33 protein-coding genes and 1 pseudogene are annotated in these 41,695 nt (G+C 44.7%); 14 read left to right on the top strand and 20 right to left on the bottom strand.

Going from position 1 to position 41,695, the window contains the following annotated elements:
* The first annotated feature begins 384 nt into the window (after positions 1-384).
* Both QT992_RS01745 and QT992_RS01740 read left to right on the top strand, forming a co-directional pair.
* Positions 385-720, top strand: a complete 336-nt coding sequence (locus QT992_RS01745; protein ID WP_333142475.1) for a DUF6883 domain-containing protein — start codon at positions 385-387, stop codon at positions 718-720.
* A 10-nt stretch (positions 721-730) separates the two neighbouring features.
* Positions 731-985, top strand: a complete 255-nt coding sequence (locus tag QT992_RS01740; protein WP_333290680.1) for a DUF4926 domain-containing protein — start codon at positions 731-733, stop codon at positions 983-985.
* 261 nt (positions 986-1,246) lie between these two features.
* On the opposite strand, the gene QT992_RS01735 is transcribed toward QT992_RS01740, so the two are convergent.
* From QT992_RS01735 to petN, 4 genes are all read right to left on the bottom strand, one after another.
* Positions 1,247-1,435, bottom strand: coding sequence for a CsbD family protein (locus tag QT992_RS01735; protein WP_333054441.1), 189 nt, complete (start codon positions 1,433-1,435; stop codon positions 1,247-1,249).
* Positions 1,436-1,780: 345 nt separating this feature from the next.
* Positions 1,781-2,029 carry a DUF167 domain-containing protein gene (locus QT992_RS01730; RefSeq protein ID WP_333339853.1) on the bottom strand — a complete coding sequence of 83 codons (249 nt, stop codon included), beginning with the start codon at positions 2,027-2,029 and terminating at the stop codon, positions 1,781-1,783.
* A gap of 60 nt (positions 2,030-2,089) precedes the next feature.
* The gene (locus QT992_RS01725; RefSeq protein WP_333339850.1) at positions 2,090-2,683 is read right to left on the bottom strand and encodes a DJ-1/PfpI family protein; all 594 of its coding nucleotides are present in this window, start codon (positions 2,681-2,683) and stop codon (positions 2,090-2,092) included.
* Between the two features lie 91 nt (positions 2,684-2,774).
* Complete coding sequence (petN, locus tag QT992_RS01720) at positions 2,775-2,864, bottom strand: cytochrome b6-f complex subunit PetN (RefSeq protein WP_071883976.1); 90 nt, start codon at positions 2,862-2,864, stop codon at positions 2,775-2,777.
* 82 nt (positions 2,865-2,946) lie between these two features.
* Between petN and QT992_RS01715 the strand changes: the two genes are divergently transcribed.
* Positions 2,947-3,426, top strand: a complete 480-nt coding sequence (locus tag QT992_RS01715; protein ID WP_333315155.1) for a hypothetical protein — start codon at positions 2,947-2,949, stop codon at positions 3,424-3,426.
* Positions 3,427-3,617: 191 nt separating this feature from the next.
* On the opposite strand, the gene QT992_RS01710 is transcribed toward QT992_RS01715, so the two are convergent.
* The 7 genes from QT992_RS01710 to QT992_RS01680 all read right to left on the bottom strand — a co-directional run bounded on the left by QT992_RS01710 (position 3,618) and on the right by QT992_RS01680 (position 10,379).
* Positions 3,618-4,292: an SDR family oxidoreductase gene (locus QT992_RS01710; RefSeq protein WP_333315154.1), complete on the bottom strand. Its 675-nt coding sequence runs from the start codon at positions 4,290-4,292 to the stop codon at positions 3,618-3,620.
* 170 nt (positions 4,293-4,462) lie between these two features.
* A complete protein-coding gene (locus QT992_RS01705) occupies positions 4,463-5,074 on the bottom strand; it encodes a class I SAM-dependent methyltransferase (protein ID WP_333339848.1) in 612 nt (203 codons plus the stop codon).
* A 332-nt stretch (positions 5,075-5,406) separates the two neighbouring features.
* Positions 5,407-6,450 carry a biotin synthase BioB gene (bioB, locus tag QT992_RS01700; protein ID WP_333248408.1) on the bottom strand — a complete coding sequence of 348 codons (1,044 nt, stop codon included), beginning with the start codon at positions 6,448-6,450 and terminating at the stop codon, positions 5,407-5,409.
* Between the two features lie 17 nt (positions 6,451-6,467).
* Positions 6,468-7,772, bottom strand: a complete 1,305-nt coding sequence (gene bioA / locus QT992_RS01695; protein WP_333339845.1) for an adenosylmethionine--8-amino-7-oxononanoate transaminase — start codon at positions 7,770-7,772, stop codon at positions 6,468-6,470.
* Between the two features lie 519 nt (positions 7,773-8,291).
* Positions 8,292-9,704, bottom strand: coding sequence for an adenylate/guanylate cyclase domain-containing protein (locus tag QT992_RS01690; RefSeq protein ID WP_333315150.1), 1,413 nt, complete (start codon positions 9,702-9,704; stop codon positions 8,292-8,294).
* A gap of 379 nt (positions 9,705-10,083) precedes the next feature.
* A complete protein-coding gene (locus tag QT992_RS01685) occupies positions 10,084-10,227 on the bottom strand; it encodes an adenylate/guanylate cyclase domain-containing protein (protein ID WP_333315149.1) in 144 nt (47 codons plus the stop codon).
* Positions 10,224-10,379: a hypothetical protein gene (locus QT992_RS01680; RefSeq protein ID WP_333315148.1), complete on the bottom strand. Its 156-nt coding sequence runs from the start codon at positions 10,377-10,379 to the stop codon at positions 10,224-10,226. Before QT992_RS01680 ends, QT992_RS01685 begins: the two co-directional genes overlap by 4 nt.
* A 304-nt stretch (positions 10,380-10,683) precedes the next feature.
* Here QT992_RS01680 and QT992_RS01675 point away from each other — a divergent pair, with 304 nt between their 5' ends.
* Both QT992_RS01675 and QT992_RS01670 read left to right on the top strand, forming a co-directional pair.
* Entirely contained in the window at positions 10,684-11,433 is a 750-nt protein-coding gene (locus QT992_RS01675; RefSeq protein ID WP_333339841.1) for a methyltransferase domain-containing protein, read from the top strand.
* 130 nt (positions 11,434-11,563) lie between these two features.
* On the top strand, positions 11,564-12,922 hold the full coding sequence (locus QT992_RS01670) for an FAD-binding oxidoreductase (protein ID WP_333339839.1): 1,359 nt from the start codon (positions 11,564-11,566) through the stop codon (positions 12,920-12,922).
* Positions 12,923-13,073: 151 nt separating this feature from the next.
* Here QT992_RS01670 and QT992_RS01665 read toward each other — a convergent pair whose 3' ends face one another.
* Positions 13,074-13,457, bottom strand: coding sequence for a hypothetical protein (locus tag QT992_RS01665; protein ID WP_333339836.1), 384 nt, complete (start codon positions 13,455-13,457; stop codon positions 13,074-13,076).
* Between the two features lie 504 nt (positions 13,458-13,961).
* A complete protein-coding gene (locus tag QT992_RS01660) occupies positions 13,962-14,852 on the bottom strand; it encodes an ABC transporter permease (RefSeq protein ID WP_333104916.1) in 891 nt (296 codons plus the stop codon).
* Positions 14,853-14,996: 144 nt separating this feature from the next.
* On the opposite strand from QT992_RS01660, the gene QT992_RS01655 reads away from it, so the two are divergent.
* On the top strand, positions 14,997-15,401 hold the full coding sequence (locus QT992_RS01655) for a hypothetical protein (protein ID WP_333339833.1): 405 nt from the start codon (positions 14,997-14,999) through the stop codon (positions 15,399-15,401).
* 85 nt (positions 15,402-15,486) lie between these two features.
* On the opposite strand, the gene QT992_RS01650 is transcribed toward QT992_RS01655, so the two are convergent.
* A complete protein-coding gene (locus QT992_RS01650; protein WP_333339831.1) occupies positions 15,487-17,811 on the bottom strand; it encodes a DUF4189 domain-containing protein in 2,325 nt (774 codons plus the stop codon).
* Between the two features lie 249 nt (positions 17,812-18,060).
* Here QT992_RS01650 and QT992_RS01645 point away from each other — a divergent pair, with 249 nt between their 5' ends.
* Positions 18,061-19,473 carry an NB-ARC domain-containing protein gene (locus QT992_RS01645; RefSeq protein ID WP_333339830.1) on the top strand — a complete coding sequence of 471 codons (1,413 nt, stop codon included), beginning with the start codon at positions 18,061-18,063 and terminating at the stop codon, positions 19,471-19,473.
* 173 nt (positions 19,474-19,646) lie between these two features.
* Positions 19,647-20,234, top strand: coding sequence for a Uma2 family endonuclease (locus QT992_RS01640; RefSeq protein ID WP_333339827.1), 588 nt, complete (start codon positions 19,647-19,649; stop codon positions 20,232-20,234).
* 262 nt (positions 20,235-20,496) lie between these two features.
* Here the strand turns inward: QT992_RS01640 and QT992_RS01635 are convergent, their stop codons facing one another.
* From QT992_RS01635 to QT992_RS01625, 3 genes are all read right to left on the bottom strand, one after another.
* Positions 20,497-21,519, bottom strand: coding sequence for an ATP-binding cassette domain-containing protein (locus QT992_RS01635; protein WP_333339825.1), 1,023 nt, complete (start codon positions 21,517-21,519; stop codon positions 20,497-20,499).
* A 741-nt stretch (positions 21,520-22,260) separates the two neighbouring features.
* Entirely contained in the window at positions 22,261-22,449 is a 189-nt protein-coding gene (locus QT992_RS01630; protein ID WP_015175516.1) for a hypothetical protein, read from the bottom strand.
* A gap of 321 nt (positions 22,450-22,770) precedes the next feature.
* Positions 22,771-23,694, bottom strand: coding sequence for a histone deacetylase (locus QT992_RS01625; RefSeq protein WP_333315134.1), 924 nt, complete (start codon positions 23,692-23,694; stop codon positions 22,771-22,773).
* Between the two features lie 396 nt (positions 23,695-24,090).
* On the opposite strand from QT992_RS01625, the gene gyrA reads away from it, so the two are divergent.
* On the top strand, positions 24,091-26,802 hold the full coding sequence (gene gyrA / locus QT992_RS01620; RefSeq protein WP_333315132.1) for a DNA gyrase subunit A: 2,712 nt from the start codon (positions 24,091-24,093) through the stop codon (positions 26,800-26,802).
* Positions 26,803-27,349: 547 nt separating this feature from the next.
* On the top strand, positions 27,350-28,642 hold the full coding sequence (locus QT992_RS01615) for a ribonuclease D (protein ID WP_333339822.1): 1,293 nt from the start codon (positions 27,350-27,352) through the stop codon (positions 28,640-28,642).
* A 32-nt stretch (positions 28,643-28,674) separates the two neighbouring features.
* On the opposite strand, the gene QT992_RS01610 is transcribed toward QT992_RS01615, so the two are convergent.
* From QT992_RS01610 to QT992_RS01600, 3 genes are all read right to left on the bottom strand, one after another.
* Complete coding sequence (locus QT992_RS01610; protein ID WP_333339821.1) at positions 28,675-29,340, bottom strand: hypothetical protein; 666 nt, start codon at positions 29,338-29,340, stop codon at positions 28,675-28,677.
* 2 nt (positions 29,341-29,342) lie between these two features.
* Positions 29,343-30,335, bottom strand: coding sequence for an ImmA/IrrE family metallo-endopeptidase (locus QT992_RS01605; protein ID WP_333339818.1), 993 nt, complete (start codon positions 30,333-30,335; stop codon positions 29,343-29,345).
* 308 nt (positions 30,336-30,643) lie between these two features.
* Positions 30,644-33,175, bottom strand: a complete 2,532-nt coding sequence (locus QT992_RS01600) for a VWA domain-containing protein (protein ID WP_333339816.1) — start codon at positions 33,173-33,175, stop codon at positions 30,644-30,646.
* Between the two features lie 379 nt (positions 33,176-33,554).
* On the opposite strand from QT992_RS01600, the gene QT992_RS01595 reads away from it, so the two are divergent.
* From QT992_RS01595 to QT992_RS01580, 4 genes and pseudogenes are all read left to right on the top strand, one after another.
* A complete protein-coding gene (locus tag QT992_RS01595) occupies positions 33,555-34,541 on the top strand; it encodes an AEC family transporter (protein ID WP_333315126.1) in 987 nt (328 codons plus the stop codon).
* 270 nt (positions 34,542-34,811) lie between these two features.
* Positions 34,812-37,655, top strand: coding sequence for a serine/threonine-protein kinase PknK (locus tag QT992_RS01590; protein WP_333339813.1), 2,844 nt, complete (start codon positions 34,812-34,814; stop codon positions 37,653-37,655).
* A gap of 442 nt (positions 37,656-38,097) precedes the next feature.
* A pseudogene (locus QT992_RS01585) lies at positions 38,098-40,020 on the top strand (ATP-binding protein); the annotation flags it as partial.
* Between the two features lie 320 nt (positions 40,021-40,340).
* Positions 40,341-41,695: calcium-binding protein (locus QT992_RS01580; protein ID WP_333342730.1), on the top strand; the 1,355-nt coding region annotated here is incomplete at its 3' end.

The raw sequence follows: 41,695 nt of genomic DNA, 5'->3' as shown, positions 1-41,695 counted from the left end.
CGCCTGATTGTCGGTATGATCGAATCAATGACGTGGCGATCGGCTAGCTCACTCTTTTAAGATACAAGGGGCGGGTTCACCCATAAATTTTGCCACCCATCAATAATCTCGATAAACCCGCCCCCACCCAACGAATAACCCCGATTAAGCATAGTCGCCCAACCGTTAAATTCAATTAATGGGGAATTGGGCCTTTATAGCATGGGGAATTGAGCCGAAAAGTAGAATCTGTAGGTGCGGGTTCACCCATGAATTTTGCCACCCCTCAATAATTTTGATAAACCCGCCCCCCAACTCAAAGACGATATAATTGACATTTGAGTAAAAGTCGATTATTGTAGGCGACTAATATTCTCTTTTGTCCTTCAAAAACAGTTATTAATAGTGAAACTGCCCAATGGTCATCTAGCAGATTTAGGCAATAAAATAGAAGAATATTCTCTAAATCCGAATCATCAAGAAGGAAAAAATAAAGCTGTTTTGTTTGCCAGTAAGTTAGGCATTACCCTAAAAAATGCTGAAATGCTCAAACAGGCTTTAAAAGAAGCTGCTATCAACGAAGATGTTGTTATTCAAAAAAACAATGAATACGGAACACATTACAACATGAAATTCTTGCTGAAAACCGAAGTAGGTGAATCTCTGATTCTAGCAGCTTGGATCGTCCGCTTAGGTGAAAGTTTCCCCCGATTAACAAGTTGTTATCCCGTCAAAAAGTGAGGTAAAAACAATGAAAACAATTAAAGACCTAGATATTGTTGCTTTAACTGAAGATTTAGAAGCCACCCATTTTGAAACAAAACAAATCATTAAATTATATAAAGGACAAGTAGGAACAGTCGTGATGGAATTTGATGGCAGTGCTTTTGAGGTAGAATTTTCTCATCAAGATGGTAGAACTTATGCAATGGAAACCATTCCGGCCACAAAATTAATGCTTTTACACTATGAGTTAGTAGAATCTGTAGGGGCAGTTCCCCGATGAATTTTGCCACCAATAATCCTTATAAACCCGCCCCAAGATATTGGTACAAATCATTTAGGCTCATTATAAAAAATCCCGCAAACATATCGTTTGCGGGATTTAGTAGGCAGGAAACTTGTAGGGAATACGGGAGCATCTCAGTTTTGTAAAAAGCATTTTTTTATTGTAGTGCGAGCGTCCCCGCTCGCGTATTGTACAATACGCGAGCGGGGACGCTCGCACTGTAAATGCAAAACTGAGATGCTCCCGGGAATACTGTTACTAAGCTCGGTCTACAATCTCTTTGGCTTTATCTTTGAGGTCTTCTTTCAGGTGAATTGCTGATGCTTCATCCTGCTTGGCTTGACCTTCTAATTTATCTTTCTGATTGCCAGTAACTTCGCTAACAGCTTCTTGGATTTTGCCTTCAATATTTTTCGCTGTGGCTTCGACTCTATTTTCAATGTTCATAATTTTTTATTCTAACTCTACAACTATTAATATATGATTTTCAAGTTGAGTCTGTATCTCTCTTTAGATAGATTGGCTGTTAACTTTATAGATATCCGGTAGGGAGACGGCACCGTGCCCTTCTTCGTGCCAACTTAAGCTCAAACCAAGTTACAGATTGCTGTTTGACTATTAAGGCCAGATCCCCCCTAGCCCCCCTTAAGAAGGGGGGGACAGGAAGCCTCTTTAAGTCAACCCCTACTCCCCTTCTTAAGGGGGATTTAGGGGGATCTAGACTCGACTATTAGCGAGATTTCTCAAGGGTTTTAGTCTTAAGTTGACACGACGAAAGGCACTGCCGTGTCCCTACGGAGAGATAGAAGTTGCAGGTTGGATCGCAACTTCGACAAGTTTATTTTTCGAGGAAAGACCTGATTTAATGCCGATCGCAGATTTCGGCACTTTAAACTTTTTCGCCAACAGCATGATTAATTCTTGATTGGCTTTACCCTCCACAGGCGGCGACTTGAGATGTACTGTAAGGCTGCCGTCGGGTTGTTCTTCGATGCTTTGCTGTTTGGAATTCGGTTTAACTCTAACTGTGAAAGTTTTCATGTGACTAATAACTAATAACTAATGACTAATGACTAATAACTAATGACTAATGACTAATAACTAATGACTATCTGAATGTTCGATCTTCGTTCCCAAAACTTTCAGGAATTCAGCTAGCCAGTTAGGATGTGCTGGCCACGCGGGGGCGGTGACTAAATTGCCATCGACTACGGCTTCGGTAACTGGAACTTCTGTATATTTGCCGCCGGCCCGGAGTACGTCGGGGCTGCAAGCGGGGTATGCGGTGCAGCGTTTGCCTTCGAGTACGCCGGCGGCGGTTAGAACCTGTAAGCCGTGACAAATAGATGCGATCGGCTTTTTGCTGTTGGCAAAGTAGCGGGTAATTTGCAGCACTTGTTCGTTGAGGCGGATGTATTCTGGGGCGCGTCCTCCGGGGATAATCAAAGCGTCGTAATCGGCGGGGTTGATTTCGTCAAAAGTCGCGTTTAAAGTGAAGTTGTGACCGGGTTTTTCGCTGTAGGTTTGATCGCCTTCAAAGTCGTGAATAGCGGTGCGAATTGTTTGACCCGCGGCTTTGTCCGGGCAGATGGCGTGGACGGTGTGACCTACCATTTGCAGTGCTTGGAAGGGAACCATTACTTCGTAGTCTTCTACAAAGTCGCCGACTAGCATTAATATTTTTTTTGCTGTCATGTTTCCAACTCCTGTTATTTGGATTTTGTTAAATAGGATTTAAAAAAATGCGGGGCCGTTAAAAAGCTGGCCCCGCAAGCTATTCTGGAATCTAGAAACCGTTGCGTCCCCAAATGACCATTGAAATTGAGAAGGAGAACAGAACTAGCACCGAAACCCAACCGAGTGACAAAATATCCATAGCTATTTATTGAACAAACTGTACAAAGTGACTCCAAACCTTATGATAAGTCAATTTGAGCCATTTTTGAAATGAGGGCGCTGTGAAGGATTCGTCAAATTTTAGTGCGGCTGAACGGGTAGAATCTTTGAAGGCAGGGACGGTTGCTGGTTTGTCTTGTTTGCTGGCTTTTGGGGCGATCGCCCTTGGTAATAGCTTAATTCTAGCCGATAGGTTGGATTCTCTGGCGAGTTTGCAGGTAAGGGAAATTGACCTAAATTTTGCCTTCAGGGCGACTCTCGCACTTTTGGGCGGTTTTTTGTTCGGCGTGACTTACCGCTATGCGATTCGCCGAGATGTTAACCCGCAGCTTAAATCTGGTGCGGTGTTGGCTTTTGGGTTGGTGCGGGCTTTTGGACAGTTGGATGCTGGATTGTTTTTTGATCCCGGAAAGATGCCCGCCCTACAGGAGTTATTGCCGTTTGCGGTTCGCGGTGTCGAGAGTGTGGTATTGTTTGCGATCGCGGGTTTTGTGTTGGATTGGGCGATCGGGCGATCGTGGATTAAGCCTTTCGATTCTTGAGATTTGCCGTTGGTTGGGGACAGGTTTACGATCGCCCTCCGTCAAAAACTTGTAGGGGCGGGTTCACCAATAGTTTCAAAGGATACCCAAAGACTCCAAAACCCGCCCCCACCCCGCGCGATCGCCACCCAAGTGGGGGCGGGTTTACGAGATTATCGGTTTTAGGCAATTATTGTTGGTAAAACCCGCCCCTACAGATTTAATTCCTCAAATTCTGGATTGCCGTAAAGCATTTGCCTGTCTACCGCCGACAAAACTTTATTGTTAGCAGCCTCAGAAACTAAACACTGACAAACTAGCTGCGCTACATCTGCCCGGTGAATCGTTCCAGCAACTCGACAATCTTCTGTTAAAATACCGTTGCCTGTTGCAGGTTCCGATTTGAGTCCGCCCGGACGAATTACTGTATAAATCATCCCGCTTGCTATCAAATGATTTTCGGCTTTTTCTTTCTCAATTAAAACCGGGCGCAAAGTTTCTAAAGCTTGGGGCGGCAAAGCGCCGACACTATTACCGCTGCCGATTGATGAAACTAAAATAAATTTTTGCACGCCTGCTTTGACAGCCGCATCAATCAAGTTTTTGTTGCCCAAATAATCGGCTCTTTCTCCATCTTTGGGTAAGCCGCCAATTGTGCTGATTACGGCATGAATTGGCTCACCCCCAGCCATCGCAGCTTCCATAGCTGCTGCATCCAAAGCATCGCCAGTCACGACTTTGATGCCCATTGCTTCTAATTCGGTGGTGGTTGCGGGCGATCGCAAAAGTGCAGTTACTTGCATCTTTTGTGCTGTCAGACATTTAGCGATTTCTAAGCCGACTCCTCGACTAGCACCAGCTAAAAAAATGTGGAATTTCTCTGTCATATTAATTGTGTTTTAAGTTATGCAGAAATTGGTTTATTTGACTGGATATAATTATACAACAATCCTCTGTAAATTTTTCAATTAGTTTTTTTAACCGCAGAGGGCGCAGAGGGCGCAGAGGAAGAGAGGGGAAAGATTCGCAATTCCCGATTCCCAATTTCCCATTTACGTTAGAGTTTTTTGCCCACTATTACTACCCAAGATTGAGCTTCGCGGGGTAAGCCGGGGGGGCGATAGTAGTGATTGACAATTGCAAATCCCGCTTGTTCTAAACAAGGCGCTAAAGTATGATATTCCCATCCGGCTGTATAGCGTTTTCCCGTTGGTCTCTCGTCGTATCCTTCCCAATTTCCCCGGCACATTGACATGACAATTGCACCGCTAACAACTAAGGCTTTGTGCAAATTTTGCAGCACTTTTACCATCTCGTCGCTGGGAACGTGAATCAGGGAAGCATTGGCAAAAATACCGTCAAATTCTGCCTCTGGCAAGTCGAGATTCAGAAAAGATTGTTGCCAAACTTCGCATCCTGACAACTCTTTTGCTATTTCTACAAAAGCTGGAGTTGCATCTAAGCCTACAACTGTGTGTCCTTGGCTTTTAAAGGCTACTAAATCTCGTCCTGGCCCGCATCCTATATCGAGAATTTTACCGGGATTGCGGGGCATGGCAGCGGTCAGTGCGGAGCGATTTTGGGATACGTCGTGATGCCAAGTTCCTAATCGGAAAGATTCGGCAGTTAGCTGGTATTCTGCGATCGTAGTTTCTTCGCGTTTGTCCATAATTTCCCCCTCTTGTATTATTTTAGATTTTAGATTTTAGATTTTAGATTGAAGAATGGCAACCGTAGGGACACTCCAAAAGCCCATTGGTGTCAGCTCAATGCTAAAACCATTGATAAATATCGGTTTTACCATAGTCTAGATCCCCCTAAATCCCCCTTAAGAAGGGGGAGTTTGATCAAACTCTTGTCCCCCCCTTCTTAAGGGGGGCTAGGGGGGATCGAACCCTAATAGTCAAACAGCAGAATGGTAGTAGGTTTGACGTTAAGTTGACACCAATGGACAGTGCCGTGTCCTACTCTATTTCATCCGATTGAAAACTGGTATAAGAGTTAAACAACCAGGGTTTTTTGTTCGGATTTGGTAACTGCTGAATCAACTTCTAAGAGAGAACCTTCGGGAGATTCGATCGCAAATCCCGCATCTCGAATCATGTCCCAATCTTGATGGGCAGCTTGTCCGGGAGTTGTCAGATAATCGCCAACAAAGATAGAATTAGCGGGGTAGAGTCCGAGAGGTTGCAGCGATCGCAAATGCACTTCCCGTCCGCCAGCAATCCGAATTTCTTGACTGGGAAGCAAAAATCGGAACAAACAGAGAATTCGCAAACATTGGCGGGGAGTTAACCGATTCACATCTGCAAATGGCGTACCGGGAATCGGAATGAAAAAGTTGACGGGTACGCTAGTAACGCCCAACTTGCGAAGCGAAAGCGCTAAATCGATCGCATCATCATCCGATTCGCCCATCCCCAAAATTCCGCCGGAACAAGTTGTGATCCCCGCTGCTTTTACGTGTTCGACGGTTTCCACCCGATCGCCAAAAGTGTGAGTCGTGCAAATGTCCGTGTGATATGATTCGGAAGTATTGAGATTGTGATTTACGCGATCGACTCCAGCTTTTGCCAAGCGGTGAGTTTGTTCCTCGCTCAACAATCCCAAACAAGCACAGATTTTTAGGTTATAATTTGCCTTCACAGTCTCGACAGCATCCAAAACGCGATCGAAAGTAGAAGCGTTAGGTTGGCGCCCCGAAATCACCAAACAAAACGTACCAGCTTTTAAGTCTGCTGCGCGTTGGGCGGCATCCAGAATTTTCTCCTTAGCTAAAAGCGGATATTTCTCAATTTCCGCAGTCGAAATTTTTGACTGAGAACAATAATGGCAATCTTCAGGACAAAGGCCACTTTGAGCATTTAACAAATAGTGCAGCCTGACTCGGTTTCCCCAGTAGTGGCGGCGCACCCGATAAGCTGCGTTTAGTTGTTCCAGCAAAACCTCATCCGGTGCGCGCAATACGGCTAAAGATTGCTCGCGAGAGAGACATTTGCCCGCCAGCGCGTCGTCAGCCAAATCGTTCCAATTGGGTAAATTCATTACTAAAATTAAAGGGTTTACAGAGTATCCAAAACCTGACGAATTACCCGATAAATCGATTCTAGTTCATCAGGAGAAATGCAGTAGGGAGGCATCACGTAAAGCGTATTTCCCAAGGGGCGGAGCAAAAACCCCGCTTCGAGAAATCTGGCTTTCAATAGAGGACCGATGTCATTAAAATAACCGGAAACGCTTTCCGTTTTCACATCCATTGCTGCGATGGTGCCGCAAGTCCGAATCCGTTCGAGTTTAGGATGATTTCTCAGCCATTGATTCAGATATTTGTGGTGGAGTTTTTCCATCCCTTGATACACATTTGGGTTTTGCTCCAAAAGCTCCAAGGATGCTACACTCACCGCACAAGCTAAGGGATTTCCGGTGTAAGAATGACCGTGAAAAAAAGCTTTGTCCCATTCATCTCGCCAGAAAGCTTGATAAATATCCTCCGATGCCATTGTGACAGCAATTGGCAAACAGCCACCAGACAATCCTTTAGACAAACACAGGATATCCGGTGAAGTTCCCGATTTAACCGAGGCAAACAGTTCGCCTGTGCGCCCAAAACCCGTCATTACTTCATCGTAAATCAACAATACATTAAACTGGCGGGCAAGTTGTGCGATCGCCCGCAAAAACTCAGGGCGGCACATTCGCATCCCCCCAGAACCTTGCACCAAAGGTTCGATAAAAATACCCGCATAGCCGCCCTGCTTTAACAAAAACTCCAATTTCTCCAAACTCGCCGCCTCTTTGCTTTCCACCTCGCTGTCGCCGTCAAAAGTCGCCGGAAAAGGAACAACATCCCCAGCAAACATTAAAGGTGCAAAAGATTCCCACCACAGCGAACTTCTGCCAGCAGACATCGCGCCCACAGTATCGCCGTGATAACCTCCCTCAAAACTAATAAAGCTAGTACGGTTAGTTTCTCCGAGATTGCGCCAATATTGAAATGCCATTTTCAGAGCAACTTCAACAGCAGTCGAGCCGTTATCAGAAAAGAAAATCCGCGTTAAAGAAGCAGGCGTATGAGTTAGCAATTTACTCGCAAGTTTCTCGGCAGGTTCGTGAGTAAACCCCGCAAAAATTACGTGTTCTAGCTTTTGGGCTTGTTCATAAAGAGCCTCTGCCAGAACCGGATGGCTGTGCCCGTGAACAGTCACCCACCAACTAGAAATGCAGTCGAGAATTTGCCGCCCGTCTGCTAATTCCAGCACCGATCCTTTGCCGCGAATTACCTTCAGCGGCGGGGCAGCCGTTTTCATTTGCGTGAAGGGCTGCCAAATCGGTGAATTTGAAGAATTTTGTTCCAGATCCGCAGTCATTTTTGCCCCGATTACTAATATTAACCAAAATTATCTACCAGTTTTCATTGAATTAGAGATATCGCATCAGGACACGGCGCCGTGCCCATTTGTGTCAACTTAAGGTCAAAGTTAGTCAGAGACTGGTGTTTGACGATTAGGCCTAGATCCCCCCTAACCCCCCTTAAGAAGGGGGGAACAAGAATCTTCTCAAAGTCAACCCCTACTCCCCTTCTTAAGGGGGATTTAGGGGGATCTAGACTCAGGTAAAAACGAGATTTATCAAGGTTTTTAGCCTTAAGTTGTCACCAATGGGCAGTGCCGCGTCCCTACGATATTTAATCAGATTCAAAACTGCTATAATATAGCAATCTTAACTCAGTTGTGAGCTTTTATCTTTTCTTACTTCTTCTTCTCTTCCTTCGTGTCCTTAGCGTCTTCGCGGTTCGTTAAAAAAAATCTAGTTTGGTGTCGAGGGCCGCTGCCTGGGAACGTCAGCACCCATACCACGTATTCGCAGGCAATGGTTAAAATTGTCAGTTACAATTTTCTGCCTTTGAGCAAATAAGTCGTCATAGATCCTTTGCCTTTAACATTAATTTTACCGCGTTTTTCCAACAAATACTTATCGCACAGCAACTCATAAGTGGAGTTACTAACTTGAATTTTACCCGGAAGTCCCTGAGATTCCATGCGGCTTGCTGTATTCACAGCATCTCCCCACAAATCGTAAATAAACTTTTTAGTGCCGATGACACCTGCTACAACAGGCCCAGTATTAATGCCAATGCGGATATTGAGAGGTTTACCGCATTCGTCGCGGAATTTCATAATTTCTTGCTGCATTTCCAGGGCCATTTCGGCAATAGATTCGGCGTGATTTGTACAGGGAAGTGGCAAACCGCCTGCTACCATATAATTGTCGCCGATAGTCTTAATTTTTTCTAAGCCGTATTGTTCGCTTAAGCGATCGAAAGATGAAAATATTTTGTTAAGCAACTCGACTAATTCTTCAGGAGATGTGCGCGAAGATATTTCGGTAAAGCCCACAATATCAGCAAACAAAACCGTAACCTCGGCAAATCCGTCCGCAATATTTATCTGGCCTTGTTTTAGGCGATCGGCAATCATTACCGGTAAGATATTTAGTAATAAACGATCCGACTTTTCTTGTTCGGCGCGCAATACTTCCTCAGCTTGTTTCCGCTGTGCAATTTCCTGGTATACTCGGTGAAACATTTGATTGAATGCGACCATGAGTTCTCCCAACTCGTCATCCCGCTTGACAGACAGAGAGTAGAAATCAGGTTGTGCTCGATCTTTACTCAAAGCGTCTCCAGCAGCGATCAAGTCATCGCGCAATCTCAAGAGAGGTGAAATTACTGTCACCCCTAAAAAAAACATAGTCACAGAAGTGACAAAGGCTGATATAATGATGACTAGAACCGCAATCCGCCCGATAAATGCGTAGAGTTCCGGTTGAACGGTGGAAGCATCGTGGCGAACAATTAAGATGTAATCGCCTCCCAAATGTCGCTCCGTCCAAGCAATATCGTAGCGCTTGCCATCGAAATTGTGATGGTGAACTATACGAGCTTTTTTTAGTTGCTCTAAACTGATTTCTGGGGGTTCGCCAAGTGTATATATTAGCTCACCGTTAGCTTGGTAAATAGATAGTCCTAAGACTACTTGAGAATCCTTAGTAATATTTTTTACTTCTTCTTGCAAGAAAGTGCGATCGGAAATATCTTGTTGGAGCAAAAACTCTAGGGAATCAACAGTCGCCCGAGATACCTGTTCCAGTTGACTTAAAAGTTCATTTTCGCGCCGAAAATAAGAGGGAACTAAAATAATTCCCTCTATGACAAGAATGCTAGCAAATACCCACAAAGCTATTTGCCTCGACAAGCGAGATTTGAAAAATTTCAAAAATGAGAAAATCCGCAATAACATAAAACTTACTATTTTGCAAATGGCTAATGTAGGACATAGAAAAATCAACCCGGTTTCTCGTAATAAATTTTGGGTTGTCAACGAAGCAACCGCGCAGAAACCGGGTTCTCACATCCCCTGTGTACTTCCTATAATTGTCAGCAGTCAACAGCCAGCAGCTATTAACTGTTACTTCTTGGCTGCTTGCTGCTGACTAATATCATGTCCGATTGATTAACCATAATATCGCGGTCGGGGCGGGTTTTTCAGATTGTCAATTATTGGCAGGTATTGTTGGCTCACGGGCCCCTACGAAAATCGCGGTCGATCGACCGGACATGATATAATGACTGATGACTCTGGACTAACTAGCAGACCCCTTAATAATATAATAAACAAATTAAACCGAAACTGCGCTGACTAACCTGCCTGCAAGCAGATAAGTATTCATATCTCCCTTGCCTTTGATGTGGATAATTCCTCTGTTTTCAAACAGATACTTATTTCTCAAGATATCGTAAGTTGATTGTGTGACTTGAATCACGCCGGCAATCCCGTTAGGGTAGAGGAAAGCTCAGACATATTTGCCATCGCTACTCCTACACCTACACAAAATAAAATTGTCACCGCAAGCAGAATTCGCTTATAAATTAATTGGCTGATGGCAGCCCGACTGCGAGAAATCAACTGGCGCATGGTATCCTCAAGTGTGAGGTTTAATCTTTATTTCAATTTATGCACTACTAACATAACACTGGTTGTTCAGACTGTTTTGCGGGCGTCCGGGGTAAAGCAAGACTGTCTGAGTGCAACCGAGGGTTAATTATTGTTTACCGCGAGGGTTTCGCTTATCCGTAAGAATACGCATAACTTTATAGTGGTTTTCTGTTGAGTGAAGTACAGATGATCGGGTAAGGACACGGCGGTGGCCTCTCCCTACTTCACGCAATTTTTGCTTGATATCGGTTAGGATAGCAATTGTAGTCTATGGTTGGCGATCGTGAATTCTGACTCTACTGCTTCACCTGCGAACAACGAAATTTTTCCTGGAGAAGTTTTCGTCAATACTGCCAATTTTGATACCGGCATTCGGCGACTTTTACCTAAATATGACGAAATGTTGGATGTATTAGCAGGCTGCATTGCTAACGCAAACCACCGCATTTTAGAACTCGGCTGCGGTACGGGGGAACTCACTTTAAAAGTTCTCCAACGCTACCCGTCTGCGGAAATAGTTGCTGTCGATTACTCGCCGCGAATGCTTGATTTTGCCCGCGCAAAAATAGAGTCGGCAGGATACGCAGCCCGGTGGACTGGAATAGAAATGGATTTTGGAGAATGGGCTAACAATCCAAATTTCTCAGGCTTGGGCGATAAATTCAATGCTTGCATTTCATCTCTGGCAATTCACCATCTTGAGGATGACATGAAGTTGAAATTGTTTCAACGGATTCGCGGAAGTTTAAATGCTGGTGGCTGTTTTTGGAATGCCGATCCTCTTTTAGCAGAATCAGCAGCAATGAAAGATATTTATCAAGCGGCGCGAGAAGATTGGGCGCTAAATCAGGGGGAAACTTTAGCCGAAATTCGCGCAAATGTGGGGACGAGTGTCTCTTACGGCTATTCTAATCCCGATCGCCTAGCTACACTTTCGGCACAGTTGGAAATGCTTGCCTCATCTGGGTTTGAGACTGTTGCAGTTCCTTGGAAATACTACGGTATGGGGGTGTTTGGGGGATTTGTTAATTGAAAAAACCAGTTTTGCTATGTAGGATGAAACCTCAGCACCTTACTGCTTAAAGAAAGATTGCAGTTAGTATTTTAGGTTACTAAGTTAGGTTTGATAAAATATATAATACTGTCAGGATTGAGGAAACAAAATGACTGCAACTGCGATTCAAAGTATTGACTGGGATGCTTTTTCTTCGGAACTATCGGGAATTGAAATAATTAGCGATCGCGCGCAAGTTGTCAAGCTATCTCAAGACTATTATCATTTCAGTCCAGTTTTGCAACCTATCTTAAGTGATAAAACAGGAGATTTAGTCGTTCGTCCCGCCAGCGAAGCCGAAGTTTTGCGGATTGCAGCAGCCTGCGTCAAATCCAAAATTCCGCTAACTGTCAGAGGTGCAGGAACGGGCAATTACGGGCAGTGCATTCCCCTCAAGGGCGGCGTCATTTTAGATACCACCAAAATGCACAGTATCCGCTGGATAAAACCGGGTTTAGCTTGCGTAGAACCAGGGGTGAAAATGTCGGTTTTCGACAAACAAGCGCGAGAAACCGGTTGGGAATTGCGGATGGTTCCCTCAACCTATCGCACCGCAACGATTGGGGGATTTATCGGCGGCGGTAGCGGGGGAATTGGTTCGATAACTTACGGGCAATTGCGCGATCGCGGAAATCTTCATGCTGTTCGAGTCGTTACAATGGAAGACGATCCCCGCGTCATCGAATTGCGTGGCGATGAAGTGCAAAAAGTCAATCACGCTTACGGCACAAATGGGATTATTACTGAGTTAGAAATTCCCCTCGCCCCTGCTTATCCTTGGGCGGAAATCATCGTCGCTTTTGACGATTTTATGATATCGGCCAACTTCGGTCAAGCTTTGGGCGATGCTGACGGAATTATCAAAAAACTAATTTGTGTTTGTGCTTGGCCGATTCCTGCTTATTTTGCTGCTTTCCGCGAGGAGATTCCTGAAGGTAAGCACTGCGCTTTGTTAATGGTAGCTGAATCTTGTCTGGAACCGCTGCAAGATTTGGTGCGCGAATATGGCGGCACAATTTGCTATCAAAAAAACGCGCAAGCAGCGATCAAAGGTGCAGCAATTGCTGAATTTACTTGGAATCATACAACTCTACACGCTCGCAGCGCTGACCCGTCTCTGACTTATTTGCAGACGCTTTTTCCCGCAGATAAAGGTTTAAAGTTAATTGAAGAACTGTATAATTTTTATGGGGATGAGGTGATGATGCACTTGGAGTTTTTGCGGATGAATGGCAGGGCGATCGCCGCGGCTTTGCAAATAGTTCGCTACACTACGGAATCACGGCTCAATGAAATTATTCGCTATCACGAAGAGCAAGGTGCACTGATTGCTAATCCTCACACTTATATATTGGAAGATGGAGGGATGAAAAGTATTAATGTGGAACAGTGGCAGTTTAAAGAGTTGGTCGATCCTTACGGTTTGCTTAATCCGGGTAAAATGCGGGCGTGGTTGGAACGGGATTAAGGGTGATGGTTTTTAGATAAGATTCGGATCTTGAAATCGCTGCTATACAAACGAAGTCCGCCTACGCGGACTAATAAATAAAGATTAAAACTCGGCGGTTGAAACCGCTGCTAGACAAACGAAGTCCGCCTACGCGGACTAAGAAAGCAATTTAAGGGACAGGGGCGGTAATTTCTGCTGGTGCGATCGCCCCCGGTGTAGGTACAGCTTGCTTTTCCAGTAGTAGGCGCTGTTTGTTCCGAAATTCTGCGGCCGCATCGTTCAAATTTTGGCGCTGTTCGGTATTAAATTCTTCCATGCTGCGGCCGCCGCCCAATTTCGATCGGTGAATTAAATCAAATATTCCCCTTCCGCTGCTGCGGCCGGAAAATGGGTCGGTATTGTCTTGAGTTTGAAAGTCTTGCAGCGGTTGGGCATTATTTAAACCGCTGGCTTGAGCGAAGCTTGCTTGAGGGGAGAACAGAGCACAGGATGCGATCGCGCTTGCAGCAATCCCCATCATCAATTTGCCGGATTTGGAAGTTTTGGTGTTCATAATTTATTTGTTGAACTTTCAAAAAAACAATTCTATCTAAACAATATTCTGACTTGTGAGTAAATATTATATTACTTCGCTGGGGCTAAGGAGACGGCATTGCCCAAGGCGTGTCAACTTAAGCTTTTAGTCCGCCAGTCCTCCCGCTCACCCCAGGACGGTTTCATTCGACCTAGGGGCAATCCCCCCGTGGTTGCCCCCATGTCTGAAATGCCTGTGAAATCGTCTGTGGGTGGGGGCGGGCACGGGGGCACCGCCCCTACAAAAGCCTGATTTTCGTGAGAGTGAAACAGTCCTATCGTTGACCCAGCAGTCCGCCAGGGAATGAATTCCCTGTCTCATAGCGAAAGTCCTCTCAAAGAGGACTGAAGAAGTCATTAGTCCTATGCAAGAGGACTTTGGCTTTGAGAGTCTTGTTTCAACCCCTGACGGACTATCGGTTTTAGCTTAAGTTGACAGGACGAAAGGCATCCTAGAATTGACGGTGCAGGTGAAACGATCGCCCTAAGCAAACCTGCGTCTCAGCAGCGGTTGAATGCTCAGCAGCGCCACCAAATCAAACGCCAGCAGCACTAACAGCGCTCCTCCAAAGGTGACAGTACCCCAAGGAGCTTGCATCACGACACTGGCTAGCGACCAATCGCTGTGCAGGTACAGGTAGCGGATGGGTTCGATCGCGTAACTCAGAGGATTGAGAGTCACCACAACTTGCAGCCACTCTGGCATAAATGACAGCGGCGCGAGGGCTGTGCTGGCAAATAACAGCGGCAGGTTAGTAACAAAAATTACCGCTATTAATTCTACGTGACCGGGAAGGGCGAAGGCTAAACCCAGACTCAAACCGGTGACGCCCAAAACTAACAGCAGCACGATCAGGGCGATCGCCCCTAGTCCGGCAATTCCGGGGAATCCCGCGCCCAAAAAGGCTCCCGCTGTAACGATTGTGCCGGTTTGAATAAAGCTGAGGGTGACGATAAAAATAGCCGAAGCCAGGACGATCGAAAATCTCGAAGCCAACGGCGCGACTAATAAGCGGTTGAGAAATCCGAACTCGCGATCGAACATAATCGGCAAACCAGCATTCAGCGCCCCGGCAAATGCAGTAAAAACGATAACGCCAGCGCCGAGAAATTGTCCGTAATTCTGGCTTTCGCCGAACAAGCCGGCGGGTGCATTTTCAAACAGAGCTCCGAACAAAACCAACCACATCAGGGGCTGAATAATGCCTGCAACTAGCGTCGAGGGGCGGCGCTGCAATTGAATAAACAGGCGCTTGGTTAAGGCGAGTGTTTCTTGGATGAAGTCGCCCAGCAGGGAAGTGGAAGTGTCAGCGGATGCTGTGGAGAGTGGCCGCTGCTGGTTGAGGTTGTTGGGGGATGTAACAGTACCGCTCATAATTGCTTGTTGATTAAATCTAACTCTCTTTACAGTAGCAAGTCTGGAGGTATTGGTGGTGTTGGGCGGGCGATCGGTCTAAAATTGAGAATAAGCTCATCAAATATGCTAAATAAAAACTTGATTTACTAGGAGGATTGGCTGATGTCATCAAGGGCGATCGCAACTTGGGTCAAAATCATGGAATCTTTGCCAGAAACTATTCAAGACAAAGTGGTTGAACATTTGCGAGAATATCTTGAAGACTTAAGGGATGAAGAGCAGTGGAATTTATCTTGTGAGAACACACAACAATCGCTGATTGTGGCTGCACAGCGCGCCAAACAGGAAATTTCCGCAGGAAAAGCACAGCCATTAGATATGGATATAGATTTAGAAATACCAACACTAGCCGACTATCCCAGTCGCCGAGAATTTATGCAATTGCCGTTAGAAGAGAGACGAAATATTCTAGCAAAACAAGCTGAGGTAATGTTGCAACATTACCAACAAGATAGAGAAGGGCAAGAATTAGAAGCAGGAGATTTAATTGACTACATACAAATATGAAATAAATCGCCAGGGTGATCGTGACACTCTATGATTTTTGATGGCAGGTTTGGGGAAACAGGAGAGCTATTTTTTGAAATTTATTCTAATTAGTACCTCGACCATCTGAGCAGAAAGCTGTTATAATTTTGCAAGTTCCCTGTGTTTTACATCCTTGTAAAGCTGCGTTTTTTGCGGTTTCAAGAGAATCGCTAGTACCCCAATATCCGGCTGAATTAGCACTTGCAAAAAGCTCACCACCTGCATAAGCTGCACAATTATTGAAAGACACTAGACTCCTACAAGAGCGAAAACGCTTTTGACAATTCTCTAAGGCTCTTATCTCGCTTTCTTCACGAGTAAGAGAGTCCCAAGACCATCCTAATTCTTGACTAGAAGCAGACGCGATTGCTCCCCATTTTTCAGTTGACTTTATTTTTGTACTAGAATAAGGTAACAGTAAATATACATCTCCTTCTATGGATTTTAGTGAATTCTCACGTTTAAATCTTCCTTTCATCACTCCTGGATTAGCCGTTTGGCTAAGACTGAAAAATGTACCCTTAAGGTAATCTGGAAACATATCTCCCCACACAATGCCAGTATCTGATTTGGTAATTGTAAAATTCAGTTGTGTTCCCAATATTTTCCCTTGAAAATACATTTTTCTATCAGGGTCTGTTATTTCACCAATAATTTCTCCCGATGTTTTATCAAAATTAGTGAAGCGAAGAGTAAAAGCTTTATCGAATTGATCGCCCGATCGGTATCCTACCCATCTGCCAGAGAACACACTATTTGTATCAATAGATAATGCTATTTTATCTTGAATTGCATTCGCAGAATCGATAACATTAAACTGACCACTATAAAATCTTTGAGTCAAGTTTTCATGATCTAAATATTTTCCGAATATTCCAATTCGACTGATAGCAGCACCTTTATCAAATAAATTAATAACCCTGGCTCCTCTTTTACCTACTTTTTTGGTGAATTGTTCCCAAGCCTTACCTTGAAATTGAAATAATTTGCTTAAAACCTCGATAATTATTTCTTCATCTTCAGTACCAACTGCTTGCGCTATTTTAGTTGAATTATCTGGTTTAGATAGGCAAGACATCAAAGTAGTAAAAGCAGAAATAGGGTTTTTAGCATTCAAGGCTAATTCATTTTGGCAATCTAATGAAACAGAACTAAGTAGAAGAGCTACATCAATTGGTTTTTTACCAGTGGAGCCAGCAGCCACAGCAAAAATATCCATTGCCAACAAGGAAAGATTAATATCAAATGCGCCTACTTTTTGAGATTCACTTCTTCTATTTGAAAAACTACCTCCCGACAAAATAACATCATAACGACCATGTTTCCATCGACCATCTTTAGATATTAAAGCTTGTTCAATCTGATTGCCTCCTGAAATAGTTTTGATGATACTTCCATCCCAAACGCCAATTTCTGCTGGTAAAATTAGCAATTCTCCAACAACATTTTGCTCCTTGTTTTTAGGCCCACCATAGTCATTGTGCGTTACAGGATACTGTAGTTTACCAGCAGGAATAATCAAAATTTGCTGTGCGATTGGAGAAGTTCCTTTAACTTTTATACCCTCAGAGCTTGCTTGCAATTCAAGTCCGTGCCACAAAGGCCAATTTGTACTAAAAATTTTTCCTTCCTCGGTAAATTTGCTAGTAATTTCATATTCAAGATTGTTTGAGGTAGCTTGAGCGTTAGCAGAGGGAATAACCCACTCCCAAGATGGGAATATTTGACCAGCCAAGGTCTGATTATTAACTAATTCTTGATTGCTTTTTAATTGTTCTTGAAGTTGGTTTGAGGATTTTTGGGAAGTCTCAGGTAAAAATACTTGCTGATCTATAGCTACATCAAGAGCAATCTCAGAAGCTAATGTGAATATATTTTCATCAAAGAGTGACGTAGATTTAGAAACTAAATTGACTAAATCTTTAAACTGCTTGTTTTTTTCGATTGCTTGAAAAATTGAAATCTGCTTTTTCAAAGGCAAGCCTAAAAATAAGGGATTCATAAAAACTAGGCTACGGGCAGTTGATACAAAGCTTAATTGAGGTTTTTCATTAAATTCAGGTACAAAAAAATCTATTAATCTGAGTTCATTACCAAATTTTGCAACCACAATAGCGGTAGAGTTGGTAGAGTTTTCTGTTTGACCTTCCGTTTTCTTAGTTAGCTTAATCCTTTGTCCTTGTTCTTTAATTGATTTTGATTCCGTAAGCGTCATAATTTTCCCTGACTTGAGTTCAGACTGGCCAACAGGGATATCAGTTACCTTAACCTCAACTCCTGAAAAGTCGAGCAAGCTACAACCGCCAAGCAAGCTGATTGTTGAGAGAGTAGCTACGAATAACTTAGCTTTTCTTGTAATATGGGTAGCTTTAAATAAGTAAGAACTCATTATTTTAATCCCTAATTTTTTAACAAATCTGAAGTTTTTCTTTTGGGAAAGTCCGATACCCTGTTCAGCAGGATGATGCTATTAACCATTATTAAGTATTCTTGAGGTTGTTGCTAGAGGTAAAACGTGGGATTTAGTGAAATTCACAAAACTTTACAGTGACCTCTTAGTGTGATTTAGTTGTTTAAGTTGGAAAAAGTGTTATAAAGTGGGGAAATCCTAAATTCAACCATACTCCCAGGCAGCCCTATGGACATTCAAGATGTATTACAATGGACAGACGACCGGGTATTGGCTAAGAGGGGAAAACATCTTGATTCGCTGCAAAGATGTATATTAGAGCAAGTGTGGCAAGGTCATAAATACCCAGAAATAGCTAAAGCTTGCAACCGTAGTGAGGATCATATTAAACAGGTGGCCAGGGAATTATGGAAACTTCTCTCTGATATCTTGGGAGAAGATGTTAAAAAATCTAATGTTCGTTCTATTTTAGAAAAATTACGATTCTCCAATATTTCCAATTTATGGTTTACTCAGGACTCTGTGCAAAAAATAGGTAACATTAACTTCTGTGGAGAAGGTAGGCACTGTTCAGAAGAAATAAAATATCGATCGCCCTCTACCACCAACACAGACAATATTAAACCAGAAAATCTCTATGATTTAAGAGATGCACCGACTCTCAAAACCTTCTACAACTACCCCAACTCACCCCTCACCGCCCTCGAAAACTCGATCGCCCGTCAAAACTGCCGCCTCCTCACCATCACAGGCATGGCAGGCACCGGCAAAAGTGCGATCGCCCGTCACCTCATCCCCCAAATTCAAACTCAGTTCGATCGCATCATCTGGCGCAGTCTCCGCACCTCCCCACCCCTCGAAACAACCCTCAAAACCCTCATTCAATTTCTCTCAAATCAACCAGAAATTAACATACCCGCCCACACCGATGTTCAGTTATCAATCCTAATCGAATATTTGCGAGACAATCGCTGTCTCATCATCCTCGATGACGTGCAGCAAATTCTCAGCAGCGGGCAACTTGCAGGAAATTACAAACCCGGATATGAAAACTACGGAACCCTATTTAAACTCATCGGCGAACTTCCCCACAATAGCTGTTTAATCCTCAATAGTTGGGAACCACCCTCAGACATCCTCACATTCACCGACGATAATTCAGCAGTACGTTTATTGCAGTTAACCGGTTTAGGTGAAGCCGCCACAGAAATTCTTAGACAAAAGGGTTTTTTGGATGAAGAAACATGGCCAGAATTGATTAACCTTTATCAAGGTAATCCCCTATGGTTAAAATTAGTCGCTCAAACCATTAACAACTTATTTGGCGGTAGAGTCTCTCAATATTTAAGCTGTCAACCAGTATTTTTAAGCGATGAATTGACCCCGATATTGCAGCAGCACTATCAGCGGTTGTCGGAAATAGAAAAACAGGCTATTTCGCAACTTAGTAATGAAATCGAACCTGTTTCCTTTACTCAATTTCTGGCAAAATGTCAAGGTTCGCAGGGCGAATTATGTAAAGCAATTCAATCTTTAGCCAGACGGGGAATGATCGAAAAATTGAGCGGTGAAACAGAAACCGTTTTCACGATTCCACCTGTGTTAAAACAGTATGTTAAAATGGTGGCAGATCCCCCCTAGCCCCCCTTAATAAGGGGGGGACAAGATTCTTCTCAAAGTCAACCCCTACTCCCCAACAATCAGGGGGATTTAGGGGGATCTAGATATGTGCAACTTCACATTAAATTGGTATAAGTCCTAATCTAGTTAAATGAGAGCCAACCACTATCGCAACTCAAACCCAACCTAAACTAATGCTCACTTTCGATCGATTCATCAAGCAACTTCCAGATGAAGACGGACGCTATGAACTTGTTAATGGAGAAATTGTCAAAATATTACCAACAATCAGACTCCACGAAAATGTAGCTGATTTCCTTGAAAATACGTTCCAAGACGAGGTAAAAATACTCCACCTGAATTACAGGGTATCTGGCCGAATTGTAGTCAGGACATTAACCCCGAATGGTAAAGAACAAGGCCGCCATCCTGATGTTACAGTAGTAGACAAAACCCTCTGGGAATCGCAGCCCTTCGGCCCCTCAGCCCTAACTGATGCCCCACAATTAGCAGTAGAGATAGTATCAACAAATTGGGAAGATGATTATATCGACAAGCTGGACGAATATCAGCGGCTGGGAATTTCTGAATATTGGATTGTCGATTATTTAGCTTTGGGTAGCAGAAACTATTTGGGCAACCCGAAAGAGCCGACTGTTTTTGTTTATCTACTTGATGAAAATGGCGTTTATCAAATGACTGCTTACCGAGGAACTGAGCGAATTATATCCCGAACTTTCCCAGAATTAGCACTGACAGCAGAGCAAGTATTGGATGTATGATCTCAAATATCCCGAAAATATCAGGATACAGCATGGCTCATTGGTTTCAACTTAAACCGAAAGACCGCCAGGGAATGAATTCCCTGGCTAATAGCTAAAGTCCTCTAAAGAGGACTAATGAATAATGATTTCTTCAGTCCTCTTCAGAGGACTTATGCTTTGAGGCAGGGAATTCATTCCCTGCCGGGTTCAGGGAAAGAGCGTCTCGAACAGGCAAGATGCCTGTTCCACAATAATTATTGGAGAGGTTTATTAAACTAAACTACGATCGCATCGCCTGTTTTTGCTCAGCCTTCAAATCGCGGTTGCTAGCAGCAGCCAACTCCGCATCCAACAGCGTCTTACCAGTCGCCGCCAAATACACATCATCCAAACTCGGCCGAGATTGAGCAATCCCAAAAGTAGGAAGTCCCGCATTTTTCAAAGCTTGCTGAATAGTCACCAGCGCATCGCTTTGCGGCGTTACTACTAAATTGAGAGAATTTCCTTGAGCGGTATTGACAATTACTTCCTGCACAAAAGGCAGCGATTGCATCAGATTTTTAGCTTTTTCGGCTTCTTCCATCGGCGAAAACTCCCGAATCCGCAGAGTCACCCGATCGCCCCCAACCCGATTTTTCAACTCCTCCGGCGTACCCTCAGCAATTACTGTACCCTTGTCAATAATCGCCACGCGATCGGCCAAAGCGTCAACTTCTTCGAGATAATGGCTGGTAATCAAAACCGTCGTACCTTCCTCCCGCAAGCGGCGCAGGAAATCCCACACTACCACCCGGCTTTCAATATCGAGCCCGACAGTCGGTTCGTCTAACACCAAAACATCCGGCTGGTGAAGCAATCCAGCAGCTAAGTCGAGGCGTTTGCGGATACCGCCGGAATAAGTGCCCGTCTTTTTATTTTCCCACTCCTCCAAACCGAGGAGTTGCACCATTTTGTCAATCCGCCCTTTAATCGTATTGCGCGGCAAATGGTAAAGCGCTGCTTGCAGTTGCAGGAGTTCCCGCCCCGTCAGCACCTTATCGAGAGCCACTTCTTGGGCGACGTAGCCTAGTCTTTGTCTGGCAATTCTCGGCTGGCTGACAGCAGAAATGCCAGACACTTCAATGCGTCCGCTATCGGGCGCACTCAATGTACAAAGTACCCGCAGGGTTGTGGTTTTGCCTGCGCCGTTGGGGCCTAGCAAACCAAATATTTCCCCCGGTTCTACCTTGAAGGAAACATCTTTAACGGCTTCTACAGTGCCGTAGCGTTTCTGAAGATTTTCAATTAAAACGGCGGGAGCCATATATTTTGGGGATGAACTGGTTGTTAATATTTTGACACTTCTGAGCTCAAATTGCCGGAATGGTCGATCGACCTATACGACTCGGTGTGCTTGTACGATCGCACACTCCTCCTCAACCGGAAACTGCTTATAGTTCTGATTCTTAATATCAGTTTAAAAAATATTAACTTTATAGCGGTTCTCAACCCTGATATTCATCAGTTTTCCCACTATTTAATCTCCCATCTCAAATCATGTCCGGTCAATTAACCATGATTCCTGTAGGGGCGGGTTCACCAAGATATTGAATAGAAACGAGAAAATCTGTAAACCCGCCCTGGCCTTTAATCGCGGTCAATCGATCGGACATGATATCAAATCCAAAAAATTATGAGTTTTGAGTTAATTATAACTTCTCAGTTAACAACTCAAAACTCACAAGTTTTCAACAAGTAGAGATGCACCCGAAACCTGTTACTTTATAATTATCTCTACCTATAGGCTGATGTGTAGCGAGATTTTGATAATTAACACACTGGTCAAACACATCACACTTTCGAGCAAACTATTAAACACAAAAAACTTCCCGAATTGGCAAGTTCTACTTGTAACGAGTTCCCAAAAAATGTAACTGTAGGCCCGCGATATCAACCCCGATAGTTATCAGTAATCACCAACTCTTTAATCGAAAATTAATCGAAAATCGAAAATCGAAAATCGAAAATGGTATTAACTCCCCTAAAGGGAGTGGCTGCCACCTCTTTAATCGACAATTTTTACCCAACCGCGGCGAACGTTGTACAGCAGTCGGTTGATGATGGCATACTCATCTTCATTCAGTGTTCTTTCTAAGAGTGCCGATCTGAGCTGTCTCCGGTCGTGGCGAGTCACGACGCTGGAGAACATGACCTGACCAAATAACTCTTCGAGTGTCATTTGGGATACTGACATGATAAACCTCCTAGTTGATTGAGACAGATAAAATTTTAACAGGCTTGTTGTATTTTTATTATCCACTCTGGGAGGGACTTCAAAGGCGATCGAAAACATTGACACGGTGTGATTTTTTGGTTAAAAATCTGTGACCGAGACTTTGATGCCCAGTGACTTGGATCTCTTAAATTGGTGATGCTTGTCACGGAAGTCAGAAGTCAGAAGTCAGAAGTCAGAAGTAAGAGGGAAAAAGACCCTTGCAGCGCGATCGCCCTCAAAAACTCTCCATCTCGTCCTGACGGCTTCTCAACCTTATTTTCCCCTATGCCAATTTTCCAGCTAATTGAGGCATCGGTCAATAGTCGCCACAACCGACTCAGCCAAATCTTTCAGCGCGTAACCCCCCTCCAAACCAAAAGCTATGCGGCGGGTGAGTTGCAGGCAGTATCCGGTGAAAGTACCGAAATCTGACGGCATCAGAGTCATGCTCGCCAGCGGATCGGACGCAGTAGCGTCATAACCGGCGCTGACAATCAACAAATCCGGTTCAAATTTGGACAAAAAAGGCACGACAAGAGATTCAAAGGCGCTCAGGTATTCAGCTATGCCACTGCCGGGATAGAGGGGAATGTTCAGCACGTTGTCGTAGGCACCGCGCTCCTCGGCATCTCCCGTTCCCGGATAGCACGGAGATTGGTGCAGGGAACAGTAGGCAATTTGCCTGCAGTTTTCCACCAAAGATTGAGTGCCGTTGCCGTGGTGTACGTCCCAGTCGAGGACAGCGACGCGGTTGATTCCCGGCTGTTCCAGGGCGTAGTGAGCGGCGATCGCAGCATTGGAAAACAAGCAAAAACCCATCGCGCGGGCGTTTTCGGCGTGGTGTCCCGGCGGCCTGGCCAGCACAAAAGCCGGTTCCCCCGCAGCCAGCACTCGATCGACCCCATCGAGCCAAGCACTCGCCGCTAGCAGCGCTACGTCGTAACTTTCAGCAGAAATCGGCGTATCGCCGTCGAGGTAGCCGCCTCCCCGATGAGCCAAATGTTCGACTTCTTTGATGTATCTTTGCGAGTGAACTTTTTTGATAGCCGAGAACAGTTGTTGTTCGCGCTGCGCCACTGGGGTGGGCAGTTGCCACTCAATTTGATCCGCCCAAGGAGCAGCTTTCAGAGCGTTGACGATCGCCGTTAAACGTTCTGGTCGCTCTGGGTGAAGCATTCCAGTCTTGTGCAGCAAGAAATCTTCGGAGTAGATGACGGGTAGCATCGGCTGATTTTAGATTTTAGATTTTAGATTTTAGATTTTTAGTTGGCTTTAAGAATGCCTTCGGTTTTGTGAAATTAAAATTTCGATCGAGTAACCATTTTAATTTCTTATATGGTCGTCAAACAAACTCACGAAAGCATGAAAAGCGACCGCCTAAAAAAAACTTTCTAGCTTTTGCCAACTGCTGACAAAATCACCAACTGACAAATTATCAATTGTGCTTGTTTCGTCCCTTAATTTTTCTGGCAACTTTCCCATAAATTCCAAGGCAAATTGTGATATAATTTCAGGAGTAATTTGCAATATTTGGCAGCTCTACTGAATCCAAACCGATTTTATCGCATTTTTGAGATTTATAGCGGTCAAAGTTAAATTTTTAACGGAGTTTTTCAACCTATGAGCACCTCTGAGTCGCGGATAATCCCGACGGATCTGGGTAATGAGATGTCGCGATCGTACTTGGAATACGCCATGAGCGTAATTGTCGGTCGGGCGCTACCAGATGCCAGGGACGGTCTCAAGCCCGTTCACCGACGCATTCTCTACGCCATGAACGAATTGGGCTTGACTCCCGATCGACCTTTCCGCAAATGCGCCCGCGTCGTGGGGGAGGTGCTGGGCAAGTATCACCCGCACGGAGATACAGCGGTTTACGACGCCCTGGTGCGGATGGCTCAGGATTTCTCCATGCGGGAACGCCTGATCAACGGCCACGGCAACTTCGGCTCCGTTGACAACGACCCGCCCGCTGCCATGCGTTACACCGAATGTCGCCTCACAGCTTTGACTAGCGACTCCATGCTGCGCGACATCGACTCGGAAACAGTTGATTTCGGCGACAACTTCGACGGTTCCCAGCAAGAACCCCTCGTACTCCCGGCACGCATCCCCCAAATTTTGCTCAACGGTTCCTCCGGGATTGCTGTAGGGATGGCCACCAACATTCCGCCGCACAATTTAGGCGAAATAATTGACGGTTTAGTAGCACTAATTCACAATCCAGCAATTACTGACCTGGAATTGATGCAGTACATCCCCGGCCCGGACTTTCCCACCGGAGGGCAAATTCTGGGTAGAGGCGGCATTCGCGATGCTTACACCACCGGGCGCGGTTCGATTACAATGCGCGGAGTCGCCGGCATTGAAACCATCGAACATCCCGGTCGCCCCGACAAAGAAGCAATTATTATCACCGAATTGCCTTACCAAACAAACAAGGCAGCCCTAATTGAGAAAATTGCCGAACTTGTCAACGACAAAAGATTAGATGGAATTTCCGACATTCGCGACGAAAGCGACAGAGACGGAATGCGGATCGTGATCGAACTCAAGCGCGACGCCTATCCCCGCGTTGTCCTCAACAACCTCTACAAACAAACACCCCTCCAAGCCAACTTTGGAGCCAATATGTTAGCGCTAGTAAATGGGGAACCCCAACTACTTACGCTCTCCCAATTCCTCAATGTCTTCCTAGACTTCCGCATTGAGACAATTACTCGCCGGACTCAATATGAGCTCCGCAAAGCAGAAGAACGCGACCACCTTCTGCAAGGCTTATTGATTGCCCTAGACAACTTAGATGCAATTATTCACTTAATTCGCGCCGCTGCCGACTCCGCAGCAGCCAAACAAGAATTGATGGATAATTACGGTCTTTCCGAACAGCAATCCGACGCAATTCTGCAAATGCAGCTCCGGCGTTTGACAGCATTAGAAGCGCAAAAAATTCAGCAAGAACACGAAGAACTGCGAGCTAAAATCGCCGATTTGGAAGATATCTTAGCGCGCCGGGAACGCATCTTAGAAATCGCCGAATTTGAAGCAGTCGAAATCCAAACCAAAATCGCCACTCCTAGGCGCAGCGTCATCGAACACGCCGAAGGAGAAATCGATGAAAGAGATTTAATTGCCAACGAACAAGCAATTATTCTGATTACAGAGCAAGGCTACATCAAGCGGATGCCGGTCAGCACTTTCGAGGCCCAAAGTCGCGCTACTCGCGGCAAAGCAGGCGCGAAAATGAAAGAAGACGATGGAGTAGAACATTTCCTTTCCTGCTGCGATCACGATAGCGTTTTGTTCTTCAGCGACAGGGGCGTAGTTTACTCTCTCAAAGCTTATCAAATTCCCGTCTGTTCCCGGACTGCCCGCGGCACTCCCGTGGTACAACTGCTGCCGATTCCTATAGAAGAAAAAATCACTTCTATGGTATCAGTCACAGAATTTACCAGCGAAGAATACTTGGTAATGCTGACTCGTAACGGCTACATCAAGAAAACCGCACTTTCCGCTTTTGGCAACATCCGCACTAATGGATTAATCGCGATTTCTCTAGAAGAAGGCGACCAACTGCGCTGGGTACGGAGAGCAAAAGTGGGTGACAGCATCATCATCGGTACGCGCCAAGGCATGGCAATTCATTTCCGCACCAATCACGAACAGTTGCGCCCAGTCGGCCGCGCGACGCGGGGTGTAAAATCAATGAAATTGCGATCGGGCGATGAGTTGATCAGCATGGACATTTTGCCTAGTTCAATTGTTGCCGAAATTGCTGAATTGGAAACTGAAGACTCGGAATTTGAGGGAGCTAATCTTGCTCAATTAGAAACGGGAGACTCGGAATTTGAAGGGGCAGAAATTGCTGAAGTGGAAACTGAAGATGCAGAATTGGAAGACGAAGAATTAGAACTGCAAGCCGACGAAATTGAAGGCGAAGATGCCGAAGAAATTTCGACAGTTAGCAGCGAAGTTCCTTCGGTGTTGGTAATCACCACCAACGGCTACGGCAAGCGGGTTCCTGTTTCTCAATTCCGCCTGCAAAGACGGGCTGGCAAGGGATTGACGGCTACTAAATTCAAATCTAAAAAGGGTAAGGATCAGGTAGCAGCGCTGCGAATTGTCAACGAAGATGACGAATTGATGATCGTTACCAACCGAGGTATTATTATCCGTCAGGCTGTGAGTGCAATTTCCACCCAATCGCGCACAGCAACGGGTGTGCGGGTGCAGCGGTTAGATGAGGATGATTCGATCGTAGCTGTGGCTTTAGTGCCGCCTGCTGGTGAAGAATCGGCGGAAGAATCGGAATCTGAGGAAGTGGCAGAATAGTCCTAGGTTAATAGTTTGTAAGGTGCGCGCTGCGTACCTTACTGCTGAATGGTAAAAATGCGATCGGCTATTCCCGGTTTCTGCATCCAAGACCGGTCAAAATTTAATACTAATTCTGAAAATATATCTTTAGCGACACTGCAATTCCCTATCCGGCGCTTGAATCGTTGACAATCGATCCGATAGTTGCTATAGCATAATATACAGCGTATTCCAGGTTTATTAAATGTAGGGACACTCCAAAAGCCCATTGGTGTCAACTTAAGCCGAAAGCCTTGAGAAATCTCGTTTTTACCCCAGTCTAGATCCCCCTAAATCCCCCTTAAGAAGGGGGACTTTGAGAAGCCTCCTGTCCCCCCCTTCTTAAGGGGGGCTAGGGGGGATCTAGATTTAATGGTCTTGCCAGCAGTCTCTGGCTGGGTTTGACCTGGTTGTTGACACAAATGGGCTCTTGGAGTGTCCCTACGGGGAGCTAACGATCGCGCGGTGTACTTCATAAATGTGGAATCTGCTGTAAGAATAAAGTTAATAGCAAAAGTCTGTAAAAATGCCTTATTTAACAGCAGCAAACGACATCAAAGCACTCATCGCTAAATTTGCCCAAGCTAAAATCCTGTGGGTTGACACAGAAATAGCAGACTATAAATCCAACCCCAGATTATCTCTAATTCAGGTGTTAGCTGACTCCACAGATTCGAGTGGAGATGGTACTTTTCTACTAGATGTCTTGGATAAACCTGAATTGGCCAAAGATTTCATCAACCAAATCATGGTAAATCCAGATATCGAAAAAGTTTTGCACAACGCCAGCTATGACATCCGATTTCTGGGCAATGACGACGCTCAAAATGTCACTTGCACATTCAAAATGGCGAGCAAGATTCCCACTTACATTCTGCCGTTACCTAACCGACAACTCAAAACTTTAATAGAAACACTTTGCGGCATTGCTTATGTAGATAAAACAGAACAAAGCGGCGATTGGGCAAAGCGTCCCCTCACCCAAAAGCAGCTAGAATATGCCAAGATGGACGCGGTTTATTTAGCTGGAGTGCATGGCCGCCTGCTAGAAATCCTTGCCCAATGTTACCCCGAACCCGCAACGGAAAACTTAACAGCATTGGGCGAAAAATATCAGGAAATAGAATCTCAGTGGAAGCCGCTAGATTCAGAAATCGCTGAAGTTAAAGAACGATTTAAAGCAGGGATGATGGCCCAAAATCTCAAAGATAGTTCTTATTTTCAGCTTGCCAGTTCGATAACGATGAAAGTTGATTTTATGACGCTGGCCAGACTGACGCAAACTGAGGGAATTGAGTTGAATTTTCCGGTGACGCTGACGAAAGAAATTCAAAAACAGTTAGGCCAACTCATCGCTCATCCATCTTTGGAAGTTGAGGATATTGCTAGTTGGCGGTTAAATTCTAATGTACAGCAACGGCGGAAATCCACTAAGAAAATTGCGCCGGAACCGGAGAGTGAGGATTTAACAGTATTGGGGAAAAGGTATCAAGAAATTTTGCCTGAATGGAAGTTACTGGATTCAGAAGTTGAGCATTTGAAAGAGCGAATTAAAAAAGCAATGTTGGTGCAAAATAAGAGAAATACTCCCGATTTTAAGTTATCCAGTTCCTCAATTTTGAAGGTAGATTTTGCTAGATTGGCAAAACTTGCGCTATCTGTGGGGGTTGAGTTAGATTTTATGGTGACGCTGACTCAATACATCCAAAAGCGTTTAGGGGAAGCGATTAACAAAATTGATGTGCAAATTGAGTATATTACCAGTTGGCGGATGACGGCTAAGACTGTGGAAGATGAAGATGAGGAAATTCCGTTTTAAGCCAGGACTAAAGCCAAGTGTCACACTTAAATCTACTTGTAAGGATTTAGTAGATTACCTGCCTCCTGCCGACACTCCTCAATATACTTTTTTAAAGTAGGTAGGGAGTTCTCAGGTGTTGATTTAAGCCCGGAACCAAAAACACTCTTAATTGCTGTATCACATTCTCGAACCGGAACAATGAAATCTCGAATAGTCTCAAAGCCATCGGCTTTAATATTTCTGAGAACAAGTTGCTCTAAGCACCATAATCTATGATTGAGAGATTCTTGAATGATAGGTAAGTTAACTTTTGCTAAGGCTTTGATGAATCTTTTATCTCCAGTAAAAATCTGAGCAGATTTATCTTTTTGGATAATTTGTATAGCATGACTTGTGAGAATTGCCTCACCTGGATCGATATTTTCAATATTGGATAATTGAATAAAAATTTCTTGGTCAATATCAGATTCAGATATTTTTGGTAAAGTCTTAGTAAGGTAAAGAACTTGTTTATAATTAATCAACGGATCTTCTGGTTTTCGACTTTTCCCTGCTTCAAATTTTTTCCAATCGCCTTCAAATTTATATTGTGCCGTCTCTAGGATATTAACTTGCTCAGAACTAGCATCAAATAATTGAAGAGTCTTATCGAATAGCTGGAATGTAGCAAGCTTTTTGATGATGTCATTATCGATGCAATAGATACAAGCAGACAAAGCTATTCTCCTAAAATTTGGTCTAAGTAATCAGCATTATCGTCACTTAATTCATCCCAATTTAGATGCTGATCTAAAAATTTGTTAATAGTCTTGTGTCCTTCTTTAGCAGAATCGATTAAATTTACACATCCCATAGACAATGCAAAATAATCTTTATTATACCAGCCATAATTTAAAGCTAATGCAGATGGATCAATAGTTGAGTCACTTTGAAGAACTTGAGTAATTTTATTCTTTAGGTCTTTTGCATTCTTAAATTTTTTCGTGCCGACGGAGTTGTCAAAACTGTTGACTAGCAGTTTAACTGCAAACAGATTGCTATCTTTTTCTTCTCGATCATTACAGTCTTGCTTAATATCATCATCAATCAAAATACCTTCTTGAATATGACCAAGGGCAAGATGACCCAGTTCATGGGCAAGATCGAATGCTAGACATACGGATTGTGTCTTACCGCTACTCAAGACAATCACGGGATGATCGGCTTGCCATTGGATCATGCCTCTAATTTTGCGGGTATTTTTAGGGTAATTCTTAAAATAGACAACAGCGATACCATGTTCCCAACAGTAATCGAGCAAGCTGTATAAAGTGACTTGAGGATGTTTGGCAACTATCTCTGAACGAACTTGATGAGGGTCGGATGGGATGGGCTGAAATTCGAGCTTTATAGTATCAGCGACCACTTCCGCAACCCGTGAGGCAAGTTGATGGGCAACATCAGGTACGTCTGCTTTATCCTGTTGATGGTACTTGAACTTGGTATGGAGTAAGGGCTTAAACTGAGGCTTCTGATCCTCGGCTAAAAGACTCTTGAGGTCTAGGTGCAGACGTTGGGCAATATGACCAGCACCCTCTAGGACGGCGACGGGTTTATTGTCTAGTTCTTCATTCCACCAACTGGGCAAGCCTTTTTCTTTAACGAAACGTTTTGAGAAACCGATCGCCGAGAGTTTTTTATAGAGAACAGACATTGATAATGTTTGTGTCATTGGCTTGCCCTCCGTATGAGAATTCGCGTAATATCATTGTAACCTAATTCCCTAGAATTTGGCTACTAGATTTTTTTTATAGCGTTAATCTCTATCCTACGACCGAATATTTTTTTGCGAAAGTAACACCAAATGAAAGTTACAAACTCGAAAAATTCCCACCATAGAAGATTTGCGATCGCTCCTTTCGTCTTGGCAACCTAACACTTGTCCCATCTACCTATTTCCTAGTCGCCACCGCTGCGCCTTTGCGGTTTATTTCAATCACCCATATTTAACCAAGGTGGGCAAAATGCCCACCCTAGTTTTTACTTCCCTACGGTGAAATACTCATTTTTAGCATACACGCTAATAATGCAGTCTCCCACTTCAAAAAACATCCCCTCTTGCTCATCCTTAGAAAATTGCAAGTTGCCGTATTTAGAATTAATTTCCTCAGCCGTCGCCGCTTTAGCCTCCATTTCATCCGGGATAAGTCCGGTAGAACCGATATAGAAAACCAGCGGTGAAACTTTTTCGCGGTACACTTTTTCAGCATAAGCTTCCAGTCGCTCATTCGCATTAGCTAAAGCAGCGACAAATTCGTCTCGCTTGACATCTTCTCCCTGCCATTTCGCTTGCAAAAGGCGCAGCAAACTATCTGCACCCACTTTGGCTAAAGTAGCGCTAACAATTCCGTTATCCTCCAACCCCAAAAACTCATCGAAAATCAGTTTCATCAAGTCGTCAACTTTGGTAATTTTTGTTCGGGATGACAGCGTTTTGTGTGCGAAGACAACAGGCTCATCTAAGGTGATGTCAAATGTCGGTTTTGCTAGCTTTTCGCCCGTGTTTTTGTGGTAAACTTCATAAAGGCGATCGAGAAATTTGTTGGCCGAGTGCAATTTGCCGAAGTTGAGAATGTTTTTGCTGCCGATGTCGATTTTGTAGCTGACTCGCGAATCTACTGAACCGTTGGCGATCGCACTTTTTAAATCTGTGTATTCCGTCGTCGTCGGAAAGTTGATGTAAAGGTTTTTTGACAGATAATGCTGTTTCAATTCTTCCAATTGTTCCGCTGTGTAGGCCTCGGATTCCTCCTTCAAATGAGCCGAAAGAATGCTAGAGAGAATTTTGATTTCTGCGAGTTCCTCAAACACTCCGTCAAGGCTGCCGTAACGCCCGTCAAAAGGCACTAGGGGCAAATTATCTAACTTTATATCGTACTCTGAACGGAAGTCAAATTCTTGCACAGGCGAACCGTCTTTTTCCAGGACACCTAATTTGTTGAGCAAATCAAACACTGCTTTGCTGCTGATTTTGGTTCGCAGCGACTTAATATTAACTTCCCCGTCGCTGACAATGGTATAATTGTTGAAACTATTGAGGTCTGTAACTAGAATTCCCGCCACTTCGGCGATTAAAGTTTCATCCTCAACTTTTACCAACTTCGCTTTTCGGGTAATCAGCATATTGATGGTAGCGGTATTTTGATTGATGGCAAATGAACCCATTTGCACGTATTCGCCACCATCTAAGAATTCAGTTTTCAGCCAAGGCTTGATAAGGTTGCCGTTTTCGTCTCGCTTTCCCTCAATTCGCTTCAAACCTTTTCGCTGATAATTTTCTTGCAAGTGTTTCAAGTTGATGATGATGCTGTTGCTGTTTTCCTCCAATATCTTGATTAACTCCAGCAGGGAAATTTTATCGCTGACTTTTACCCGATCGCCAATTACATGATTTTTCAACACATCAGGCGCAAAAACAACCTCTTCCAAATCTTCCGTAAACTCGGCTATTTGGGCATTTGTCAAAGCTTTCGCGTGTTTTTCCGTCAAAGTAGCGTCGAAGGTACTCACCAGCGCATACTTAGCCGTATTTAAATTGCCGTCAGCGAGGTTAGCTTTCGCAAAAGCAAACACCGACTCATCAGTTTGAGCAACGGGAACATCTAATTTGTCATACTCATCTTTGGCGACTTTCTGATATTTGTAAAACAATCCGCGATCGTCTGCTTTCAGCCCGCAGATTTTCAGCGTGCTCGATGAACCGTTGATTTTCTGGCCACTTTTGGAAACAAAAACTTGATAATCATATTCCTTAATTAAGGGTTCTTCCAGCGCAGGTGCAACGGAACTGCCTAACAGTTTTGTGCTGTCGTAAAGAGCATCATAAACCATTTTGACTTCGCCAGCGCGGATGCAATTTCCCGATAATGTGTTGGCGATTTTGGAGAGCAATTTGAAGTCAGCAGAGGCATAGGAGATCGTGTTGGCAAACACATCCATGTCTTTGAGTTCTTCGCAAATTTCCCCTAGTTTGGCAGCTTCGGAATTGGCACTTGGGTCATTTGCATAGCCGTCTGTGTGCAAATTGATCGCTGTCATTTCTCCCCCTTTAATCAGAGATTTAGCGAGTTGCATCGACTGCGATATGCAGGTAGATCCAGCAGTGTGGATTTTTTGAATTTCTTTGATGTATGGAGAGTCAAACTTCAGCACTTCTTGAATCGGAATTCGCTGGAAGTGACAAATTACGTCCCGATTGCTAGCATAGGAAATCAGGCTGACAATTAGCTCGTAATTGTTGTATTCGTCTAAGGTCAAAAGCTTGATTAGGGTTTCTTTGAGCGGTTCTAAGGCATAATACATTGAGCCGGAACGGTCGATGATGATGATGCTGTGAGCGACGGATTTTTCTGGGATATCACCGGGCTTTCTTTCTAAATTAATGCGATCGACTAGATAGAATGCCTTGGCGTTTCCGGCAAAATTGTAGAGGGTAAACTTGGTGCGAGTATTGGAGGCTGCTTGGCTGCTGGAACGTTTGACTTGAGATGATTGTTTTGCTTGCCGTGCCATAGTTTTCACCTATGTTGACTTATTCCTCAACTTAATCATGACACGCGCTTCTGGGGATGTCAAGGCCTGTGTGGAAAATTATCTGCGAGGCTGAATAAGCATTAATATTTAGCGCTGCGGTGCAAGGGAAAACTGCGGCGGTAGGCTAAAGGTAAATACAATTCAGTTAAGCTCGATCCCCCCTAGCCCCCCTTAAAAAGGGGAGTAGGGGGTGGGACAAGAACTTATTCAAAGTCAACCCCTACTCCCCTTCTTAAGGGGGATTTAGGGGGATCTCCGAGGAATAAATATTTTTAACTGAACGGTATTGGGCTAAAGGTGGGCTTTTTTGGCAAAAGTAGCGGATCTGCGTAAATATTTAGTAAATATTGAGTCCATCATGCTTTATTTAGAAAATCCGCTGCTCAAACTTTATATAAATCTGATCGGATGGGTGGCGTTCGGATTCATTCTCGGTCGCCTGCTACCGAGAAGCTATTCTACATATTTAGCCAAGTTTCTTTTCTTCTTTGGGACGCCATTGAGCATTGTTGCTTTTATCCGCCGCGCCAATTTGTCGGGCGCTATTTGGATGACGCCGCTGATAGCTTGGGCGGCAATGCTAGCAGGTGGAGGACTCGCTGGGATTTTGATAAATTTCGGTGTCGGCGAGGAACGTTTCAAGAGTCTTAATCCGATCGCCCAAAATAGCCCGGAAGAAAACACCGCTTGGAGTTTGCCCACTCAAGGCAGCTTCTTATTGGCAACGATGGTTGGCAATACGGGTTTTTTAGGCATTCCCGTCAGCTTGTCCTTATTGGGTTCGGAACACTTTGCCTGGGCGTTGTTTTACGACTTGCTAGGCACTGGCATGGCAATTAATATAGTGGGAGTTGCTATTGCTTCTCACTGCGGTAAAAGCGATCGCCGTCAGAGTTGGTTAACTCCCCTGCGGGCAATTTTTAGGAATCCGGCATTGTGGGCTTTTGGTTTAGGATTTGTCTCGCGCAGCTTGCCGCTGTCGGCACCAATCGAAGAATTGTTAACAACAGGTGCTTGGACTATAATTACTTTATCTTTAATTACGATCGGGATGCAGTTGAGCAAGTTGAATTCCTTGCACAACCTCAAACAAGTTTTGGCTTGTCTGGCGATTAAAATGCTGTTAATTCCCTTGGTAATTGGCACGGGATTAACGTTTTTTGGCATCGGGGGCGCGCCGCGACTTGTGCTCGTGCTGCAAATGGCAATGCCTCCTGCTTTTGGTACTACATTGCTGGCCGAAGCTTTCAATCTCGATCGCGAATTAGCGGTAACTGCGATCGGCCTCGGCTGCGTTAGTTTATTATTCACTATTCCCCTATGGATGAGGCTATTTAATTTTTAATAAAAATACGAATTGCTCAGCTTGAAAAGTTTCTTACTTCAGTGATCCCCATCACAAAGATTGAACGATATATCGCCTTTATCAGTAACATGAGGTGTTCTCCGATCTAGGGCTCCGTGGGCCTAGGCCTCCGTGGGCATAGGGCATACCTCACTAGATTGAAAACTGCTCTATCTCATATTGATTTAAAATAACAATCACGGGAGTTGGAAACTGTATTGGCTTCTGCTAATGTGGAAATAGCCCGTGGAGGACGGGAAGAATAGAAGTATGGCAAGTATAAATTTTACATTGACAGGTTATCAAATTCTCGATCGCATTTACTCAGGAACTCGCACCCTAGTTTATCGAGCTTTTCGCACTAACGATAAACAGCCCGTCGCCATCAAAGTCTTGCGGAACGAGTATCCCAGCTTCAGCGAACTGGTGCAATTTCGCAATCAGTACACGATCGCCAAAAACCTCAACTTGCCCGGAATCATCGAAACCTACAGCTTGGAAACCTACCACAACAGCTATGCGTTGGTAATGGAAGACTTTGGGGGAATTTCTCTGAAGGAATGGACGGAAAAAGGGGAAACTCGGCCGTCTCTGATGGAGTTTTTGCAAGTAGGTATCGACCTGAGCAATATATTAGATATACTCTACCGCCACCGGATAATTCACAAAGACATTAAACCCGCCAATATTTTAATTCATCCCCAAACAAAACAAGTCAAACTCATTGACTTTAGTATTGCATCTTTGCTGCCAAGGGAAACTCAAACCCTGATGAATCCTAACCTGCTGGAAGGGACACTCGGCTATTTGTCTCCCGAACAAACGGGAAGGATGAATCGCGGCATTGACTACCGCAGTGACTTTTACTCTTTGGGCGTGACTTTTTACGAATTGCTGGGGGGACGATTGCCGTTTCAATCCAACGATGTGATGGAATTAGTACACTGTCATATTGCCAAGCAACCGCCATCACTGCATCAAATCAATCCTGAAATCCCGCCTGTACTTTCGGAGATTGTCAGCAAATTAATGGGGAAAAATGCCGAAGACCGCTATCAGAGTGCATTGGGGCTGAAATTCGATTTAGAATGTTGTTTGGAGCAACTTGAAGAAAACGGTAGGATAAAGAGTTTTGCGATCGCCCAGAGGGATGTGGGCGATCGATTCATTATACCCGAAAAACTCTACGGTCGCGAAACAGAAGTAGAAACCCTACTCGAAGCCTTCGATCGCGTCAGTAGTGGCACAACTGAAATGATGCTAGTAGCTGGTTTTTCTGGGATTGGGAAAACTGCAATTGTAAATGAAGTTCAAAAACCAATTGTCCGCCAGCGCGGCTATTTTATCAAAGGCAAATTCGACCAATTTAACCGAAACATTCCTTTCTCAGCTTTTGTGCAAGCATTTCGAGACTTAATGAAACAATTGTTGAGCGAAAGTGACGAGGAGTTGAAAAAATGGCAAACTCAAATATTGCAAGCACTGGGCGAGAACGGACAAGTCATTATTGAAGTAATTCCCGAACTCGAAAGAATTATTGGGAAACAAGCACCCGCACTGGAATTATCAGGAACTGCGGCACCAAATCGGTTTAATTTGCTTTTTCAAAACTTTATTAAGGTGTTCACAAAACCAAAACATCCTCTGGTGATGTTTTTGGATGACTTGCAGTGGGCAGATTCCGCCTCGCTGCGGTTAATGGAAATGCTGGTGGCCGATGCGACAATCGGCTATTTATTAGTAATTGGTGCCTACCGAGATAATGAAGTATTTGCAGCACACCCGTTGATGCTAACACTGGATGCAGCGGTTAAAGCTGGGGCAACGGTGGATACTATTACGCTGGAACCGTTGAGTTCAGAAAGTCTCAATCATTTGGTTGCTGATACGCTCAATTGCGATCCATATTGGGCAAGACCTTTGGCGGATTTGGTTGCACAAAAAACCCAGGGAAATCCCTTTTTTACAACACAATTTCTCAAAGCACTGCATCAGGATGGGCTGATTGAGTTTGACCGGCTTGCTGGTTATTGGCAGTGCGATATTGTGCGAGTTCGGGAGGCAGCGCTGACGGATGATGTGGTCGAGTTTATGGCGTTGCAGTTGCAAAAATTGCCGCCAGCGACTCAGAATGTGTTGAAGTTGGCGGCTTGTGTTGGGAATCAGTTTGATTTGGGGACTTTGGCAGTTGTTTCCGAGCAATTGGAAACGGAAACGGCGGCGGATTTGTGGAAGGCTTTGCAAGAGGGGTTAATCCTGCCTGAAAGTGAAATATACAAGTTTTATATGGGGCGAGAAAGACGGGAGGAGACCGAAAATTCGGAGGTGGCGAATTACAAGTTTTTGCACGATCGCGTTCAGCAAGCCGCCTATTCTTTAATTCCCGAACAAGAGCGATCACGAGCTCACTATCAGATTGGACAATTGCTGATCCAGCAAATTTCACCCGCAGCTATAGAAGAGCAAATTTTTTCAGTCGTCAATCAGTTGAATTATGGTATTGCGCTGATTGAAGACCAAACAGAACGATCCCATCTGGCACAACTCAACCTCACGGCTTGCCGCAAAGCCAGATCCGCTACTGCTTATCAAGCTGCTCGCGAGTATGCTGCGATCGGGCTAAATTTGCTTGGAGAGAGCGCTTGGCAACGACAGTACGAGATGACCTTGAACTTGCACGACATAGCCGCAGAAGTGGCTTCACTCTGTGGTGATTTTGACCAGATGAATCAGTGGGTTAACACTGTGATTCATCATACCAGAATTCCCCTAGAGCGAGTGAGCGTTTACATCGTCAAAATTCAGGCATTATCGTCCCAGAACAAGTTTTTAGAAGCAATTGCTATCGGTTTGTTGAGTCTCAAAGAATTAGGAGTTGAATTGCCCGATCGCCCTACATCAGAAGATATTCAGCAAGCAGTGCAGGAAATTAATAGCTCGATCGGCGATCGACCGATTGAAGAGTTATTCGAGCTGCCAGCGATAGTGGATGCCCAAAAACTGGCCACCATGCAAGTGGCGGCAAGTATGGTGTCAGTTTGTTATGTGGTCGGTTGGTCTTTGTTTGCGTTGGTGACTGCCTTACAGGTAAATTTATCAAAAATTTGGGTTTAAAACCCTGTCCTTCTAGGACGGCTTTAATTTCTTAAAACTTCTTTCAACAAGTCCAGTAAGTTCCTATATTTGTGATATACTATAAAAGTCAAGGTTTAATTCCTTTACCATCGTGAAACAGTTAAGACACACTTTTAGGTATAAACCGGGGGACGCAGAGCAGCGAAAACTCTTTAAACAGCTAGAGGTTGAATTAAACCTTAAACCAGTTAAAACAAACTATTCTTTTAGGATTGTTAAGTAGGGTAGGGCATACCCAAACTCTAGGTAAATATCCTAGTACGCTTTTGGAGATAGACCCGCTGGGGTGGCTGCGAATCAGGCTCGTTAATTGGTAGTTTTCTACGGTTAAAAGGTCTGAATATTGCCGAAAGGACGCAACACTTAAAGGTTAGTCGCTGAATTAAGAATCCTCGCACTTTTAGGTCGGGGAGTGTCAAATTTCTATGACTCACTCATAGCCCTGGCCACTCCTGAGTCCGAGACGGAGTTAGAAACGCAGGGGCAACGAGTTCAGGAAAATCAAAGGAAGTTGCAGCATTGGGCAGAACACGCCCCCATGAATTATTTGCATAAGTGGCAGTTGGTAGAAGCAGAGAAATACCGAGTTGCCAGACAGAGGGCAGAAGCTATTGAAATGTACGATCGCGCTATTTCTGGAGCGCAAGAAAACAAATACATCCAAGAAGAAGCTCTCGCTAACGAACTAGCAGCTAAATTCTACCTCGACTGGGGCAAAGAAAAAGTGGCGCAAGCCTATATGCAAGATGCCTACTACTGTTACGAGCGGTGGGGTGCGAAAGCCAAAATCGATGAGTTAGAAAAACGCTATCCCCAACTTCTTTCTCCACTATTGCAGGCAAGAGAAAATCGTTGTGTAATTTGCGAAACCAGCCTCCACCCAATCAATAAATCGTCAATTTTACCTCAAAGATTCCCAACAATTCTATCGAGCAGCAACAGTATTTACGAAACCCTGGATTTCGCGGCTATTCTCAAAGCCTCCCAAACTCTCTCAAGTGAAATTCAATTAGAAAAATTGCTGGCTGCGCTGATGTGTGTGGTGATGGAAAATGCCGGGGCAAAAAAAGCAGTTCTCCTGTTGCTTAAGGATGGGAATCTCGCGATCGAAGCTGTAGCCTCCTTCCATCAAGATGTCATCTCAATATCTGTACCGCTGTCAGCCAGCGACGAGGTTCCCGCTGCTGTGGTCAACTATGTTAAGCGGACTTGGAAAACTGTGGTTTTGGATAATGCAGCAGTACAAAACGATTTTATTGCCGATCAGTATTGGGTGCAGAAAAAGCCGAAAAGTGTGCTGTGCGCGCCAATTTTAAATCAGGGTAAATTAATCGGGTTGCTATATCTAGAAAATAACTTGACAATTGGTGCATTTACAGAAGAGCGCACTGATGTCATCCAACTTTTGTGCGCCCAAGCGGCTATCTCTATAGAAAATGCCCGCTTGTACCAACAATCTCAAACTTATGCACAAGAATTAGAGCGATCGCTCCTTGATTTGCAGCAAGCACAGTTACAGATCGTGCAAAGCGAAAAAATGTCCACCCTGGGCAATCTCGTCACAGGAATAGCCCACGAAATCAATAATCCTGTCGGCTTTATTAGCGGCAATATTGAGGAAGCAACCACCACGATCAAAGATGTGATTGGCCATTTAAAATTATATCAAGAAAAACTGCCAAATCCTGGCGAGGAAATCGAACAAGATGCTGAGGATATTGATTTAGAGTATGCCTTAGAAGATTTGCCAAAGATGCTGTTGTCGATGAAAGTGGGGTGCGATCGCATTCGCGGCATTAGCACCAGCCTCCGCACCTTCTCCAGAGCCGATAAAGACTACAAAGTTCCCTTTAACATCCATGAGGGCCTTGACAGCACAATCTTAATTTTGAAACATCGGCTGAAAGCCAACGAACACCATCCTGCGATCGAAGTCGTCACAGACTACGGCAATCTCCCCCCAATCGAATGCTTTCCCGGTCAACTTAACCAAGTCTTTATGAACCTGCTTGCTAACGCGATCGATGCCCTAGAAGAATCAAACCAAGGACGCAGTTTCGAGGATATTAAAGCAAATCCACACTGTATCACTATTCGTACCAGTCTGTCGGGCGATCGGCACATCAAAATTCAGATTGCCGATAACGGTGCGGGCATGACAGAATCAGTGAAACAGCGTATTTTTGACCATTTGTTCACAACGAAGGCAGTAGGAAAAGGCACTGGGTTAGGATTGGCGATCGCCCGCCAGATTGTAGTCGAAACCCACGGCGGAACAATTAATGTCAATTCTACTTTGGGGGGAGGGAGTGAATTTGAGATAGTGTTACCTATTAGCGCATAAAAGTTGACTGTTGACTGATGACTGTTGACTGTTGACTGTTGACTGTTAACTGTTAACTGTTAACTAATGACTAATGACTAATGACTAATGACTAATGACTAATGACTAATGACTAATGACTAATGACTAATGACTAATGACTAATCGGGCATTATACCAGCCCCGATCGCAACGGCGGACACGGGCAAAACTTCCAGCGCCCCTGCGCCAGATTGCCAAAATCTCAATTATGCTAACCTAGGCAAGCAGCAATCCCTTGTCACGAAGGCGATTAACCTAATTTCAAACAATTTATTTTATTGAGGACCGGTGTATCCCGTATGACAAACCTGATCGGCACAGACAGCAACGACTTTATTCTAGGGACTCCGCTGGGCGATCGAATTCGCGGCTTAGATGGCGATGACACGCCTCTGGGTGCGGGAGGAGATGACACCCTAGAGGGCGACGGCGGCAACGACCAGCTTCTTGGAGGTGACGGAGCAGATTCGCTGATTGGCGGTGAAGGAAATGACGAACTTATTGGCAACCAAGGCCGCGATTCTGCTTCCGGCGGCAACGGCGACGACTCGATTCGCGGCGGTTTGGGCAACGACATCCTCGACGGCAACGACGGGATAGACAGCGTGTTGGGAGATGCAGGGGACGACTTAGTTAGTGGGAACGCAGGCTTTGATGTGATTGCCGGCGGTACTGGCAACGACACCCTCACAGGGAATGACGGGGACGATTCCGTGTTCGGGAATGCTGATGACGACTTTCTCTACGGGAATTTTGGGAACGATTCTCTCAACGGCGGTAGCGGCAGGGATCAACTGTTGGGCGGTGAGGGCAACGATTACTTGAGTGCCGGCGACGGCGACGACACTTTGTACGGCAATGCCGACAACGATTCGCTCTTCGGAGACGCTGGTAATGACCAGATATTCGGGGGCAAGGCTGACGATACAGTTTTTGGCGGCACCGGTTCGGATACCCTTCGCGGCGATGAAGCCGACGACTCGGTACTGGGAGATGAAGGCAATGACTTCCTGTTTGGCGGCAAAGGTAATGATGGTATCGACGGCGGTTTTGGCGATGACTCCTTGGCTGGAGGTATCGGCGACGATACAATTTTGGGAGGTTTCGGCAATGACAATTTATTTGGGGCAGAAGGTAATGATTCTTTAATCGGAGGCGAGGGTTCGGATACTCTGACTGGCGGCAGCGGCAGCGATGTCTTTGGATTGGGAGCCGGGCCTGGCAGTTTGGGTTTAATTACTGATTACAATGACACAGAGGATTTCTTTGGACTGCCGAGCAATTTATCTTTCGCTCAACTGCAAGTTCGGCAAGGTAACGGTGCAAATGTCAGGGATACAGTAATTACGACGCTCGACGGCAAGCTTTTAGCAATTTTGATCGACACTCCGGCGGCGCTGATCGAGGCGAATGATTTTATCGCTGTGACTGGGACGGCTACTCCCAGACCAACTAGGACTACAGTTACAACCACAGTTACAACCACAACTACAGATATAACTGGGGCTGCAACTGCGGCTGCAACTGATGCTCCAACTCCAACTCCGCCTCCGACTCCAACTCCGCCTCCGACTCCGACTCCAACTCCAACTCCAACTCCAACTCCAACTCCAACTCCAACTCCAACTCCAACTCCAACTCCAACTCCAACTCC

Origin of the sequence: Microcoleus sp. T3_D1, from assembly GCF_036700405.1 — a bacterium.
GTDB lineage: Bacteria > Cyanobacteriota > Cyanobacteriia > Cyanobacteriales > Microcoleaceae > Microcoleus.
The sequence above is the reverse complement of the archived record's forward strand: the minus strand, read 5'-3'. Positions and strand labels throughout refer to the sequence as shown.

Coding starts and splice junctions, on each gene's coding strand:
- QT992_RS01595 (WP_333315126.1), top strand. CDS start 33,555: ATGCTTTATTTAGAAAATCCGCTGCTCAAACTTTATATAAATCTGATC.
- bioB (WP_333248408.1), bottom strand. CDS start 6,450: ATGAATTTACCCAATTGGAACGATTTGGCTGACGACGCGCTGGCGGGC.
- gyrA (WP_333315132.1), top strand. CDS start 24,091: ATGAGCACCTCTGAGTCGCGGATAATCCCGACGGATCTGGGTAATGAG.
- QT992_RS01645 (WP_333339830.1), top strand. CDS start 18,061: ATGGACATTCAAGATGTATTACAATGGACAGACGACCGGGTATTGGCT.
- QT992_RS01655 (WP_333339833.1), top strand. CDS start 14,997: ATGTCATCAAGGGCGATCGCAACTTGGGTCAAAATCATGGAATCTTTG.
- QT992_RS01705 (WP_333339848.1), bottom strand. CDS start 5,074: ATGGACAAACGCGAAGAAACTACGATCGCAGAATACCAGCTAACTGCC.
- QT992_RS01625 (WP_333315134.1), bottom strand. CDS start 23,694: ATGCTACCCGTCATCTACTCCGAAGATTTCTTGCTGCACAAGACTGGA.
- QT992_RS01725 (WP_333339850.1), bottom strand. CDS start 2,683: ATGACAGCAAAAAAAATATTAATGCTAGTCGGCGACTTTGTAGAAGAC.
- QT992_RS01600 (WP_333339816.1), bottom strand. CDS start 33,175: ATGGCACGGCAAGCAAAACAATCATCTCAAGTCAAACGTTCCAGCAGC.
- petN (WP_071883976.1), bottom strand. CDS start 2,864: ATGGATATTTTGTCACTCGGTTGGGTTTCGGTGCTAGTTCTGTTCTCC.
- QT992_RS01665 (WP_333339836.1), bottom strand. CDS start 13,457: ATGAACACCAAAACTTCCAAATCCGGCAAATTGATGATGGGGATTGCT.
- QT992_RS01630 (WP_015175516.1), bottom strand. CDS start 22,449: ATGTCAGTATCCCAAATGACACTCGAAGAGTTATTTGGTCAGGTCATG.
- QT992_RS01680 (WP_333315148.1), bottom strand. CDS start 10,379: ATGCGCCAGTTGATTTCTCGCAGTCGGGCTGCCATCAGCCAATTAATT.
- QT992_RS01730 (WP_333339853.1), bottom strand. CDS start 2,029: ATGAAAACTTTCACAGTTAGAGTTAAACCGAATTCCAAACAGCAAAGC.
- QT992_RS01740 (WP_333290680.1), top strand. CDS start 731: ATGAAAACAATTAAAGACCTAGATATTGTTGCTTTAACTGAAGATTTA.
- QT992_RS01690 (WP_333315150.1), bottom strand. CDS start 9,704: ATGTTATTGCGGATTTTCTCATTTTTGAAATTTTTCAAATCTCGCTTG.
- QT992_RS01660 (WP_333104916.1), bottom strand. CDS start 14,852: ATGAGCGGTACTGTTACATCCCCCAACAACCTCAACCAGCAGCGGCCA.
- QT992_RS01590 (WP_333339813.1), top strand. CDS start 34,812: ATGGCAAGTATAAATTTTACATTGACAGGTTATCAAATTCTCGATCGC.
- QT992_RS01670 (WP_333339839.1), top strand. CDS start 11,564: ATGACTGCAACTGCGATTCAAAGTATTGACTGGGATGCTTTTTCTTCG.
- QT992_RS01735 (WP_333054441.1), bottom strand. CDS start 1,435: ATGAACATTGAAAATAGAGTCGAAGCCACAGCGAAAAATATTGAAGGC.
- QT992_RS01615 (WP_333339822.1), top strand. CDS start 27,350: ATGCCTTATTTAACAGCAGCAAACGACATCAAAGCACTCATCGCTAAA.
- QT992_RS01635 (WP_333339825.1), bottom strand. CDS start 21,519: ATGGCTCCCGCCGTTTTAATTGAAAATCTTCAGAAACGCTACGGCACT.
- bioA (WP_333339845.1), bottom strand. CDS start 7,772: ATGACTGCGGATCTGGAACAAAATTCTTCAAATTCACCGATTTGGCAG.
- QT992_RS01710 (WP_333315154.1), bottom strand. CDS start 4,292: ATGACAGAGAAATTCCACATTTTTTTAGCTGGTGCTAGTCGAGGAGTC.
- QT992_RS01640 (WP_333339827.1), top strand. CDS start 19,647: ATGCTCACTTTCGATCGATTCATCAAGCAACTTCCAGATGAAGACGGA.
- QT992_RS01605 (WP_333339818.1), bottom strand. CDS start 30,335: ATGACACAAACATTATCAATGTCTGTTCTCTATAAAAAACTCTCGGCG.
- QT992_RS01650 (WP_333339831.1), bottom strand. CDS start 17,811: ATGAGTTCTTACTTATTTAAAGCTACCCATATTACAAGAAAAGCTAAG.